The organism is Brevibacillus sp. NRS-1366 (assembly GCF_050467985.1).
The window spans coordinates 1-53,340 of record NZ_JBITPN010000017.1 but is presented as its reverse complement, the minus strand read 5'-3'; the positions used below and the strand labels follow the sequence as shown (position 1 = coordinate 53,340).

At 34.9% G+C, this 53,340-nt stretch carries 85 protein-coding genes and 1 pseudogene (1 of these 86 only partly in view); 5 read left to right on the top strand and 81 right to left on the bottom strand.

The window, feature by feature from the left end:
- Positions 1-342 carry the final stretch of a DNA polymerase LigD gene (locus tag ACIFQN_RS09125; protein WP_429832712.1) on the top strand. It extends 501 nt beyond the left edge of the window, so only the last 342 of its 843 coding nucleotides appear in the window; the start codon falls outside the window, past its left edge; its stop codon occupies positions 340-342.
- A 162-nt stretch (positions 343-504) separates the two neighbouring features.
- On the opposite strand, the gene ACIFQN_RS09120 is transcribed toward ACIFQN_RS09125, so the two are convergent.
- The 38 genes from ACIFQN_RS09120 to ACIFQN_RS08935 all read right to left on the bottom strand — a co-directional run bounded on the left by ACIFQN_RS09120 (position 505) and on the right by ACIFQN_RS08935 (position 26,010).
- Positions 505-846 carry a hypothetical protein gene (locus tag ACIFQN_RS09120; RefSeq protein ID WP_429832710.1) on the bottom strand — a complete coding sequence of 114 codons (342 nt, stop codon included), beginning with the start codon at positions 844-846 and terminating at the stop codon, positions 505-507.
- Between the two features lie 185 nt (positions 847-1,031).
- Positions 1,032-1,319 carry a hypothetical protein gene (locus ACIFQN_RS09115; protein ID WP_429832709.1) on the bottom strand — a complete coding sequence of 96 codons (288 nt, stop codon included), beginning with the start codon at positions 1,317-1,319 and terminating at the stop codon, positions 1,032-1,034.
- 35 nt (positions 1,320-1,354) lie between these two features.
- On the bottom strand, positions 1,355-1,606 hold the full coding sequence (locus tag ACIFQN_RS09110; RefSeq protein WP_429833201.1) for a DUF2829 domain-containing protein: 252 nt from the start codon (positions 1,604-1,606) through the stop codon (positions 1,355-1,357).
- Between the two features lie 25 nt (positions 1,607-1,631).
- Positions 1,632-1,766, bottom strand: a complete 135-nt coding sequence (locus tag ACIFQN_RS09105) for a hypothetical protein (protein WP_429832708.1) — start codon at positions 1,764-1,766, stop codon at positions 1,632-1,634.
- 47 nt (positions 1,767-1,813) lie between these two features.
- Entirely contained in the window at positions 1,814-2,056 is a 243-nt protein-coding gene (locus ACIFQN_RS09100) for a hypothetical protein (RefSeq protein WP_429832707.1), read from the bottom strand.
- Between the two features lie 49 nt (positions 2,057-2,105).
- Entirely contained in the window at positions 2,106-2,456 is a 351-nt protein-coding gene (locus tag ACIFQN_RS09095; RefSeq protein ID WP_429832705.1) for a hypothetical protein, read from the bottom strand.
- A gap of 26 nt (positions 2,457-2,482) precedes the next feature.
- Positions 2,483-2,647 carry a hypothetical protein gene (locus tag ACIFQN_RS09090; RefSeq protein WP_429832704.1) on the bottom strand — a complete coding sequence of 55 codons (165 nt, stop codon included), beginning with the start codon at positions 2,645-2,647 and terminating at the stop codon, positions 2,483-2,485.
- Positions 2,648-2,678: 31 nt separating this feature from the next.
- On the bottom strand, positions 2,679-2,927 hold the full coding sequence (locus ACIFQN_RS09085; RefSeq protein ID WP_429832703.1) for a hypothetical protein: 249 nt from the start codon (positions 2,925-2,927) through the stop codon (positions 2,679-2,681).
- Between the two features lie 58 nt (positions 2,928-2,985).
- Positions 2,986-3,246, bottom strand: a complete 261-nt coding sequence (locus tag ACIFQN_RS09080) for a hypothetical protein (RefSeq protein ID WP_429832701.1) — start codon at positions 3,244-3,246, stop codon at positions 2,986-2,988.
- On the bottom strand, positions 3,243-4,070 hold the full coding sequence (locus tag ACIFQN_RS09075) for a metallophosphoesterase family protein (RefSeq protein WP_429832700.1): 828 nt from the start codon (positions 4,068-4,070) through the stop codon (positions 3,243-3,245). The genes ACIFQN_RS09080 and ACIFQN_RS09075 overlap by 4 nt, the downstream gene beginning before the upstream one ends.
- A 35-nt stretch (positions 4,071-4,105) precedes the next feature.
- Positions 4,106-4,435 (bottom strand): hypothetical protein, encoded by a 330-nt coding sequence (locus ACIFQN_RS09070; protein ID WP_429832699.1) that lies wholly within the window; start codon positions 4,433-4,435, stop codon positions 4,106-4,108.
- Positions 4,436-4,935: 500 nt separating this feature from the next.
- Entirely contained in the window at positions 4,936-5,145 is a 210-nt protein-coding gene (locus tag ACIFQN_RS09065; RefSeq protein WP_429832698.1) for a hypothetical protein, read from the bottom strand.
- A 275-nt stretch (positions 5,146-5,420) separates the two neighbouring features.
- Positions 5,421-8,726, bottom strand: coding sequence for a DNA polymerase III subunit alpha (gene dnaE, locus ACIFQN_RS09060; protein ID WP_429832697.1), 3,306 nt, complete (start codon positions 8,724-8,726; stop codon positions 5,421-5,423).
- Positions 8,723-9,445: an HNH endonuclease gene (locus tag ACIFQN_RS09055; protein ID WP_429832695.1), complete on the bottom strand. Its 723-nt coding sequence runs from the start codon at positions 9,443-9,445 to the stop codon at positions 8,723-8,725. The genes dnaE and ACIFQN_RS09055 overlap by 4 nt, the downstream gene beginning before the upstream one ends.
- Before the next feature lie 24 nt (positions 9,446-9,469).
- Entirely contained in the window at positions 9,470-10,372 is a 903-nt protein-coding gene (locus ACIFQN_RS09050) for a RecB family exonuclease (RefSeq protein ID WP_429832694.1), read from the bottom strand.
- Positions 10,347-11,384, bottom strand: a complete 1,038-nt coding sequence (locus ACIFQN_RS09045) for a hypothetical protein (protein ID WP_429832693.1) — start codon at positions 11,382-11,384, stop codon at positions 10,347-10,349. The genes ACIFQN_RS09050 and ACIFQN_RS09045 overlap by 26 nt, the downstream gene beginning before the upstream one ends.
- Positions 11,385-11,396: 12 nt before the next feature.
- The gene (locus tag ACIFQN_RS09040) at positions 11,397-12,833 is read right to left on the bottom strand and encodes a hypothetical protein (RefSeq protein WP_429832691.1); all 1,437 of its coding nucleotides are present in this window, start codon (positions 12,831-12,833) and stop codon (positions 11,397-11,399) included.
- 5 nt (positions 12,834-12,838) lie between these two features.
- Positions 12,839-13,477, bottom strand: coding sequence for a hypothetical protein (locus ACIFQN_RS09035; protein ID WP_429832690.1), 639 nt, complete (start codon positions 13,475-13,477; stop codon positions 12,839-12,841).
- A 56-nt stretch (positions 13,478-13,533) separates the two neighbouring features.
- Complete coding sequence (locus tag ACIFQN_RS09030) at positions 13,534-14,679, bottom strand: hypothetical protein (protein WP_429832689.1); 1,146 nt, start codon at positions 14,677-14,679, stop codon at positions 13,534-13,536.
- Between the two features lie 56 nt (positions 14,680-14,735).
- Positions 14,736-15,776 carry a hypothetical protein gene (locus ACIFQN_RS09025; RefSeq protein WP_429832687.1) on the bottom strand — a complete coding sequence of 347 codons (1,041 nt, stop codon included), beginning with the start codon at positions 15,774-15,776 and terminating at the stop codon, positions 14,736-14,738.
- 257 nt (positions 15,777-16,033) lie between these two features.
- Entirely contained in the window at positions 16,034-16,603 is a 570-nt protein-coding gene (locus tag ACIFQN_RS09020; RefSeq protein ID WP_429832686.1) for a DUF3221 domain-containing protein, read from the bottom strand.
- 60 nt (positions 16,604-16,663) lie between these two features.
- Complete coding sequence (locus ACIFQN_RS09015) at positions 16,664-18,007, bottom strand: S1 family peptidase (RefSeq protein WP_429832685.1); 1,344 nt, start codon at positions 18,005-18,007, stop codon at positions 16,664-16,666.
- A 173-nt stretch (positions 18,008-18,180) separates the two neighbouring features.
- Positions 18,181-18,810, bottom strand: a complete 630-nt coding sequence (locus tag ACIFQN_RS09010; protein WP_429832684.1) for a hypothetical protein — start codon at positions 18,808-18,810, stop codon at positions 18,181-18,183.
- A 34-nt stretch (positions 18,811-18,844) separates the two neighbouring features.
- Positions 18,845-19,276 (bottom strand): hypothetical protein, encoded by a 432-nt coding sequence (locus tag ACIFQN_RS09005; protein WP_429832683.1) that lies wholly within the window; start codon positions 19,274-19,276, stop codon positions 18,845-18,847.
- 38 nt (positions 19,277-19,314) lie between these two features.
- Positions 19,315-19,746, bottom strand: coding sequence for a DarT1-associated NADAR antitoxin family protein (locus ACIFQN_RS09000; RefSeq protein WP_429832682.1), 432 nt, complete (start codon positions 19,744-19,746; stop codon positions 19,315-19,317).
- A 3-nt stretch (positions 19,747-19,749) separates the two neighbouring features.
- Positions 19,750-19,923: a hypothetical protein gene (locus tag ACIFQN_RS08995; protein WP_429832681.1), complete on the bottom strand. Its 174-nt coding sequence runs from the start codon at positions 19,921-19,923 to the stop codon at positions 19,750-19,752.
- A 35-nt stretch (positions 19,924-19,958) separates the two neighbouring features.
- Positions 19,959-20,216 carry a hypothetical protein gene (locus ACIFQN_RS08990; RefSeq protein ID WP_429832680.1) on the bottom strand — a complete coding sequence of 86 codons (258 nt, stop codon included), beginning with the start codon at positions 20,214-20,216 and terminating at the stop codon, positions 19,959-19,961.
- A 17-nt stretch (positions 20,217-20,233) separates the two neighbouring features.
- A complete protein-coding gene (locus ACIFQN_RS08985; protein ID WP_429832679.1) occupies positions 20,234-20,635 on the bottom strand; it encodes a hypothetical protein in 402 nt (133 codons plus the stop codon).
- Entirely contained in the window at positions 20,613-21,065 is a 453-nt protein-coding gene (locus ACIFQN_RS08980) for a hypothetical protein (RefSeq protein WP_429832678.1), read from the bottom strand. The genes ACIFQN_RS08985 and ACIFQN_RS08980 overlap by 23 nt, the downstream gene beginning before the upstream one ends.
- A 42-nt stretch (positions 21,066-21,107) precedes the next feature.
- Positions 21,108-21,365 (bottom strand): hypothetical protein, encoded by a 258-nt coding sequence (locus tag ACIFQN_RS08975; RefSeq protein ID WP_429832676.1) that lies wholly within the window; start codon positions 21,363-21,365, stop codon positions 21,108-21,110.
- 32 nt (positions 21,366-21,397) lie between these two features.
- Complete coding sequence (locus tag ACIFQN_RS08970; protein ID WP_429832675.1) at positions 21,398-21,775, bottom strand: hypothetical protein; 378 nt, start codon at positions 21,773-21,775, stop codon at positions 21,398-21,400.
- A gap of 21 nt (positions 21,776-21,796) precedes the next feature.
- Complete coding sequence (locus ACIFQN_RS08965; protein ID WP_429832674.1) at positions 21,797-22,150, bottom strand: HNH endonuclease signature motif containing protein; 354 nt, start codon at positions 22,148-22,150, stop codon at positions 21,797-21,799.
- A 32-nt stretch (positions 22,151-22,182) separates the two neighbouring features.
- A complete protein-coding gene (locus ACIFQN_RS08960; RefSeq protein WP_429832673.1) occupies positions 22,183-22,695 on the bottom strand; it encodes a hypothetical protein in 513 nt (170 codons plus the stop codon).
- A gap of 298 nt (positions 22,696-22,993) precedes the next feature.
- Positions 22,994-23,665 carry a hypothetical protein gene (locus ACIFQN_RS08955; RefSeq protein ID WP_429832672.1) on the bottom strand — a complete coding sequence of 224 codons (672 nt, stop codon included), beginning with the start codon at positions 23,663-23,665 and terminating at the stop codon, positions 22,994-22,996.
- Between the two features lie 34 nt (positions 23,666-23,699).
- Positions 23,700-24,089 (bottom strand): hypothetical protein, encoded by a 390-nt coding sequence (locus ACIFQN_RS08950; protein WP_429832671.1) that lies wholly within the window; start codon positions 24,087-24,089, stop codon positions 23,700-23,702.
- A 53-nt stretch (positions 24,090-24,142) separates the two neighbouring features.
- Positions 24,143-24,670 (bottom strand): hypothetical protein, encoded by a 528-nt coding sequence (locus ACIFQN_RS08945; protein ID WP_429832670.1) that lies wholly within the window; start codon positions 24,668-24,670, stop codon positions 24,143-24,145.
- Between the two features lie 23 nt (positions 24,671-24,693).
- On the bottom strand, positions 24,694-24,918 hold the full coding sequence (locus tag ACIFQN_RS08940; RefSeq protein WP_429832669.1) for a hypothetical protein: 225 nt from the start codon (positions 24,916-24,918) through the stop codon (positions 24,694-24,696).
- A gap of 114 nt (positions 24,919-25,032) precedes the next feature.
- Positions 25,033-26,010, bottom strand: coding sequence for a helix-turn-helix domain-containing protein (locus ACIFQN_RS08935; protein ID WP_429832668.1), 978 nt, complete (start codon positions 26,008-26,010; stop codon positions 25,033-25,035).
- 110 nt (positions 26,011-26,120) lie between these two features.
- Between ACIFQN_RS08935 and ACIFQN_RS08930 the strand changes: the two genes are divergently transcribed.
- Positions 26,121-26,399 carry a hypothetical protein gene (locus tag ACIFQN_RS08930; protein WP_429832667.1) on the top strand — a complete coding sequence of 93 codons (279 nt, stop codon included), beginning with the start codon at positions 26,121-26,123 and terminating at the stop codon, positions 26,397-26,399.
- Positions 26,400-26,496: 97 nt separating this feature from the next.
- Here ACIFQN_RS08930 and ACIFQN_RS08925 read toward each other — a convergent pair whose 3' ends face one another.
- The 22 genes and pseudogenes from ACIFQN_RS08925 to ACIFQN_RS08820 all read right to left on the bottom strand — a co-directional run bounded on the left by ACIFQN_RS08925 (position 26,497) and on the right by ACIFQN_RS08820 (position 38,346).
- The gene (locus ACIFQN_RS08925) at positions 26,497-26,958 is read right to left on the bottom strand and encodes a hypothetical protein (RefSeq protein WP_429832666.1); all 462 of its coding nucleotides are present in this window, start codon (positions 26,956-26,958) and stop codon (positions 26,497-26,499) included.
- A gap of 84 nt (positions 26,959-27,042) precedes the next feature.
- On the bottom strand, positions 27,043-27,921 hold the full coding sequence (locus tag ACIFQN_RS08920) for a Rha family transcriptional regulator (protein WP_429832665.1): 879 nt from the start codon (positions 27,919-27,921) through the stop codon (positions 27,043-27,045).
- 112 nt (positions 27,922-28,033) lie between these two features.
- Positions 28,034-28,930 carry a hypothetical protein gene (locus tag ACIFQN_RS08915; protein WP_429832664.1) on the bottom strand — a complete coding sequence of 299 codons (897 nt, stop codon included), beginning with the start codon at positions 28,928-28,930 and terminating at the stop codon, positions 28,034-28,036.
- Between the two features lie 237 nt (positions 28,931-29,167).
- Positions 29,168-29,284, bottom strand: a pseudogene (locus tag ACIFQN_RS08910) (RsfA family transcriptional regulator); the annotation flags it as partial.
- Positions 29,285-29,538: 254 nt separating this feature from the next.
- Positions 29,539-30,213 carry a DUF5662 family protein gene (locus ACIFQN_RS08905; RefSeq protein WP_429832663.1) on the bottom strand — a complete coding sequence of 225 codons (675 nt, stop codon included), beginning with the start codon at positions 30,211-30,213 and terminating at the stop codon, positions 29,539-29,541.
- Between the two features lie 569 nt (positions 30,214-30,782).
- Complete coding sequence (locus tag ACIFQN_RS08900; RefSeq protein WP_429832662.1) at positions 30,783-31,055, bottom strand: hypothetical protein; 273 nt, start codon at positions 31,053-31,055, stop codon at positions 30,783-30,785.
- A gap of 9 nt (positions 31,056-31,064) precedes the next feature.
- A complete protein-coding gene (locus ACIFQN_RS08895) occupies positions 31,065-31,313 on the bottom strand; it encodes a hypothetical protein (RefSeq protein ID WP_429832661.1) in 249 nt (82 codons plus the stop codon).
- Positions 31,314-31,355: 42 nt separating this feature from the next.
- Positions 31,356-31,835, bottom strand: coding sequence for a hypothetical protein (locus tag ACIFQN_RS08890; RefSeq protein ID WP_429832660.1), 480 nt, complete (start codon positions 31,833-31,835; stop codon positions 31,356-31,358).
- A 35-nt stretch (positions 31,836-31,870) separates the two neighbouring features.
- On the bottom strand, positions 31,871-32,026 hold the full coding sequence (locus ACIFQN_RS08885) for a hypothetical protein (RefSeq protein WP_429832659.1): 156 nt from the start codon (positions 32,024-32,026) through the stop codon (positions 31,871-31,873).
- On the bottom strand, positions 32,023-32,274 hold the full coding sequence (locus ACIFQN_RS08880) for a hypothetical protein (RefSeq protein ID WP_429832658.1): 252 nt from the start codon (positions 32,272-32,274) through the stop codon (positions 32,023-32,025). Before ACIFQN_RS08880 ends, ACIFQN_RS08885 begins: the two co-directional genes overlap by 4 nt.
- Before the next feature lie 49 nt (positions 32,275-32,323).
- The gene (locus tag ACIFQN_RS08875) at positions 32,324-32,710 is read right to left on the bottom strand and encodes a hypothetical protein (RefSeq protein WP_429832657.1); all 387 of its coding nucleotides are present in this window, start codon (positions 32,708-32,710) and stop codon (positions 32,324-32,326) included.
- A 30-nt stretch (positions 32,711-32,740) separates the two neighbouring features.
- Positions 32,741-32,911, bottom strand: a complete 171-nt coding sequence (locus ACIFQN_RS08870) for a hypothetical protein (protein WP_429832656.1) — start codon at positions 32,909-32,911, stop codon at positions 32,741-32,743.
- Between the two features lie 37 nt (positions 32,912-32,948).
- Positions 32,949-33,200, bottom strand: coding sequence for a hypothetical protein (locus ACIFQN_RS08865; RefSeq protein ID WP_429832655.1), 252 nt, complete (start codon positions 33,198-33,200; stop codon positions 32,949-32,951).
- A gap of 30 nt (positions 33,201-33,230) precedes the next feature.
- Positions 33,231-33,575 carry a hypothetical protein gene (locus ACIFQN_RS08860; protein ID WP_429832654.1) on the bottom strand — a complete coding sequence of 115 codons (345 nt, stop codon included), beginning with the start codon at positions 33,573-33,575 and terminating at the stop codon, positions 33,231-33,233.
- A gap of 150 nt (positions 33,576-33,725) precedes the next feature.
- Positions 33,726-34,094 (bottom strand): hypothetical protein, encoded by a 369-nt coding sequence (locus ACIFQN_RS08855; protein ID WP_429832653.1) that lies wholly within the window; start codon positions 34,092-34,094, stop codon positions 33,726-33,728.
- Positions 34,095-34,109: 15 nt separating this feature from the next.
- A complete protein-coding gene (locus ACIFQN_RS08850) occupies positions 34,110-34,502 on the bottom strand; it encodes a hypothetical protein (RefSeq protein ID WP_429832652.1) in 393 nt (130 codons plus the stop codon).
- Positions 34,503-34,753: 251 nt separating this feature from the next.
- Entirely contained in the window at positions 34,754-35,602 is an 849-nt protein-coding gene (locus ACIFQN_RS08845) for a sensor histidine kinase (protein ID WP_429832651.1), read from the bottom strand.
- A 106-nt stretch (positions 35,603-35,708) separates the two neighbouring features.
- Positions 35,709-36,494, bottom strand: coding sequence for a LytR/AlgR family response regulator transcription factor (locus ACIFQN_RS08840; protein ID WP_429832650.1), 786 nt, complete (start codon positions 36,492-36,494; stop codon positions 35,709-35,711).
- 146 nt (positions 36,495-36,640) lie between these two features.
- Positions 36,641-36,991: a LytTR family transcriptional regulator DNA-binding domain-containing protein gene (locus tag ACIFQN_RS08835; protein WP_429832649.1), complete on the bottom strand. Its 351-nt coding sequence runs from the start codon at positions 36,989-36,991 to the stop codon at positions 36,641-36,643.
- A gap of 27 nt (positions 36,992-37,018) precedes the next feature.
- Positions 37,019-37,150, bottom strand: coding sequence for a cyclic lactone autoinducer peptide (locus ACIFQN_RS08830; protein ID WP_429832648.1), 132 nt, complete (start codon positions 37,148-37,150; stop codon positions 37,019-37,021).
- Positions 37,143-37,673, bottom strand: a complete 531-nt coding sequence (locus ACIFQN_RS08825; protein WP_429832647.1) for an accessory gene regulator ArgB-like protein — start codon at positions 37,671-37,673, stop codon at positions 37,143-37,145. Before ACIFQN_RS08825 ends, ACIFQN_RS08830 begins: the two co-directional genes overlap by 8 nt.
- A complete protein-coding gene (locus ACIFQN_RS08820; protein ID WP_429832646.1) occupies positions 37,666-38,346 on the bottom strand; it encodes a hypothetical protein in 681 nt (226 codons plus the stop codon). The genes ACIFQN_RS08825 and ACIFQN_RS08820 overlap by 8 nt, the downstream gene beginning before the upstream one ends.
- Positions 38,347-38,519: 173 nt before the next feature.
- On the opposite strand from ACIFQN_RS08820, the gene ACIFQN_RS08815 reads away from it, so the two are divergent.
- From ACIFQN_RS08815 to ACIFQN_RS08805, 3 genes are all read left to right on the top strand, one after another.
- Positions 38,520-38,789, top strand: a complete 270-nt coding sequence (locus tag ACIFQN_RS08815) for a helix-turn-helix domain-containing protein (RefSeq protein WP_429832645.1) — start codon at positions 38,520-38,522, stop codon at positions 38,787-38,789.
- 88 nt (positions 38,790-38,877) lie between these two features.
- Complete coding sequence (locus ACIFQN_RS08810) at positions 38,878-39,171, top strand: hypothetical protein (RefSeq protein WP_429832644.1); 294 nt, start codon at positions 38,878-38,880, stop codon at positions 39,169-39,171.
- A gap of 21 nt (positions 39,172-39,192) precedes the next feature.
- Positions 39,193-40,332 carry a cell division protein FtsZ gene (locus tag ACIFQN_RS08805; protein WP_429832643.1) on the top strand — a complete coding sequence of 380 codons (1,140 nt, stop codon included), beginning with the start codon at positions 39,193-39,195 and terminating at the stop codon, positions 40,330-40,332.
- A gap of 556 nt (positions 40,333-40,888) precedes the next feature.
- Here the strand turns inward: ACIFQN_RS08805 and ACIFQN_RS08800 are convergent.
- The 21 genes from ACIFQN_RS08800 to ACIFQN_RS08700 all read right to left on the bottom strand — a co-directional run bounded on the left by ACIFQN_RS08800 (position 40,889) and on the right by ACIFQN_RS08700 (position 53,224).
- On the bottom strand, positions 40,889-41,896 hold the full coding sequence (locus tag ACIFQN_RS08800) for a hypothetical protein (protein WP_429832642.1): 1,008 nt from the start codon (positions 41,894-41,896) through the stop codon (positions 40,889-40,891).
- Positions 41,889-43,241, bottom strand: a complete 1,353-nt coding sequence (locus tag ACIFQN_RS08795) for a DNA sulfur modification protein DndB (protein ID WP_429832641.1) — start codon at positions 43,239-43,241, stop codon at positions 41,889-41,891. The genes ACIFQN_RS08800 and ACIFQN_RS08795 overlap by 8 nt, the downstream gene beginning before the upstream one ends.
- Before the next feature lie 141 nt (positions 43,242-43,382).
- Positions 43,383-43,625 (bottom strand): hypothetical protein, encoded by a 243-nt coding sequence (locus ACIFQN_RS08790; protein WP_429832640.1) that lies wholly within the window; start codon positions 43,623-43,625, stop codon positions 43,383-43,385.
- A 149-nt stretch (positions 43,626-43,774) separates the two neighbouring features.
- Positions 43,775-44,263 carry a hypothetical protein gene (locus ACIFQN_RS08785; protein WP_429832639.1) on the bottom strand — a complete coding sequence of 163 codons (489 nt, stop codon included), beginning with the start codon at positions 44,261-44,263 and terminating at the stop codon, positions 43,775-43,777.
- Positions 44,264-44,608: 345 nt separating this feature from the next.
- A complete protein-coding gene (locus ACIFQN_RS08780) occupies positions 44,609-45,943 on the bottom strand; it encodes a helix-turn-helix domain-containing protein (RefSeq protein ID WP_429832638.1) in 1,335 nt (444 codons plus the stop codon).
- A gap of 174 nt (positions 45,944-46,117) precedes the next feature.
- On the bottom strand, positions 46,118-47,542 hold the full coding sequence (locus ACIFQN_RS08775; RefSeq protein ID WP_429832637.1) for a HAMP domain-containing methyl-accepting chemotaxis protein: 1,425 nt from the start codon (positions 47,540-47,542) through the stop codon (positions 46,118-46,120).
- Positions 47,543-47,697: 155 nt separating this feature from the next.
- Entirely contained in the window at positions 47,698-47,865 is a 168-nt protein-coding gene (locus tag ACIFQN_RS08770; RefSeq protein ID WP_429832636.1) for a hypothetical protein, read from the bottom strand.
- 50 nt (positions 47,866-47,915) lie between these two features.
- Complete coding sequence (locus tag ACIFQN_RS08765; RefSeq protein WP_429832635.1) at positions 47,916-48,197, bottom strand: hypothetical protein; 282 nt, start codon at positions 48,195-48,197, stop codon at positions 47,916-47,918.
- Between the two features lie 334 nt (positions 48,198-48,531).
- Positions 48,532-48,885: a hypothetical protein gene (locus tag ACIFQN_RS08760; protein WP_429832634.1), complete on the bottom strand. Its 354-nt coding sequence runs from the start codon at positions 48,883-48,885 to the stop codon at positions 48,532-48,534.
- Between the two features lie 12 nt (positions 48,886-48,897).
- Entirely contained in the window at positions 48,898-49,473 is a 576-nt protein-coding gene (locus ACIFQN_RS08755) for a hypothetical protein (RefSeq protein ID WP_429832633.1), read from the bottom strand.
- 57 nt (positions 49,474-49,530) lie between these two features.
- Positions 49,531-49,953, bottom strand: coding sequence for a hypothetical protein (locus ACIFQN_RS08750; RefSeq protein WP_429832632.1), 423 nt, complete (start codon positions 49,951-49,953; stop codon positions 49,531-49,533).
- A gap of 70 nt (positions 49,954-50,023) precedes the next feature.
- Positions 50,024-50,260 (bottom strand): hypothetical protein, encoded by a 237-nt coding sequence (locus tag ACIFQN_RS08745; RefSeq protein ID WP_429832631.1) that lies wholly within the window; start codon positions 50,258-50,260, stop codon positions 50,024-50,026.
- A gap of 25 nt (positions 50,261-50,285) precedes the next feature.
- On the bottom strand, positions 50,286-50,615 hold the full coding sequence (locus ACIFQN_RS08740; protein ID WP_429832630.1) for a hypothetical protein: 330 nt from the start codon (positions 50,613-50,615) through the stop codon (positions 50,286-50,288).
- Positions 50,616-50,659: 44 nt separating this feature from the next.
- A complete protein-coding gene (locus ACIFQN_RS08735; protein WP_429832629.1) occupies positions 50,660-50,938 on the bottom strand; it encodes a hypothetical protein in 279 nt (92 codons plus the stop codon).
- Positions 50,939-50,968: 30 nt separating this feature from the next.
- On the bottom strand, positions 50,969-51,142 hold the full coding sequence (locus tag ACIFQN_RS08730; RefSeq protein ID WP_429832628.1) for a hypothetical protein: 174 nt from the start codon (positions 51,140-51,142) through the stop codon (positions 50,969-50,971).
- 171 nt (positions 51,143-51,313) lie between these two features.
- A complete protein-coding gene (locus ACIFQN_RS08725; protein ID WP_429832627.1) occupies positions 51,314-51,532 on the bottom strand; it encodes a hypothetical protein in 219 nt (72 codons plus the stop codon).
- A gap of 45 nt (positions 51,533-51,577) precedes the next feature.
- Positions 51,578-51,751, bottom strand: coding sequence for a hypothetical protein (locus tag ACIFQN_RS08720; protein ID WP_429832626.1), 174 nt, complete (start codon positions 51,749-51,751; stop codon positions 51,578-51,580).
- Positions 51,752-51,829: 78 nt separating this feature from the next.
- Positions 51,830-52,054, bottom strand: coding sequence for a hypothetical protein (locus ACIFQN_RS08715; protein ID WP_429832625.1), 225 nt, complete (start codon positions 52,052-52,054; stop codon positions 51,830-51,832).
- Positions 52,055-52,082: 28 nt separating this feature from the next.
- Positions 52,083-52,406: a hypothetical protein gene (locus ACIFQN_RS08710; protein WP_429832624.1), complete on the bottom strand. Its 324-nt coding sequence runs from the start codon at positions 52,404-52,406 to the stop codon at positions 52,083-52,085.
- A gap of 19 nt (positions 52,407-52,425) precedes the next feature.
- The gene (locus ACIFQN_RS08705; protein ID WP_429832623.1) at positions 52,426-52,965 is read right to left on the bottom strand and encodes a hypothetical protein; all 540 of its coding nucleotides are present in this window, start codon (positions 52,963-52,965) and stop codon (positions 52,426-52,428) included.
- 16 nt (positions 52,966-52,981) lie between these two features.
- Entirely contained in the window at positions 52,982-53,224 is a 243-nt protein-coding gene (locus ACIFQN_RS08700) for an AbrB/MazE/SpoVT family DNA-binding domain-containing protein (RefSeq protein WP_429832622.1), read from the bottom strand.
- Between the last annotated feature and the right edge of the window lie 116 nt (positions 53,225-53,340).

The following is a 53,340-nucleotide window of genomic DNA, read 5'->3' as shown; positions in this document are numbered from 1 at the left end:
GGGATCTGCTCTAAGAAACTCAATAGCCGTTATCTACTTGACACAAGAAGTGATCATTGGTTAAAAACGAAAGCATATATGTATGAAACAGTTAACATTACTGGCATTAGAAAGAATGAATTTGCTTGCTCCTTATCCAAGGATGGTGAGTATGTTGGCACATTGGAATTTGCTAACAAGGATGCTAGATCAAAATTGTACAAACGGTCTAAGACTCTTATGGTAAGTGAAACTGATGAGTGGAAATATATACGACCTGAGATCAAGTGCAAGGTAAAGTTTCAGTGCTACACTAAGTCTGGCTTGATGAGGTCTCCTAGTTTTGTTGAGTTTGTAAGCTAACTCCTCCTTAGTGAGGAGTCTTTATTTTATGCAAAATCCAATAACAAAACCTAAAAATGCCATTAGCAATCCATAAAATCTCATGTCACTGTCTGTCCATTTCAGAAGAATCACTTCTAATAAAAGTCTAGATTTATTGGAATTTACTTATGTAATGTTGTGTTAAATAAACTCCAAATTTTCGTTGTTCTCGACGCAAATTTTCATTCCCTCGATCAAATCCAAGGCTCTGATTTTGTCCATGTCCGTATCGTTCCAATGCTGTATAAGCTGCTCCAATCTAGGATAAACCAAGCTGCACTCTACTGCCGTCAAAATGCCGTCACAATCTGAGTGATTCAAAAACGGAACAATCGGATCTTCTATTTCATCCCATGACCTTTCTCCGCCGAATCCCTTCATGGACTCAAGATCAAATCCGATCATTTCAGCGAGCCGTCTTCTGAAACGGTGAAACCCGCTATACGCCCAACGCGCCTCGCAATGACTGAAATCCAACCCCATCGCTACCCCTCCATTTAACAAATCGATTGTTTAGTTAAATAAATGGCCAACCCGACTTTTCTTCTCTACACGTTCTAGGCACTTTTCGCAAAAGAATCGATCGTAGTACACGTAGTAGTTGCGCCCCTCCGAATTTTCCCTTTTTTCTTTACGCTCGCCCATGTATTTAAAAACATGCTCACATTTCATTTCATCGCCATCTTTTCGACCATCATTACCCTGACCTCTACCAGTTGTCTTATAACCACATCGATACTTTCTACCTTATCGAATGTCATCCTTACTGGCGTATCTCTTGCTTCAAGTTCATGACCTGGACCATATTCGCCTTTCGTTCCAATCTCCCGCGGCGCTTGCTGTTGAAATGTGACAACGCCCACTGTTTCATCCATTGCCAACAGACCGCCACCGGCACTAATATCACCCGAACCGAAATGTAATTGTCTTGAACCGTACTCATCTACGATTGGCATGCCAATTCCTCCTATTTATCAAATCGTGTATTGTGTTAAGATACTACGAGCCAATCCTCTGCCAACATGTCGGTCTGAGAAGCCAGCCATGGAACGAATTTTTCATCAGCAGTTTTCATGCAAATGAACGGTTGCATCCCCGTAAAGAACGTATTACGTCCGCCGTTGATTGGAACGTCCAGCGACAACTGACTTACAAGAAACAGCCACATACCTTTGCCGTTCCAGCCTGTTCGTGCGACTTTTTCACCTTGTTTCAACGCCTCGATTGCCTGTCCGAAATTCATCATGTCATATCTCTCCTTTTCATAATTACCGTTGTGTTAAATTGGTCTTGTCTGATGAAATCCAACCCATTACTTTAATGTACATATTTTTAATGGGATTATTTTTAGTTTTATATGTATTAGACTCTACTTGTTGCTTTCGTCTTCTTGCCTCACCCATTTGATTACCTCCCTGTTCACTCTCTAAAACTGAATACAATTTGAGTTTTATTCAAACAAACCAATCAGGTCTTCTCCATAGTCTCTAGGTACACTACAATAGGAAAGTTCTGTACGGTTTGGTCGCTCTAATTTCCCTGCTTCGTGTAATTTCTTTGCCGTTTCAATGGATATGATTTTGTGTTTGAATTCCTTATTTCGAATTTTGTATCCGAATTTTTGATGATTTAAACTATCATTTATGTATACATCATTTACAATCGTCCATTCCTCATTTACTGGTCTAATCACTTTGATTCTTCCTTTCGTTATAATGTTGGTTTCGTTCGGTTTACAAATTTTAAACTGTATCATCTAAATATTGATCGATATCTACACCTTTTGATTTCAGGTATACTAGAGCAACCCCTGATGGCAACTTATTCGTTTGAATCGTTGTCATTTCCTCATATACACCAATACAAACCCGTTTGTGAGCCGACACTTCGTAAAAATCTAATTTAGGAGTAATCCGAATTGAAATCCCTTGATCATTGGCTTTTTCAATTAGGCGTAACATTTCATCTCCAGTTGTAGAGTATCGTGGGATTAGCCACCATCCCGCATCTGATGTTTTCAAATACTCTATATACTCCTTATCCCACCCTTTTGTAAACTCAGTAATTGTTGCATCGATCTCACGATGTTTCATAAAAAATCCCCCCCAATTAATTTATTTTATTCTTCATCCTCCTCTTCCTCATTAAACATTTGCATTGCTTCACTATATCCACCCCAGTTATCTACACCGCATGCCTCCAGGCAACTCAACATATAACTGTCATTCTGTAGCTGCTGATACTCCTCAACTGAAATTGTCACAAACTCCATTTTTTCATTCATTATGTATACCTCCATTATTTTAATCTTTTTTTTATGAACTTTTCAGAACATCTGCATACACATAATACTGGTCGCCTTCTTCAAATTCACCTAAGCGGTCTTCACCATGTTTTTCTGGATCATATGATTCTTCAACTAACAAACCATGTTTCACAGCCATCTCCTGAATCTCACCACCATCTAAGCTGCCACCATCAAACGCTACTTGAATAACTTCTTTCGCAAAGTGGAACAGATTTTGTTTTCCCTCAATGTCTTGTGTCAAATAATTTGGCATCATCTATCCTCCCTTTCTTTGATCATTTTACTAAACCCACTAAAACATCTCATTTATTGAGTTATTTATTGTTGTATTGAAACCTATTAATTTCATTCAGAGGCCATGTGAACAAGTCGTGCGTTCTTGATTTTTTCACTACATAAGCAATTCCATTGTCTGATTCACGATGATCAATCTGAGAAACAAACTCCCATCCATCTGCTGCAACAAAATTCAATGCATTGATAAAATCTCTTGCTGCAAAATTTCCACCACTGATTGGTTCATCAGTTACAATTCCCCAATCTCCACCAATTAGATAAACAAGACCGTATTTCATTTGATCACCTCAATTTGAACTATCTTTCGACCTTTTCCTTCACTTGGATATCCTAATGATGCATTTACAAACCTGCATCCATAAGCGTCATAGTCATATCGTTGGTGAGTATGTCCAAAACACCAAACCTTATCTTCAAGTTTTGAAAAATGATTACTACCGTCAAAATAGTAGAAAGACGTCACTGAGTCGAATTTGTAATTACCAATCACTCGACTCCAATCTCCACCTACGTGCGTGATAATAACGTCTGATTCATCAACAATTGAATCAAGCTTCTTCTTTTCTTCATCAGCAAATGTAAATGACTTATCTAATAGTCCTTTGATTAATCGTGAATCATTCATTACTTCCCACCATTTTGAATACAGCGCTTCCTTTGTATATCCAAGTTCCTTCATTCCATATGAGAAGTCGTACCATATTCCGACTCCACCAAATTTAACCCCATCAATTTCAATAATGTTCCCATCTAAATAGTGGACATTCATAACTTCCTTGCACAGTTCTTTCATCTCAAGAACACGCTTTGTTGATTTCCCTTGATATTGCTTTTCTTGATTTGTACTGACTAAGTAGAAGTCATGATTTCCTGCAACTAATAAAATGTGCTCATATACTTGCTTCAGTTCTTTAATGAGTAATTGATTTTGCCAATTGTAATGTCCTAAATCACCAGCAATAACCAGTACATTCTGAGGATTATCAGGCAGAATGGAATTGATAAAGTCCTCAATCTGAGGAAGCATCTTGTGCTTGGGATTCTCTACTTTCACCCAAAAATCTAAATGAATATCCGATATTAAATCGAAACCTTTGCTCATTCAAACACTGCCATCCAATCATAATTTTCTTTTAATTATACCGCTTGGGACACTTTTTCCTTTTCAGCCTCACTCTGTTCCTTCATATACTTAACCCTATACTTCTCTTTTCTCTTATATGAAACTAAGAATGGCTCTGTAGTTTTATCCCGCCAAATTGTCATTACTTCTTTTCCGTCTGTTAGAATGTTCAAGTGATAGTAACGTTTAATCTTGCATCCGTTTTTGTATGTATAAACCGTCTTCCCTAAAGCAACTGCTCTCTGAATCTTAAAATGCAACTCTTTCTCGTCTCCATTACACTTGCCCCAACTCGACGGACATAATTGTTTATACTGTCCTTTTGCTACTCCACTAATTTTCATTAGACCACTTCCCTGTTTTAATTTTATTTCTAATAAGCAATACTCCTGTTACTACCAGCACAATCAATGTGAATCCACCAATAACCACAGTAATTGAGTCGTCAAAGCTCCATCCAGTACAATGTGAAATAGTGTATGACAATATCATTGTAGCTAGATACAAGAACCAAAACCAAGGATCTCGTAGATGATTTATGTACTCCTTTGCGTTTTGTTTCATGCCTTTCCAAATTGACAATTAATCACCTTCTTTGCATTCCTATTCACTCTATATCTAACTTACTTTCTCCAATTCAAACCAAACACCAAAGCTTGATTCTCGATTGACTTTTTCAGCAACCATATACGCCTCTGAATGGTCTTTGAATAGTACTGGGTCATTTGATTTTGGTTGAGTGAGATACCCGACGAATTCTTGACCTGCATACGCTTTAATTTTATACATTATATACAACCCATTTATTATTTTTAAATAATATATCCATTTGATTTGGATTCATCTACACTTTTCCAATTCTTATTGCAATTCTGTAAACGAACAATCCTTTCTTGCTAATCCATATCGGGATAATCCTTTGTTTGCCTTTTGTGTACCAGTTTTTATGACTGAGCGACATCAAAATTCTGAATTTGCCTATATCTATGTATGTCGATTTTACGATTCCTTCTTCGATTTTCGTATCATACTTCACCACAAACATGTCACTCATCACCTACCTCATTTTCTAAATGAAATACCTTTTTCGTTGGGTTTTATCGTGCAATCAATCTGTGATTTCGTGAGATATTCTGCATTGCTGCTAACAGTGTATCTTTAAAATCTGACTGCTGGTCTCGCTTCTTTGTATTTGTGTAATATGTATTGGCTTTTCGCTCATGCGAGTGTTCATAGGTGGTAACTTTCATAATCTAGTTCCCCTTTCAGGTTTATTTGTTGATTTTAATTTATCATATATTTTTGGTTATTACAACCTATTTTTTCATTTTATTTTAGACTTCTTTCGTTTTTCCATTGCAACAACGTCTTCATCTGATCTGTTCTAAACTGACCACCGTTTTTCGTAGCTAGTATTATAACATTACTCCCCTTTTCAATAATGTCTTGATATTGTACAAGTTGACTGTTAAAGATTACACCCTCAATAATGCCCTCTACAGGTGTTAGCAGCTCAATGTATGCATATGGTTTACCATTCTTTTGTTTCTTTCTTTTTACTGACGTTATAGTACCGACAACAACACACTTCTTATCATCTTCATAATAAGAAAATGGCCTGAAGTTATCCTTCACGTCATCAAATGGGTTTCCATTAATGAAAATCGAGAGAGTTTCATATTCGTACATTTCTGGTGATCCCATATACTTTTCTTTAAACTCACTTATGTACTTCTGCTGTCTATCTTTCAACTTCAGTTCAAACTCTCTTTGTTTAAATAAATTATACTTTTCAAGACATGTAAGTTTGTCTTTGAAATCTTCGTCTGAACTGATTATGTTTAATTCAAAAAGTTTTTGTCTTGTAGGTAGACTCTTTACAGGTTTAAAAGTTCCATCAGGCATGCCAATGCTTGCATATTCCAGAAGCAATTCGTCTTTATTCATTCCAAATGCTCCGCTCTTGATCAACGCAATTACAGTCGAAGAGTCTACATGACAACGTTGAATGAAATCATTTAATCCATTAAAGAAGCCGTTTCCCCTTTCATTCAAGATAAGTAATGTGGCATTCCCACCTACACCCTTAATTGATTCAAATCCAAACAAGATTTGTTCATCAACCTTAGAGTAATATTGTCCTGACTTATTGATATCAGGTGCAAGAACGTTAATACCCATCCTGTGGCATTCATTTATGTATTTTGATGTTTGCTCATAATCTCCAATCTCGGATTTTAGAAGTGCTGTCATAAACGCTATGGGGTGATAATGTTTTAACCAAGCTGTAACATACGATAACAACCCATATGCTGTACTGTGACCCAAGTTAAAACTATACTCGGCTTGTGCTGCAATAAGTTTCCACATCTCATCAATCTGACCTTGTAGCCAGTTTCTTAATTCAAGACCATTCTTAAACTTGTCGAATTGTTTAGCCATTACATCAGCTTTTTTCTTACCAATTGCACGTCTAGCATTATCCTGTTCATCCTCTTCAAAACCTGCGAGACCAAAGACTTTCAAGGCTTGCTCTTGGTAGAGCATTACACCATATGTGCCTTGCATGATAGGTTTTAAATCATCATGAATGTATTCAACCAATTCTTGGTTTAACTTGTTTCTAATATAGTCCTTGTCCATTCCTACAGACAATACTGCTGGTCGGTTCATAGCATTAACTGCGAAAATGTCATATATTGTATCAGCCTTCATGCCCTTAAACATTTCTTGAGCTACATATGCTTCCATTTGAAAGACGCCCAAAGTATTACCCTTCTGATAAATCTCCCTATATACTTTTTCATCATCTAAATTTAATTTACCTAAATCAATATCGTCCCATTTTAGGCCTGATAAATTTAGAGTATCATCAACTACATCCAATGTGTTTAGCCCTAAAAAATCCATCTTAACTAACCCTAAGTCGTCCATGGCATTATACATATCTAACTGCAACATAAGGTTGTCATTTTGGTTGTACATTACTGGAGCATAATCTGTAATTGGCGTAGGTGAAATGATTACTGCTGCTGCATGACATCCCACAGACTTAGGAAGGTTTTGTAGGAATTTAGTATACTCAAACAACAATGGATACTCTTCAGCATACTTCTGAAGCTCTGTAGATGCCTCTAATGAACGTTCAATTGTCATTTTCTTATTAGGGTCATCTGGAATTAGTTTTGCAATCTTGTCTCGTGTTGAATAAGGCAGAACGTAGATCCCTTGTTCGTCAAAAATCTTACCTAAATCTTTAATGCAAACCTTTGGTGATAGTGAATTAAAAGTAGCGACCTGTGCTACATTTTCACTACCAAATAATTCAATAGCAATGTCCAAAGCTTCTTGTCTGCGTGCTTTTGAAATATCAATGTCATAATCGGCAGGAGATCCTTTGCGACCCTTATTCGCAAAACGTGCAAAGTCCAGATTCCATCTGATACTGTCTACTTCAGTTACTCCTAATGTATAGAGGGTTAGACTATTTGCTCCTGATCCACGACTATACCCCAAAGGGATGCTTCGGTCTCGAATCTTTCCGATAAGTTGTTTCAGCATAATGAAATAACTGCAATACCCAAGATAATCGAGTACCTCAAACTCATTCAGTAGTCGATCCCTATATTGCTTCTTTAGCTCTGGAGGTAATTTATCAAACCCCCTTTGTTTCCAACCTTTTTTTATGAGTTGTTTTAAATAATTTTGTTCACTATCATATCCTTTAGGAATGTTTATTTGTGGCATTAAATCCTGATGTAATTTAATCTCAATATTGCACTGGTCAGCAATATCATCTGTGCATTTAATTCCAACATCAACTGCATCATGTCCAATCTGTTTATCCATTACAGCGTGTATAGTCTCAATATCAGTTTGCCAACATCCTTCGTAGGTCTCGCCTACCTCACGATCCTGACCAATTTGAATAAACTTACGGTGAACATCCTTTTGCAGATCGCTACTATCGCGCAGATGTGTATCAAACGTGATAGTATACTTTGTTTCGGTTTCATACGCCAATTGCAGCAAACGTTTATTTGCCTCTGCCTGATCTTTAGTATCATGGCTTTGCAATTCAATGTAGTAGTTATCTCCGAACACATTCTTATACTTCTCAATCCAACTCTTTGCTTCCGTCCATTTTGGCTCAAAATTCTCACATTCGTTACCACCACAACATTTACACCAAGACTGATACAACAAACGTGAGATACGTCCTCCGAGGCATGCACTCATTGCTATAATATCCTTAGAATATTTCGCTATTGTTTCTAGGTCTACTCGTGGCTTTCCATAAAAACCTCTTGTATTTCCCTCAGAAACAATTTTAAAGAGGTTTTTCAACCCCTCTTCAGACTTAGCAAGTAATATTAGATGAAATCGATCAGAGTCTTTTTCTTTATAGTCCATGTCTGTAGTTTCATAAACTTCACAACCCAAAATTGTTTTTACGCCCAATTCTTTTCCTGCTTTGTAAAACTCCAAATAAGAGTACATTGAACCATGTTCAGTAATAGCTATTGCTTTGAAATTAAGTCGTTTGGCCTGTTCGACTAGTTCACGAGGAGACATAACAGCATCTAACAGTGAATAATAACTATGGTTATGAAGACTAGAGAATCTTTTGGTCATATTAAGCCTACCTCCGCATATTTAATGGTAAGCAATTCTGTGTATGTGTTTTTCTCTTCATCTGTCATGTATTCAAATCCGAAAAGATTGTATTTAACATCTAAATATCTTAAAGCTGCATCTTCCAGTTTTTTAAAGTAACCTAAACTAAACTTTTTATTATCTATATTAATTGCAGCGTTGTAAGTTCCATCTAAGTGTCTTGATACGCCTTTGAATCCAGTTTTACTCTTTCTTTTTTTCTCTACGTTGTGTCTATTTAAACTTTTTGTGCCTACTCTCAGATTTTCAGGCATATTTTTTTTCTTATTTTTATCTTTATGGTCAACCTCAAGGTCGCCAATTGCGCAACCAACTACCAAATCATGCAGTTTTACTTTGGTGCCGCATATTCTGCCTGTTAAATACCCACTATTAATCTCATTCCAACTAACATCAGTAACAACTTCTTTTAGATACTTGGGTAACACGAAAATATTTTTCGTGTTGTTTGCCACAACCCCAATTCTCTCGTTATCAATATCAAATACCAATGAGTGTTTGTTCTTCTTGTACCCCTCTAGTTTTTCGATTATCCTGTCATCGTTTGATTTTTTTAATACTTCATATACCCTTCCACTCGAAATATTGTGTTTCAATGCAATGCTCCTAATCGTTGCCCCCTGTCCTAAGTAATCATTGTATAACTGATTAACATCAACTCTTGATATCCTTGCCATCAAGGCACCCCTTTCTTGTTGATTTTATTTATATTCATTGTTTTTTTCGAAGGTTTTATTGTCTGGAGACCACAAAAGATAATAATCGCACAATCCACCTGTGTACCAAGGATTACTTTCGTTATGTCCTGAAAACTCACACCACCAACATAAAGGTGTTGCTTTAGGCTTCCATTCATTTAATGCCTTACACCACTCAATTTCATCTAATACTTTATGTATTTTTTTAATTCCCCTTTCAATAAACCCTTTTGTTCCAGCTTGTTGTTTCTCTCCAAGAAGGATGAGATCATACATGTACTCCACTGGGATCTTTCCAAACAAGGCCTCGCATGCAAGAGCGTAGATAACCATCTGTAATGGAGTTGTAAGATCCTTCTGTTCAAAGACCTTATCCGATGATTTATAGTCAACAACTCTCAGTTCACCTTTGCTGTTTTGATCTATTCTATCTATATACCCTTCAATTATAACCCTTTTTTCAAAACTAAAAGTGAATGGCAACTCTACGTGAATTGGCATCCAATCGTCTATAGTGTCTTCTTCAAGGTAATCATAGAAGGTGCCCATTTTCTCTTCATATGTCAATCCACTTTTCTTACTCACCTCAGAGAATGTTGACTCCCCATATGTCTCCTTGATTTGCTTGACCCCTTTTAAGAACCTTCCGTTGTCCTTATCAGTCTCTTCAGATATTCCATTCTCAATGAAACTCTTAATGTATGAATGATCAACTGTCCTTTTATTAATTTTATCCCTATATTTTATTTCTAGTGCTTTATGTAAGATGTTACCTAGCTCTAAGTGAAGTTGCGACTCCTCAGTATAGTTGCCTTTATTGTATTTCAAATCATACTTCATAGGACACTGAATGAATGTATTGAGCCTACTGTAACTATATTTATCTAATTCTGTTTTTGTTATCATATAACAACTCCCATTTATTTGGACTATCCATAGGACTTTCTTTCTTGTTTAAGAGAGTTCCACTTTTATCGTAAATACAATACAGTTCTTGCTGGGGTAAAAATTTGGCAAATTCCCTTTTGTAGAAACCCTTATCAACTTTTCCTTCTTTATCTAATTCGGCACCTTGATCATATGCAATAACAATAGGCACATTAAGGTGGGTCAGTTTTTGCACCTGAGTTCTACTAAGGATGTGACCAGATATTGCAACAGCATTTTGAATTCCCATGCTCCACAATTGAAGTACTCCTTTTTCACTTTCGCACACAATTACTTCATTTTTTTCTTTTATGTATGGCATGGTTTTGTTAAGGCCATATAACACTTTTGACTTAGAACATGGATGAATGTAAAAATACTTGTTTTCATATTCAGCAACAACTTCTTTATATATTCTCCCTTTAATGCCTACTAGAGAATTTAATTCATCATAAATCGGAATTGTAATCAGGTGATAAGCGAGATCATAACCCAATTGGAACTCCCATTGAGCTTCGTAACTAATACCATCCTTATAAAATAATGGATTCGCATATCGACCGAAGTAGTTCAAGATGTTTAGGTCAATTGGTTCGAGAGGCTTATCATCGTCATCTTGCAATTCTGAAGATGCTTTCCACATATCACGAACCCATCTGGCTAATTTGGACTGTTCTTGCTGTGAGCCATAATAATCAAAACCGCATACATCACAAAGCCACTTAACGCTCTCACTAAAATAGGTGCCTCTGATATAAGTAACTAGGGATATGATATCCGATACTCCATATTGATCTGTTATGCTTCTTGTGTGTGCATCTACATACAAGTTATTTTTATATACAACAGTACTCTTTTTATTGTCACCACTTGGCATGCCACAAGTAAAGTAATCGGTGTGAGGCCTGATGCTGTGCATCCCCAACTCTTCCAAAATTGTTTCTATCTTCTCTTCAATGATAATCCGTTCTTTTAATTCTTGGATGTCCACTTAAAACACCACCTATGACTTTCGCTTTTTCTCCCTAGGCTTTCTAATCAGATAGCCAACCTCCTTCCATATGTTCCTGTCGAGGTCAACTTCCGTTACTAATGTCATACCCTTCCCACCACCACGGTTTTTATCTACCTTCTGTCCGTAGTAAGTCTTATTGACATCTAAGGGCGTTTCTCCCCATTGATTTTTAATGAGATAATTGTCATATTTTGATTTGTCGATTCGCTTCTCAAGAATAAGATGGTCAACAACGTGCTTGAGTTGCTTTGCATTTGCAATGTTCATAGATGATAGATCTTCCACGTCTGTAAGTACGGTTTCATCTGTCAACTGGATTGTTGCGTATGCACCAATATTTAGTTCGCTAGCCAGATCCTTCAATTTGGTTGTTGTCTGTTTAATTGACTCCCAATTATCAGTTTTATAGCCCTTTAAAGTGTCATAGAAAATATACTGCACACCAAGTCCTAGTACATGTTTTTTGATTTCACGTTCAAGATCGTCATCAGAGTATTGGTTTAGCTCAAGAAAGTAAATCTTGTGATTTTCTTCAATCCAACTACCAATAGTCTCGCTTATGTATTCAAACTCTTCTTCGTTCTTGTAATTACCAAGAACAATATCGTACTCCCGTATGTCATAACTAAATCCAAACTCAGGATTGTTACTGATGGTTGAAGCTTGCATTGCATACCATTCATCTTCATCTTGTTCATTTACCAAAACCAAAACGGGTACTTTTTTAAGTACACCTAAGAAGTTGACAATTTTAGCCATCCTTCTTGACTTACCTTCGTTACTTAACATCCCATCGATAACAAGCTTCTTCTTCCGAAATCCTCTGAATAATTCTGTCCAGATTGGGAATGGGAACTCTACTCCCATATCTGGCGCTTCACGCCACTTTGCTAACTTCTTCTTAATGTCTTTTCCTAATGAAGATGCAGACTTACCTCCACCAATTACGGTATTGATATTGTCTACATTAAACCGCATGAATCGTACAATATCTTCTGCCTTCATCTTGGTGAAAGCTTTGTGCTGCATTAACTTTTCTACAGGAAACCCTTTCCTACTAAACTCTCTTATAAGTGAGTATTTTTTAATGATATCAAAGTAATTCTTTATATCATCAGGATCAGCAAGCTCTATCTGCTTCTCAATTGTTTTCCATCCACCAATTTTCCTGTACTGCTTACTTCTGTCAGGATCTTGATTCATAAAGATGTTTAATTTTGTTTCGCTAATCTCTTGTGAGAATGTTTTGTAGTACAACTCGAATGAGTCATATAGAAATTTGGTATCTGTATCTTCAAAATCATACTTTGACTTAATCAGTTCTGCATAATCAACAAACATGATAGGCTTAGAATACATACTACCAACAAATAATGCCTCACTTGTTAGGTCGTACATTTCAACTGCATTACTAATGCTTCTCACTCCTTTTACAGCAGTAACTCATCCATAACATCTGTAATATCGAATTCATTTGCACTCTTGTTTTTCTCTCTTCTCTGTTTGTGAATCTCCTGCACAACTTTACTGTCTTCCAATCTGTTTTCAATCTCCATTGCCTCAACATTAGCAGTTATCTGCTTTGCCTTGTACCGTCTATAATCGCCCAAATTTCCAATAACAACTGCCAAGTCATAGTTCATTCTCGACGAAACAGACATCTGCTTTTTAGCCGCAAGCTTATTAAGGTAACTTTCCATATGTTGATATATATCTAATAGGGTTTCATAATCAATTGGCTCCTTAACAAGTTCATGCTCTCCAGTTCTTACAGACTGTACTTTCATGTAGAAATAGGATGGTAACGAAGTGTCATAGTAATTCATTAGCCATTGAAAGAAGTTATCTCGATCAATCTTTTCTCTCATCTCTTGCTCTCTGAAAGAAATTCGTTCTGCTACATGGGACTCTATCTCTTCATCTGTAAGTCGTTTACGTATCTTAAGGTGAAGTTTAAAACAATCCGTGTGATAATACTTTTTGGTGTCATTATCTCTAATGAAATCATCAGTTTCAGAGTCAATTGACTTTACATGTTTCGGATCACAATAGTTACACTTTAACTTCATGATTCACCTCTGGATTAAAGCAATAGGGGAGAAATTAATCTCCCCTATTCTCTTTTTTATTCTGTTACAAGTGTATAGAACTTCTGCAATTGTTCAATGTCTTCGATTTTATTAAAATCAACTGGTAAGCCAGACTTTTTGACCTTCGGCAGCAGCGCCTTTTTCTTAGGGTCACTCAGTGCTTTGATTTGCTTATCAATTGCATCTCGGTACTCGCTAACCGTCTCAGGCTGCTTGTCAACTTCTTGTTTTTCAGATGATTCCTCTACTTTACTAAATCCTTTTGCGATAACTTCTTCATCTTTTTCAACACTTGACTCCAATGATTCCCTGACAACGTTTGACTGTTTGCCGCGATTGCCATCAATAACTGATTGCCAATATAGTGGAGTTGGATTGTCAATAATCTCGTTCTGTTCAAACACTCGTGTACGATCTTTACGCATGATTTGAGACTTGATAGTTCCATCTTCATCTTCAAAATTCCGGAGTACTGTAAAGAACTCATATTCAGCGCCATCCCATGTATCTGGTACCTTACCCACTTCTACAAGTTCCATTTTGTCTCCCACTTTTTGCATTACCTTTTTAGTCTTCTCTCTGGATGTAACAACTACGTATTTATCCGTTCCAGTGATAAGGCTACGCAGAAGGTTTTTGCCCTTCATTTTGATCTTGTCATGGTCTTTAAACTCAAGTCCTGCTGTTGCTTCTGCTACGGCCTGTTCAGTAGCATTCTTCTCTTGAGCTTTTGCTTTAAGACGTGCACGTTTTTCAGAGACTCCAATTGCCGCGAACTTTACATTATCACTAATTACCGTGATACCATCAACTACGATTACATCTGCTCTAAATGGATTTCCATCTGCATCGAGTGCGACTACTTCGTTACCGTCCTCATCTTCAATATAAAGATCTTCATTGTACATTGCCTTGGTAGCCCACTCTTCTACCTCTGTGTATGAAGTTGTATATACAAGTAAGATGTTGTTAAGGTCAATTCCTTCAGACTCAAGATCTTCAAGATAGTTATCAACGCTACCTGTTTCACAATCGATATATAGAACTCGCAATGGCTTACCAAGTTCCGATTTCATCTTTGCCATTCCAAGTGCGAATGAAGATTTCCATGTCCCCTGTTCTCCATACAAGAAGAACTTAAGACCCTTTTTAACCACACTACCGCTTTTTGCTTTTGCCAAGAATAATTCCTCCCTAAATTTCAATCATATATATGTATTATTTTATTTATTTGAAATTACCAAGGTAGTCCATCATCTTCTGATTCTTGATTATCGTTATTGTCAGGTTTTTGTCCCCAGCTCGTGCTATTGCCATTATTGTCTGCACCGAACTCTTTAAAGACCTTCAATGCTTCTTCAATGATTGCTTCGCTATAGGTCTCTTTATCAATTGATTCAGGATCAGCACCAGTCAAAACCAATTCTCGAATATAGTTATTTTTTACTTGCTTAAACGTATCTTGTTGTCCCCAAACTGACTTTGCAGCTTCTTTAACTTCATCAGTATCGATTTTATTGTAGATATTACCCCAAACATCAATCGCTGTATATGGCTTCAACTCTTTTCGCAAGATGTTAGCAAGACCTGTATCGCGTACAATAAATTCTGTATCTTCAACAGTTTTGTATGTTACAATTTTTGCTGATACTTCAAATCGCGGATCATTTTTGTCATCAACTTTTGCTATGCCCATGTAGATAATTCGTTGTCTAAAATCATTCAATTCTTTAAAGTCTTCTGATTCAAAGTCAACACTGTCTGCCAAGTAGAGTTGTTTTACATTAAACTTTTTATTGCGCTTAACCTCGTCATTAACTTTGTTCGAAGAGAATTCCAACTCACCTCGAATGAAAACACCTTGTCCGTCAGTTAACTTATCATATACAGCCTCTGCTGCATCATACTCAACAAGTGTCTTGGTAATGTTTTTGCCCTCAAGATCTTTTTCAAGTCCAATTCGCAAACCATAGAGATTAAATCCTTCTGATTGCGGATCGTGCCGCTTCTTCCACGGAACTTTAATTGTTTCACCCTTTTGACCTTTTTCTTCTGATCTCTTTCCAAAATAAACTTCATCTCGTTCCACGCCTTGAATGGTTACGTACACAGTAGACTCTGGTGCGGTATCAACACCGAAGTTAAGAATGTGCATCCCTTTTTTACTCTTTGTCTCAATGACCTTGAATGCATTATCTCGCATTAGGCCAGTTGCAAGACCTCGAAGTTTAAATTCACCTTTAGTTTGCGGTAGACCAAGACCTTTGTTTTCTGCCATTATGTATATCCTCCCTTTATTTTAACAATATAACTTTATTTATTATAGCGCTCTTATATTGTCGTAGGTGGACTTTTGTTAAGTTTGCTCAACTGATCACCTCGCTCTTGTATTCTTAATATAACACGGAGTTCGAATGCGTTCAATACTTTTATTTGATATTTTTATTTAATATTTTCTGATGAAATGACACTTTTATTGTACTACCCACCCCCTTCTTAAATGACATATATACTGCTACATGGTGCTACATGTTACTATTTGATTTGTTTTACTTCTCCAGTTACCGCATTAACAGTAAACTCATAACTCTTCTCTGAATAGGAATTAAACACTTGAATTATCCACTCTGATTTACTGGTTGTCACATTCTGCACAATTAATATTGCAGCAGTATCAGAAATGCTCTTTGCATGACTTAGAGCAGCTTGAATGGCCTTTTTTTGCAACATAGGAGAGTCAGGGTGTTTTACATCATCTGCAACTACAAGTTTACTTAGGTCTGTTTTTGAAGGATACGATTCAAATGAACGTGAAGTAGACCATGTTTCTACTTCTGACCCTACTTCAATATCTGTTAACAAAACCGTATTATTCTTGCTATCATGCAGAATGGCGTCGTCATTTAACGAATACCATTCAGCATCATAGTTGCCAACCTTTGCTGTTTTGTCACTTTCAGCAACCAGCAGTGCTTTTTTTTCATAGTTTGCCTCAATGACATATCCTGTCAAACCCTTATGTTCGCTTTTAGGCTCGTCATCCGAGCAGCCTGCTGTCAGAAGCACAATTGCAGATAAGGAAATGTACGATAGAAGTTTATTCATGATACCTCCTCCTTATTTGAGGGAGAGTACCCTCCCTCAAATAAGTATATAATATCTCTTTTAGTTTCCAATAAAAATGTCATCAATATCAAAATAATTGATCACTCTTGTTATATGACTATAAATACCACCAGAAGAGCTATGAACACCGATCGCAGTTCCTCCTAAAAATATTGGTGCACCACTATCGCCTTTCGCACTTTCATAAGATGCTTGTCTCATGCCCGATAAATATGTTTGATCACTATAGCCACTCCAATTCTTAGTTTGTAATGTACCACATTTAACTACTTGAGTTTTGGCTCCTGAGATACAAACAGCATCTCCTACTGTTTCATTTTTAGTTTTTTGAACCTCATCAATTGCATATAGTTTTGATTTACTATTACCAAATAGATAATAAGTGGCATCATCAGAACCATCGTCTAATTTAATGATTGCAGCATCAACATTTCCACCAAAATTATAATCTGTGGAACGACCAAATCTAGAACCACCTTGTGACCATCTATCTGTATTAGTTCCAATACAATGGCCAGCAGTAAGTACGTAGAATTTCGTCCCAATTTGAGCAGAGAATGCAGATGTGCAGTAGCCACCATCATCCATATCATCTATCCTTAATCCTGCTTGAATCGGTCTAAATTTATCAGATACACTAGCTTGTGCTTCACGCACATCTTCTTCAAATATATTTACTAGGTTGCTATCAATGTCTAGATCTAAATCACTAACACTGTCTGTGTCTAATAGGAGACTTCTGGCAACATCTTTCTTTTTCGCTACTCCAATATCAATTTTCTGTTCTGGGATATTAACACTTACAGAAGAAAGATCCAATCCCTTCTCTGCTAATTCATCCCTTTTTTCTGATACAGACTCTGCAATTTTATCAAGTTGTTCTTCAGTATAATCTGTGTAGTATATTTCAACCATGCCTTTAGAATAGAGTTTCTTCAAATCCTTTTCAAACTTTTTGACACTCTCTTCAGAGCCAGTCTTAAATCCAATATTGACTACTCCACCTGACTTTTGGTCAATGTAAATGGCAGCAAATTCATCTTTTAGATGTTTCTCAATATAATCTTTGATTTTGGGAATATGAATTTTTTGCTCTTCCAGTCTTTTATCAAGTTCTTTCTCTTCTTTTTTAGTGAGGAAAATTCCATATTTCTCAGAAAAGTTCGTTGGGTCATCAGATAGTGACTTTAGATTTTTTAAGGATAGACCCATTTCCTCTCTAAATTTTTCACTTTCTTGGACAACATCTTTGGACAAAATGTAATCCTCTAACTCAAGATTCTGCTTTTGTGCTGCCAATGTTGACGTTGCTGGAATTGAGAATGTAACTACAGTTGTAGCTAACAGTGCTGCTACTAAAAGTGATGTTCCTAGTTTCTTCACTAGTTCTTACCTCCTTTACATGATAATAGAAAATTATCACATTTTTTGGAAATTAGAAACGTGTTTATCACTTTGTTAACAAATTTGACACAAAATTCCATATTCAGTCATTTGGCCAGGTGACGTCACTCTTCATGAAATATTGCTCTTTTTCATTCAAACGGATCTTTCATTCAGTTTCTTACTGACTCAATACAATGCTGCATAATCTCTTCTAATTGCTCATATGTAAAATCCTGATTCATGTAACTGTCTCGCAAAGGATATTTATACCATTGAATCTGATATCCCGTTGGCTTATACAGAAAGTTAGGCTGGATTGACCTGCAATTTTTCTCGTGTCCTTTGGCATTTGTCCAATCTACGTAACTCTCATGGACACCACAATCACAATAGCTACCTGATCCAGACCAACCATGCACCCATCCATTTTCTCTTGCCCAAGTGTCAATCAAACTTATGTATTTTTCGCCTAACCATTCGATATTTTTATTCTTTAGTTCATTTTCATACAACTTTCTACGATTTAAAAAACAATCTTCAGTATGTTTATTTACGTTCCACCACTCATATTCCAAGTCATCGAATCCACAATCACAATCAGCATCCCAATCATAAGGGTTTACTAGGAAAATATCATTTTCGAATCCACCGCGATTTGTTTGATATTGATCATCTACGTCATAATACCCTCGCCCATCAAGACCGCACTTTCTCAAGAAATCACAAAAGTCTTTTTGCCAATCTCGATTAACTGGATATTCCCCTCTTGAATTACCAAAGATCATGTTTCCGAGTTCCATGTAACACCTCTCTGCTATAATATAATCAACTTTTTTAATCAGTTTCATCAACTGGTGCATACTTGGATAATTCCTGCCAACGCTTAATTACATTAGGATGTGCATACATATTGTCCTCCTCAAGCTTCTTCTTAGCAATCTTACCTAGTTCTGGTTTCCACTCTTCAATCCATTTACTGATATCTGAATGAATGTCGTATTGAGGGTAAAGTAATTTCGATCCGTCAATAATTCCAAAGGGTCCTTCTATTTCTCTTGTAGTTCGTAGAAAATTTAATCCTGCCCAGCTTGCTTGAAATCCAGTCATCCCATGTTTACAAGCAAAATAGTTAAACATAGCTACAGTTGCTTTAGAAAGCGACTCCGCAATCGAATTATAATCATGAGCCTGAGACTCTAACTCATTCACATATTTAGCTAACGCTTCCCAAGAATTAGGCCATGCACCATATTTTGTTTCATTCATTTTAATTTCCCCCATTGTTTTTATATAAAATAGATTTTTCATTTAGTTTTGAACAAATCGATAAAATCCTTACCGTCTTCGATTACTTTGCTACGTCCCTGCTTTATGTATTTGCGGATTGAATCAGCTTGACAATTGATGCTTTTGCCCTTAAATATGTCGTTGAAATCATCAAACGTTGCAGCATACTCCAATAATTCTGGATGAACGTCTAAATATTTAACCCAGAGTAAGTCATACCACATTGACATGTATTTGAGATCAAATGATTTTCCCTTCACCTCAAAATGAGTTGGTGTCTTACCTTTTGCATCTTTCCATGTTGATGGAACAAAATCACCAAAGCGTTTAGATAACTGATAGTGATTTTCAATTGAATCAAACTTACCAAAGATAGTTACTTTTGCGTAAAATGCTGAGAATCGCTTGTCTCCTTTTGATGAACATTCTAATATTTTAATTTGTATCACCCTTTACAAATACCAATCAGGTTTTCCTCTTGCATATCCTTCTTGAACCTTATCTATATATTCAAGACATTTTTCACAAAAGAAGGTGTCAATTCTCTTGAAGTGATCATTATACCCTGCATTCTCTCGCAACCTCTTTGTATCTAAGTAAACAAATTTATGTTCACATTTTTCCATCTTATCACCACCCGATAAAAGCAAGTTTTTATTCATTATTTTTTAACTGTCCCACTCCAGTAATTTTTAGCTACAATTACATGATATTCATCCTCTTTATTTTCCTTTTTGGTAACACACACCCATGTATTACCTGAAGAGCATGACATCTCAACTACTTCATCACTAACAGCCAATTCTTCAATTAATCCGTTGATCCACTGATTAATTTTTGTTTCACTAATATCGGTGTTACTTCCATCATTAAATTGAATAGTTTTATAATGATACAAATCGCTGGGATAATGATTCATATGTAAATTCACCCTTATTAATAATTTTTATATGTATTGATTCGACTTAATGCTTCTTTAAGAGTTCCCTCAATCTCATTTACACAATGTAGCATCTTAGCGTCAGCATCATCCACGCCAACACTTGCTTTAACCCAACCATCCATTTTGTCACCAATCCTAATAGTTGTGCTATTTTCACCTTCTCCAGATCCCTTGATATAGATATTTGTAATTCGAACAACATCAGCACCAAATTCCTCGCGCCACTCCTCAATCTTCTCTGGTGACAATAACTTCATGAGTTGTCTGAGACTCGTAAATTTAGATGTTACCCAATCACCTTCCTCTTCCTGCATTCCAAACTCCTTAAAGTAGGAAGTATACTCTACATGGCCTTCAATCTCTGTCAGCGCCTTACCTGTTTTGATTTGTTCCATCAGAAATTCCTCCATCAATCGAGACATCTTCTGTATTGCATACATTGAACCATCGTGGTTGATAACCATATTTCTCTATCCAAGCACCAAGTGCCTCATTTAGTTTTTCTTCCAACTCATTTTGGTGTTCACTCTTCACATCATACAGATATTCCCCTGCCCACTCTCCACATTCGTCATAAGCCCTTTCCCCAATATCATCAATAACACTCTCTACGTTGATGTGGGGTGCATACTTTTGTATTTGTCCAACTTGAAAATGAGTGCCACCTGTTTCATCTTCAAATTCTTCCGGGTCTTCCTCTTTCCATTGCTTGAAGAATGCTCGTGCTGCTTCAATTGCTTCTTCTTTCGTATCATACTCGTCCTCGCATAAATCCCAGTTTTCTTCATCACATTTTTCATAAATCCACTTACCATGACTTTTCATTCGTTTTCCTCGCCTTTTCAATTAAAGTAGTTCTTTATTCAGTTACCAGCAAATCTTCATCAATACATTATCTTCGTAATCAATTTTCAATAGCTTTCTTACCTCTGCATGATACCCATTAATTTCTTTATCTGTGCCCTCACCGAAATACATATCCATGTACATATCATTTGCAATTGTAGGATAGCTTGCCAAAACGTATTCTCTCCAGTATCTATTCTTACTCATAAAACCTTTACTTTCCATGCATTCCATCAATTCAAATAGATCGTATGTATCTCTCGTTTCTTTACTGAGCACAACACCATCTCCTTTTCGATAAATACATCAACTTATTCGGTTTCAATAACTATGTTTAATTTCACTTTATTTCCTCGTAACTTTAATGCAACATCATTCCATGCTAGAGCTGCTTCTTCTTCGGTGTAAAACTCACCAATCTTAATATTTCTTCTTGTATCCCATATTTGTGCTAAATACATTCCTGTAGCACGATTTAAAGATACTCCTCTGTATTTTGAAGTTTTATTTGCTCCAGATTTGAATTTAATCCACTCTTTTTTTGGCATATACTCAACAACATTCAATAACGAAAATTCACCATAACTCTTATTGGCGTGATAATTATAAGCATTAGCTGCGGCAATTTCATTGGTGAAGTATCCAATGTGACCTCTTTTACTGTTTTCATAATTACTTAGTTGAACCATCCACTTACCTACTGTGTTGCTTCAGCACACACCTTTGTATTCTGATGTCAGTTCTTTATTTGCATATGTAATATGTGGCTTACGATTCATCATATTTTCTTGATGAGTGCAAACTCTTAAATTTTCTTTTTTATTGTTGAGCTTATTTCCATCTATGTGGTCAACCACAATATTTCTACCAAGTTTTTCAGGGTTCATTAAAACCTTATGAAGAGATAATGATGTAAACAGCCCCATCTTTTTATATATCTTCTTTGGCTTACACATAACATATCCATTTCTATTAACATGCAGATCATAAAGATTAATATAATCAAAATCTTCATTATCTACTTCCACAACATACCCATCAATAGTATTTATTTCTTTACTCAATAAAGCACCTCCCCAAATTTACATTGTACTTATCATTTGTCACCCTTTTCTTTCTTCAATTCTTCTAAGTATTTCTCCTCGTACTCGATCTCTGAAATAGGTGCGACCATTCCATTAGAACGATTTTCAAGGTCAAAATCAGCCTTAAAGTAAATTCCTCCTTCACTTGTGAAAAAGCTCTCTAGTTTTTGACCTTGTAATCTCATAACCCCATAGCAAAAGTTAATCAACCTTACATCTTGAAAATCCGATAATCCTTCATCTGCAATAATTTGTTTATATTGTTTGTTTAGTTCCTTCGCTCGATTTGAATTACTCTTCACCTTGCCATCTTTATTAAATAGCTTCTTAATGTCTTCTTTGGTTAACTGTTCAATATTGATCCACAGTTTGTCCACTGACAATACAATTTGAGTCAGCTTTTCTTCCTCAAGTAATTCAGCCATTCTCTTGATGACATTTGCCCATTTCGGCCTTTGTTCGATATATTTCTTTACTGCCCTATCATATTTAGTTCCATGTTTAATCTTGAAGCATTGAATCATAATTTTTACTCCTCTCTTTTTTTGGATAAAGTCATCCTTTTAACTGGTTTTTGGTACATACTCAACTATTTCAAACCTGCTAAATTCCTCATCGAAAGCTGCCTTATACTCGTCAGATCTTTGTGGAGCACAATAATCTAAATGAAACACTTTGTCATTTGCGTAATCGTTGCACTCTGAAGTAATAACACCTTTGGCAGCTCCGACTTTCAGATAAGCAATCTTTCGTCCTTTCATATCCCAACGCTTACCGTCTTTGTGTATAACGTAAATGCAATCTATTTATTTTTCCTCCCTTTTACTCACTCTTTGATTTTTTGTAATCAAACGTCTCTTTCGGCATATAAGGATTAGCCCATTCTTTAATAATCCTCAATTGCTCACGCAGTCTATCTCGCTCCTCCCACATTTCATTTCGGCTATTCTGCAATGATTCACATCTTTGCTTCCATACTTTTGCTTCATGCTCCCAATTCACTTGTGTGGCATCGGGCACATCTCTCAGTGGAATTGGTGCGCCTAATGTCACATGAGCCACTTCGTCTAATTGCTTTTGTCTTTTGTATATGGTCTCTTTCCATTGTGCAATATCTTCAAAGGAGTACAGGTGAGTCTTTTGGACGTTCTCTTCTAAGTTTGAAATGTGCCATTTTCGTGCAGCATCCAATGCCTGATTGAATACTTTTTCATTCCTTGTGTTTCTAGTCAAACCCTCTTTTGACTTTTCAAGCATCTCATCAATTGCCATGTTTGGATGTTCATCAGTCTCTGTGATTTTTAGGCCTTCCACGTTATTTGGAAAACTGTAATCAACTGGCCTGTATAAATCCCGAAAGTAATAAATGCTGTGAGTCATGTAAACTGTTTTCAATACATCAATTGGAGATTCCTCAACTATTCCAATCAAGTGACAAGGATCTCCCATACCACTTCCACCAGACCACGTTTGAAATTCGACTTTAGTCGCCAACTACATCTCTCCTCATATTTTTATGTTTTTTAATTTAAAATCTAATTGGCTCATCTCCGCCGTTATACCATGAGTAACTAAGTAACCTACAATCCTCTTTTTTCACACTGAACTTCTGAACCAGCAAATCAATATACCTTTCAAGTTCAGACAGTGAGATATCTAATGTATTGTAGTCATATCCATCACTGTGCATCAGAACATAATCGATTCCCCATTTATACTTGCCTTCAAGACTCTCCACTGGACAATACGTATTCGGCTTATCATCATATGTGAACCATTCGACAACTCCATCCCACTCATCAAGATGCTTGGGTTCACCTACCTTTTCTTTAAAGAATGGAAGCGCCTGATTGTGATCAAGGCCTTCAAGCTCTGGAAGGGCTACGCGAATGACGGTTTTATACTCCATATGACTCAAATAATTTACCTCCTATTTTTGTTTAAAATCCTTCTATTATTGAAACTTAAATTTTAATCAATTACTTCAATTCTTACTTTCTTTCCTCTTCGATTCAAAGCCGTAAGGATATCATCAATCTTCTTACCGTTAAGAGTCCAATAATGATAACTTGAATATGGATTAGGATCATAATTAAACTTTAAATATCCTTCAAATTTTTTGCGTCTTGGCATAATAAATTCTTTCTCAAAATCGTAAACCATATCATTAAGATCCTTCATATGCCAATCCCATCTACCATCACCAACTGGATCGCTTTCTCGGTAGTATTTCTTTTCTTTACCGTTAATAGTGAAAGTAAAACCAAGATGTCTCCAATGAACCATACGATCATTTATATAATTTTCAAGTTTATCATAGATATTCAAGGACTCACGGCAAACTGTCAATTTAAATTTCTTTTCAATCATGTCTACAAACTGATATACAAGTTCGATAAATTTCATGTTCTCATCACCATGTATGTATTCACTCTCTTGACATTCCAAAGCGTTATCAAAGATTTTACCTGTATATTCACATTTAAATAATTGCTCCATTTACATTTCTCCTTGTAAGTTATTTACAATTCTCTATGTGGGTATGCGTAATCTTCTACATACTCTTTTCCGTAATCATCTGGATGGCAAAACACATGTCTATAATAGTAATTCCAATCTTCCATATTTTTAATTTTATCTTTTGGTAAAACAACTACACTGGTCAAAACAGGTATAGTTCCATTCAATTCACTACGCAGCTCAACAGCACACATCCTCACATAACTTGTATACTCAAAGGCATTCATTCTTCCACCTCAATTCCAACGAAATCGTAATTTTATTCTATTCGACCAAAAACACACTTATATAATATGATAATTTTAGTTAATAAATCTAAAACTGATAGACCAGCCTATCAGTTATTCTTCTAAGTTCAAAGCTATATAGTCCTTTAGATAGTCAGTTATATCAACAGAACCCATCAAATTGTGAGCATCTTTTTCATTCATAAAAATATGATATACAAAATTATATAACTTTTTCATTGATCTTAATACGTGAAGATTCTCTTCTGTTATGGGGAAACAAATGAAAATGTTCATGCTTTCGAAAAACGTTCCATCAAAATCTCTAAATGAACCTAAAGCCTTTTTTAAGTAAAGATTGTTGTCAGTCAAGGTTGTATTATCAGCATACCAATCTATAACCTTTTGTTCTTCAAGGTTGAAATCATGCTCCCACTTCAGAATTCTAATTGTACTCTTGTCTTCTATTTTTGCTATTTGTTTATTTACCCAATACCCCAAGTTCTCAGAAGAACAAATAAATATATTGTCTCTATACACATTTGTGTCCGTATAATTTAATGACATAGCTCTAAGTTTCTTTATGACTTCAAGCTTCATCTCTTCAATATCCGATCTTTGCGTGTCATTTGGGTGTGTTTCTATTAATATCAAATGTGGGTCATCATATGTAATATTGTCATTGTCTTCATCCTCTTCGCCGTCTTCATCGCTTTGACTCTCTAATGAAAATCCTATATGACCGTCTTGATAAAGGGTTAAGTTAGTGTATATACTCCCCTTTTCATTTTTCGATAAAATCCCAAAGTAAACTTCCATATTTGCCATTGACAGTTTGTTCTTCAATGCAAGGAAGGCCGCTCTGTAATAATCATCTGTTTCTTCCACTTCAAACAAGTCATTTGGAGTGATTTTTAAGTATGAACAAATATTTGCAATCAATGAGCCTGTAATACGATTATTATCTAAATCCTCTTTGTTAATAAGGTCATTGATTGTCGATCTCCTATGACTAATTGCTGTTGATAACTGTGCTGCTGATATACCACGTTCTTTGAGGATGACACCAAGGTTGCTCTTCAATTTTGCCATACTAAACACCGCCTATCATTTCATTGTTGACCGTTTAACGTTCATGTGATAAATTACCATTATACAAGATGCCTGAACGTTTAACGTTCATTTTGAGAGGAGATGCTTTGGTGTCAGTTTCAATCTACATATGTCGCTACAACGTCGATGACCAAAAGTGCCAGTGGCAACTTACGGAGGACAAGCTTTTTGCCCAAAGTCTTGACCCTAGTTATCAGATTGCAAGTATTGCAGACTTGCATGATTGGGTAGCAGCCACTGGCGAAACATTCAATGGTATTTTATCAGTTAGAGAAGGGTTATGCAAATGGATTGAGCGAGAGTTTATTGATGAGTTTGGTGAAATGGATGTTGAATATGGCTATGTAATAATTTCTAATTGTTGTTGACCTGATTGTATCATTCAGGTCTTTTTCCCTCTACAATCATAGTATCAATTTTAGTTTCATTTTACAACATATTTTTATTTATTATTTTGTTAGGGTATTACTTCACCCTGACAATACACAGATCAACACCATATTTCTTACATTCCGATTTTAGATATTGAGTTCTAGGCTCGCAATTGTAATTCATAACTACTTCTTGCCCTGTCTCAAAGTTACAATATGTAGCTTCCCAAATTTGATTGGTGTTATTGATAATCAAACTAGTATTGGTACCGTTCTCTTCAGAAAGAGATCCAAATTTTATTTCCTCTGTAATTGTACGTTCTTTTATGAATTCGCCAAATGGCATCTTATAAACATATTGAATAGCACTAACTATAAATCTAATCTTTTGGCTGCTCATTTTAATATCTTTCACCAGCCTAATTCCGTCTTGTAATTGCTGGGCAATTAACTTAATCTCTGGTTTAGTGTCATTATTCTGTGGCTTATAAAACTGATTGATCGCTGTAAGTAACTTTGCATGTTCATTTCTCTTTATTAATACCATTACCCTCATAATAAATGCTCCTCTAACGTCAATTCTTTCTAATTTTACTCACGTTAGATATTTTTGTAAATAACAACTATTTTAATAAATGAATTATTTCATTTGGTCGTAATGAATATATGTCTTTTTATGAAACCCCCAATTTTTATTGAATAAACTAAATACATATTCTTTTGGGTCACCTTTTTTATTGTCACCAGAATCCCTTTTGTATGTATTAATTTTCAAAGTAAAATGGGCATCCAAGTACTCTTTCATGTGATCAATTGCCTTATCAGTATAGTAAACAGCTACTCCTGAGTTCCCATTATGTGTATTATCCATAATAACGTTGATCAAAGAATCGCAAACCCCGATAACACCTTTATAAAACCCGAGCTTTTTAGCAACTGCATCTACAAAGTTAAAATGCGGTGAGCCATTTTTGGAATACAGCTTTAGCTTGTCTGCTACTACATATGCTGATTTATCTTCTGGTCTAATTGTGTACTTTTGAAAACCATCTCTCAAAGCTTCAACTTTTTGATTAATTACCTTGTCACTTTCTTCAAGGGTGCCAATTCTACCATCGTGTTCTAAAAGTCTTTGATCGTGTTCAACAAGTTGATTAATTGCCATCTGCATAATTTCTAACTGCGACATTGGTTTATTTAATGCCCTTTCCATTTCTTCAAACTTAGTTACATATGAAGCCGTGAATAATACTCCTTTTTCACCAGTCATTTTATTCGCAACCATGTCACAACCTTTGCGAGTGAGGAGATAGCAACGTCTCGTTTCACCCTTAGTGTCCATATACGAACTTTCGATAAAGAAATCTGACGAACGGAATTTTCCGTTGGTTAAATGTGTGACATACACATCGATTTTTTCGAGCAAATCCGAATGTCTCACATTAGTCATATCTGCTACTTCCCTGCTATCAACAAATAATTGACCATTTACCTGAATCACAGTTAATTCTTTAATCATTTCTTCTCTCCTCGCTTTTTTCGATGAATCACGTCTTTTAATTGCTGTCACCTAAAAAATATATAAAAATTTCTATTGTAATTAATTTTGTTTATTTGATCAAAAGAGAGTTTTATACTCCCTTTTGTCCATACAACCCAACTACGAAATAGTGCTTATTGTCTGCGAAAGGCCATCGCCAATATCTCATCAAGAATTTTCCATATTCACTATTAATACGCTTATAAAAGAGTTTATAAGAATTAACTCCTGCTGGAATACCATAAGAGTTGCACATCTTATTTACATAATTGATTCTATCTTTGCCAGTGTACAGTTTTTCTATTTCATCTAACATCGCTACGTTACTGTGATTGATTTCAATGATATCTGTCCATTGAATCATATATCCATCATCTTTTGTGCAATCATAAACCATCGAAATGAAAGATGGGATTACTTGATCACGCACGTATACAAGATCAAGTGTAATATCTTTAATCTCATCAGTAGTCAAATACCCACCACGCTCACTGAGAATAAATACAGCCTCGTTATAAAACAACTGAGTTTGTATTGCAGCAATGACTGTGACATCAAACGCACCTTTATACGCTTCGTGAAACTCCTCGTTCTTCAATTGTATAGATCTTAGATACTTAGATAATTTTTTCTTTGGAAGATTCTCTTCTAACTTCTTCGAAAACTCTTCACGAAAAGTGCTCATATTAACTAAATCAGTTTCAATGATTTCAATTTTCTGTCTGTCGACTTCAGGAAGATAGCTAATCCCTTGTTTTACTGCTTCCTTATCAATATCAATTAAGACCACTTTATCATAGTTTGATGTCATTAGTTCTAATTCCAAGTCATCGCAATTCCCAGCGCCAAATACTGCTATACTCCCCTTGCGAGAAATCAGATCTGTAACTTCTCTGATAAAGTCACTTGTTTGTTCGCGATGTCTTTTCCACTTCTCTCTTCTGTTTGCGTCTCTGTCGGTATTCATACTCTTGTAGAATGCTGTCATTTTATCACCTCACTTTGATAATAGGATAAAAGTACCAATAATGTTAGTCTTGACTTATGATAAAGTCACTATTTTATAGCAATTCTACAGATTCTCCATTTTCTATTGCTTCCTCACATGTAAAACACAGTCCTTTATCCCACTCGTGTGTCCAAGGTTTCACCATGATTGAGTCAGAGCATCTTTTACAGGAAATCGCTTCAAACAAATTACCACATCCATTATTTTTGAATTATTTTACTCCGCAATCCGTGTTAGATTACCTTCAGCATCCATTCGAAATCTCGGTCTCTCATCTTCTGCGTGTAAAATAGCTAACTTCCTTGCGCTATCCATGATTTGAATCAATTCCTTATGCTCTTCAATTGTTTTATCATAATCACATAAATCCACAAATTGAAGGTATTTCGTTAAAAAAGCACCACTAAATCCTTCTAACATAACAACGGGTTCTTGACACAGCATCCACTCATCTGATGAAACAGTCCATATCTTCCCATTGTGATGTTCTGCTTCTCCACATGTATGCATGACAACCGTGTCACCTTTGTTCAACTTTTTTTCCATTTACCTATAACCTCTCTTTCCTGATCAAATTGCCATTTTATCTAGTTTCTTGTCCAATACACATCAAACGCATTATCCCAACATACATTTTTTGTCGTATAGTTAGCACCCTTAAATTCTCTAAAGAACCCATACTTCAAGTCATCTTTCTCAGCATCACCTAATGAAATGTCTTTATCAATTTGCTTATGTATTTCTTCAACCGTATTTCCTATATAACCGCCTTCTCTACCATCGCAGCAGCCCCATTCGATACAATACTTATGCATTGACCTTACTGTGTTGGTAAGCAGTTTTTTAAGCTCGTCAGAGTATCCAAAGCGATTCTGATTTACCTTAATGCTCTTAAAAATGTTACCATCATCATGTTGCTTCGCGGCAGCTAACCAATCACAAAGCATTTCTACAACATCCATGAGATTCATGTCCTTTAGTCCATTTGGATAGAACTCAGGATGATGGCTATTATTTGCGTAATGATGATCAAGCGCAGGTTTAATTAGTCCCAGTTGTGCCATATACTCATTTGATCCATATGTAAGACCCTTAAGTTTTGGAGTGACTTGTTCAAACACATTCATTTCCTCATCACTGAACTTTGAAAAATCATGCTTAACTGCACGTTTAAACAGTTCTGAAGTGAATTTATTTATTTCATTACCAACTTGGATTTTATGATCTAGAACACCGCTAATGTGTTCACTTGTATATTTCATTCAAACACCCTCTCTGTCTATCTCTGTCTATTTCCATTCTTCTGTGTTCTAATTCTTTTAGTAAAATGCGTAGTAAATGTTCATATTGGGCCTGATTAGCATAGCAGGACTCCTCAATAATCAACCCAAAACCCAAAACTCTAAGTAAGCTCTTATGATTTTCGTACATCATTTCATTTTTGGTCGTACTCAGTGCATTTAGGCAATGTATTGCAATGTTCACTTCATGTTTATTCATTCCGTTTATTTTACCTTTTATTGATCTATTAACCACCATCTTCCCTCACTCATCTCTTCTTATCAAATTTACTTATTATTTATCTTCTGGCATGTACTCAACTTCAACCTTTACTCGTATTGAATCATTAACGTACCAACCGCATTCACTTCCGCACTTTTCTACTAGTTTCTCTACTTCATCAAGTAAATTGTCAATGTGCCACCCAGTTGTTTTTTAATCCAATCCATATTCTTTATTGATCATCTCAATCTTCTCGTCAGTTTGAATTGGAATTGAATAATCCAAATTAAACTTTTTCAATTTGTATTCTCCTAATCAAATTCGTGTTTTATCGGCATTCCTTCAATATTTCTATGTATCTTTCTATCTTCTCTTTTTCCTTTTGATTTTCATACCATCCATAATTTAGTTCAAGCTCAAGATTAGCTATTACTCCCTCAATGCTATCTACATACTCCGCTATGTATTCAGGATTTTGGAATACCATTTTTATTTCAAAATAAGACGTTCCGCGTTCCATTGCTTCTTTCACTTCGTCATTCCATTTACTGACTTTATATAAGTAACTATCGGGATAACTCCTCATAAATATGTAGTACATGATGACCCCCTACAATACTTCTAAATACCGCTTTTTAGGTAACACGCTAAACCAACTTACGCCTTCAATAAATTCATAAAGTGGCTTGTAAATCTCATGCAGATGTCCGTCATCGTCCCATACTGTGACACATCCGCATTCTTTTTCAAGTTCAGGATCAACAATGTCCTCATTATCCTCCACTGCATAGAGTTTCCCGATTGTTAAACCCTCGATATGTTCTTGGCTTTCTGCTATAAATTTTACAACCCTTGACATTATATTACCTCCTCTTAAAATATTTTAGATTAAATCCGTATTTTATTGTATTACTTCAATACCCATATCATCTAATTGACGTTTCCATTGGTCGGTAATCTTGCCTCTCAACACTTTTCCATTCTCAATTTCCAAAGGACAGATGAATGCCATGTGTCTCCACCCTTCATCTTTAACTTTTCCCTGAGCCTTCAATTCCTCCAATTCAATTAATGTTTTATAAATATAATCATTTAAACTATCTTCAACTCTACAACCAAAAGGGATGACTTCCCCATCAACACGAATAAAGATATCATTTTCGAGCAAATAACATTCTGATATATTATTATATTCATTAAACAATCTCTTCAATTCTCTTCTGTGTTTGTAAGCATTCCTATCTTCAAAGAACAAAGTGTTTATCTTCTCATCTTTCATTTGCACAGTAAAATATGAATATGCTTCTTCACCAAAGTTACCACCAATTCCACTAATCGCTTTAATGTCTTTGATACTAATGCCTCTCCAATACTTTTTCAAATAATGACTCTCCCTTCCTCTATAAATTACATATATCATTCGGTCTTCAGTTCTGGGAACAAGTCTTCAAACGCTGACACTTTCTTGTCTCCGATGAACATCCCTGACTCCTCATTGTCAAACGTAACTTCAACTCCTAACGTCTTACCAAGTTCTACAGCCCGTTTTCGTTCTTCTTCAGTTAAACTCACTCTTCAGGTTCCCTCCAACTTTTATCATCTGCTGGATCTGGTTTGTAACCCATAATCAAATTCAGTAACGCAGTATTAATGGCGTTAATCTTACCTTTGACTGTATCCTTATCTGGATTGAAATTGTAAGTCAAATCATAAACAGTTTGAAACAACAGATATTTGTCATCGCCCGATAACATTAAGAGTGCATTGTCTAAATGATCCATTGCTTTATCAAGTTCCGCTTTAATTTCTGATGTAATCATACATTCACTTCCAATCAAAGAGAGTTTTTATCCAGAATCGAAAATTTGCTTATTCAGCTTCATATCTACAACAATCACCACGACCAACTTCCCATCCAAATTGACATGTCCAAGAATTGCGCTCCGTTAAGTTTGTGGCACCTTGGGGTACTTTCGATAGTTTTTCGCATGGTACTCCATTTCTAATACAAGTGTTGTAACAGTTGTGCTTCCATGTAATATCGAAATACTTCTCAATTTGAACTTTATCAATTTCCACTTTCTTGTGTCTTATGTAAAAGTACGCTGGAATCTTATTATCATAAAAGTCTTCTGAGTAAATATCTGTGGATTCCCCAGTTTCAATTTTATATTCTTTCTCAAAACCGATCCCAATGTACGGCTCCAATGTTTCAATAATTTCTTGCTTGCATATTCCAGTGGCAAATGTATTCATAACTCCTCCTATTCTAATCAAAGACAGATATTATTTACTTTCTTGGTCTCCAAACAGTTCCCTCAGAACATTAGCCAATCTTTCTGATGATTCATCAATCTGCTTTTTCAAGAACTCATGTAAATGGTCGACGACTTCTTCGCTGGGCTGATTGACTCCTTTCCCTTTAAGAAATGACTTAATATCCTCCTTTAATTCCATTTAAACACCTCCATTAATTCTAGATAAAAGTATCTTTTCATTCTGTAATCTCAACCATCACTTCATAATCATCTACATCTAAAAATACAGATATCCCAAAACAATTCATGCCATCTTCATACCACTCTGGATAAACAAGAACTTCATTTAATTCAGGAATTTCTTTATGAACTCTGAAAACAGATCCTTCTTGGTAGTCACTGTTAAGATGAAGCAATGTTACAATCAATTCATCTTTTCTTGCTCTTCTTCGTTCTGTTAAATACTTTTTGCCATTATGGGTTATCATGCAATTCCTCCTTTTCGATAAAAATTTCATTTAATAGCATAGGTCTAAAATTAGCATTCCGTCTCCCAAAATGAAGTTATTCACTTTAAAGCCAGTCATATAATGATTGTTTAGGCGTACTGTCACAATCATTTCTCCATTAGGGTCATTACATTTTTTTCTTTGATTCATGTAGCCTTTAATATCTTTAATGTTACCTATATGTTGCTGATCAAAAACAGAAGTAGATTCATCAGTGCATGTTAGACTATTCCCAGAAACAATTAATTTCAAAAATTGAATGTCACTATATGCACTTTTGCGATAAGCACCACATATCTGAAGGTTATCATCTAATTGACTTACTGCATCTTCTAAACTTGAAAATGTTATCATACAAACTCCTCCTTTCCCGATAAAATGCACATTGTTTTATGTATTCCAGTTCCGTTCACTCTTGCTCGTCTGTATTCAGAATACAACATAACTTTTAGTTTGTCTATTGTTTATTTTTATTTAATATAAGACTAAATGAACCACCCGTTTTTACGAGTGGTCGTTTGTTCCATTTAGATATTGTTGCATTCGTATTTGCGTTTCAGCTTTGACAAGATCCCATTGCATCCGAAACTGTTGAGAGTATCCAAGACATAAGAAGATACAATCAATGCCTATTTCACTTCTATTCTGTCTAGCTACTTTTAACCCTTTTTGGTGCATCTCTCGCTTCATCTTGCCTAATTGCCTTGTTATTCTATCCATTGCAGTATTGATTGCTGCAACATATGGCAACTTCATCTTTAGCTCTGAATCCTCGATAACTGACTTATCTCTCTCAAAAATCGATAATGCTATGGGCAAGAGTACAAATTCTCTAAGCAACTCCAATTCGCCATCTTGAAATGCTGTTTTCATGATTCAACCTCCAAATCACTCAGAATATACATGCTCCCATTCAATCGAAAAATCATTAACCTTCATAGATCCAATATTCGTATGAATTTCTTGTATGTTTATATTTAGTTCACTGATGGCACAGTTTGCAGCATATAAGGCATCATCTTCATTTATCTCTAATGAATGAGATATATTTAATGTTAGGGTTCCATACCATTTGTCCTCAATTTCTCCGTACCATTTTATGTCCCAATCATGCACGTTAGGAGCATACATTTCACCACTCATGGTATGTAGACAGAAATTTTCAATTTGGAACCATATCTCCTCAACATACACACTAGATTCTAATTGTAATACAATTTTGCCAAAAACTTGTGATTTTACTTTTACTTCTGTTTGATCTAAAATGATGATGGGTGTCATATAAGATACCTCCTATGGGCGTTCCTTCTGTCTTTGGTCGGATGGGGGAACGCTCTTCTCTTTGTTGTAGTATGAGTTACTTGTACAGAACGCTTGTTCTTATTATTCCTTAAATGCTAACATTAGTCAATAACGACCAAAGTATTCTCCATAAAAATTGTAACAAGATATGTAATAATATTCATTATGTACTCGTTAAATCGAAGGTGGATTCATTTTCACGATTCCTCTAAATCAAAAAAAGCCCTTTGCTAAGGGCTTTTCATAACTATTATAAACCGAACAAGTTTTTTATCGGTAACAACATGAATTTGTCCATGGTTCTTTGTTATTAACTTTTTTACAATTGGTAATCCATTTCCACCACCTCCATCCTTCTTGGTTGTGTATCCTACTTCAAATAATCTTGGTAATGCATCTTTTATATCTGCTCTCGAATAATTTTCAACTGTCAATACTTCCTGATTATTTTCCTGTAACCATGTAACTTTGATACTTTCACTGTCATTTTCTACTGAGGCTTGAATTGCGTTATCTAATAAATTACCCAATATGACAATAAGATCTTTCACATTCATATGCTTCAATTGGGCCTTACTTGAGATTTCATAAGAAATTGTTATTCCTTTAGTTTTGGCCTCATGTGCTTTTGAACTTAATAAGTATGCCAATGCAGGGTTAGCTACACTACTAAGAGAACTTTCATGATTTTCATTTAAATCAACAAGTTTACTTAGGTAATTTGATGTTTCTATAACTTGACCGTTTGCCAACAAGTTATTAATTTCATTGAAATGTCTGTTCGATTTAAGCAAAGTTTCATTCGCCATTGTCTCAAGCAAATTTTTAGTGTTGTCATACAGCGCTTGAGTTTTACCTACAGTTTTACCGACTGTAAGCACTAGGTATCTATAGAACAAAACCACCATTAATATAAAGAGGAATAACATTAAAAGATGCAAATTCCATATCGATTCAATTAATTCAAGCTTGAATTCAGTTTTAATAATGCTTCTTATCATCAATACAAACTCTAAGAAACCAACAATATAAAGAAGCATCAAATACACTTTATCTACAGTTTTTGGTATAAATCGCATTAGCCCTCATCTTTCTTTATTTTTATCGTACCCATGTGATTCAGATAGCCATCCGAAAAATTTACACAGAAGTTTTTTTATCTTGTGCTTCATAACATTCACCTCATTATAGGTTATTTACAAAGCTCATTAGATTACCAAATACACCTTGACTACTCCTGTGTTTTTTAATAGATAATTTATTGACCGTTACTCTTCTCACATAACCAATCTTATCTTCACTAATGGGTAATACGTCTCCGTTCATCATGATAATTTCGTTTTCTCTGACATCTTGAACCTTATCTAAGTTAACAAGAAAAGACCTGTGAACATATATAAAGTTGTATCCTTCTAGTAATGAAGCATATACGTTAAGCCTTAGATCAGTTGCATATGGTTTTTTCCTCTCGGTAGTATGGACACTAACCTTACCCTTTTCAGAGCTTACATACATTATTTCTGAAGGAAAAGTTACATGAGACTCGGTTCCACAGATGGGTATACATGAACCATCATTGTCTATAAACCTTTTATATTGGTAATAGCTTTTTAGCTTTTCAAGAGCCATTTTAAATCTTTTAAAGTCAATTGCTTTTGTTACCACATCAGTGATACCAATTGTATACGAATGTGCAGCTAAAAGTTTTTCACCAGTTACCACAATTGCAGGTAAGTCGTAGCCAAATTCTCTACACAAGTTGTAAGCTGTTAACCCATCTAAGGATTCTTTTCCAAGATCTAGGTCAAGAATGAGTGCATTAATCGATTCTTCTTCACTTAATTTTGTAAACATCTCGTCCGAATTTTTTGCTGTATAGACTGTCTTCACAAAAGGAAGGTGGCGTACATAGGTAGCAAGGAGTTTCCGTATTTCAAACTGGTCTTCAACTATTAAAATGTTCAGTTCCATGTTCGTATCCTCTCCCTTCTTGATGTATTTTTATCATATCACCCCAAACATTTCCTTTCTTTACAATTCGAACATTTTCGATTTTTCTTGACAAAATTAGATATGTATGGTTGCAAATAAAAAAGTAACGTGATTAAAACCTCACGTTACTTTTTACGTCGCCGGATATGATTAAGTTTGGAGATATGTACCCTCGCAACATCAGTATACTTAGAATTGCTATCGGGCTGATCTTCAAAGTATACTTTCTGCTTGCTTTCATCAAACACTGTAATTTTCTTCATGTTTACAATATTACCTACATCTAATTTTTCAAAGCCATACTGTTTGAGCACCCTTCTCCAATCCTCTAGTGAGGTAAGCATATAGTAAACATCATCTTTAGTGTGAATTTCTATTTTATTTTTAGAGTGAGAAAGGTGAGTGACTTCTTCTGTCATGTCTATCCAATGAATTCCTTCTTCCTCAAATCCCTTACGGAATAATGGAATTTTCATGGTTCTCACCACGTTTCAGGGCTATGACTACTTCTTTAATAATTCTTTTGGTATTTCAGGCTGATGAACCCAGCCAGCAGAATAGGGGGAAACGATTACTGTAGCCAACACTGACAAGGCTGAAGAGGCCAGAAAAGCAATTTTTTTCGAATTAAACATTGTATTCACCTCCTTTCACAAATAACAAAGTAATTGACTGTATAAAGAAAGTAAGTGCCAATAATTCTGATCCAATCAAAAAGTTTGCTCCGACAATCACTATCGAAATAATTTTGAGTAAAGGAAAATGTTTCTTTTCAAATATACGAGATTGATTCTTACCTCGTGGACTAAACAACAAGAGCAGCAATATGGATATTATCGTTAACAACCAAGAAAAATGTGTGTACTTCGATATTAAAGGTAAAATTACCGAGCCTAATACAGTGGCGGTTATGCAAAGTTCTGCACTCTTAAAATGGAATCCACCCGAGAAAAATCTAAGCAGCGCAAATGTAAATAGAACAGTTATTGTTTCAAATAGAACTCCAAAAAGAAACGCAAGGAACAACGAAGTAGTTAAAGTAACCAAAGTGGAAATTATCATAATCAAAGAAAATTTCATTACTTCAATACTTGCTGTTTCTTCTGGGTTCATTTCTTTTATCTTAGTTGCAATTTTTTGTGCTGACAATTCAATCATTTTCTTTCAGCTCTCTTTTATTTGTTATGTGAAAAAATAGACCAAGCACACTTGCTGAAAGAAGCAACACTACTACGAAAAAGATAATATTTCCCATACCTGACAAATACGCAATACTACCAAACGCTGCTGTTGTACAAACCATGATTAATAAAAATGCTTTATTAGTAGGCTCTGAGTATTTAACGTCCCCTTCACCATCTGGTACAAAAGACCATCCATAACCAAATTTCTTTATGAAAAGGCATATTAGTAAACAGAGAATCACTGAGGCACCCTGTAAAACATATCCGATTAAAGTAACTGAATGATTTTGCTTATCCAAAAAGCTCACTAATTCTATAATTCCCGTAACTTTTAAAATCAAAACACAAAAACCCTGAATTACTAAATAAGTTGAGTAAGAAATTATCGTCATTATCCCTGCATAAAACCATTGAACTTTCCAAACGATGCAAATGCTAGAGATAAAGAACAACATCTGAACTATTATTGCAACGTTTTCAAGATTTAAATCAAAACGCAAAACATATGATAGTAAAGAAAGTCCCATAGAGATGTAGATACTACTACCCAAGTACTCAATGAACTTTCTCCTAAACAGTGTGATTAAAAGATAGAAAATAACCATGTATTCAATTGTTGAAAATAAAAAAAATAAGGCAGTATCCATACCTTCCCCTCCAAAAATGTTCAGATAACTGAGACCATTGTACCATTAAAGGAAGGTACTTCAATAAGCATTACGCTTTGCGTTATATTTTACTACTCAGCGAGTAGTATGATCAAACTAAATTTTCGTTTAGAATTGTGGTAAATATATACACCCTATTCTGGAGTTATATCATGATAAATTCTAAACGAATCAATGTAAATGCAAATAATATAGTCTTTGTCTTAGGAGTTACTTTAAGCGATATGCGTATCTCAATGAATCAATTTTCTATCGAATCAGGAATACGTCCTGCGACTGTAGGCGCATGGTGCAATGGAACTGCCAAGCATATTGACCTAGTTACTCTTCAAACTGCTTTAAATACTTTAAATCGGCTGTCAAAAGACTATAAAATGGATAGAAAGTACAATATAGACGACATATTTTACTATAAACAGTAAATATGTCTTGTTTTATATTGAATAAAATTATAAAATACTATCATGAATATGTGTTATTGCATTATCTTGTATTATTGGAGGTGATTTATTGGACTACTTTAATCAGATTGTAAATCGCTTAAATGCACAAGATCTTGAAATACTTGCTTACCTTTCTAATCAATCAGCCACAATAGCACTCAATGCAAAAAACAAACAAGAAATTACGTCATTCTCTGGGTTCACAGATGGTATATTTAGAAAAGTTATTTCTCGTTTGGAAACGCTTTGTCTAATTGAGTCTATTGGTGAGGGGCGAGCGTATGCTTACTACCTTACTGATTATGGTGTTACAGCATTAAATCGGATGGTTAATGAAATACAAGCAGCGAATATTAAATAAAATAAATGGAGATGATTGAATATGATAGGTGTTGTTGGTTGTGGAGGCGCTGGTGGGAACTTTGCGGACGAGGCAATGAAACATGGATTTTATTCAGTTGCCATTAACTACTCTGAACGAGATTTGAAATCTTTAGAGTATGTCGAAGACATCTTTCAGTTAGATGGTTCTGAAGGAGTAGGCAAAAATCGAGATTTGGCTATTGAACTCTTGGTACGCCAATACGACCAAACAATAAATTGGCTTAAAGATAAGTTTTCATTACCTGAAATCAAAGTAATCGCCTTCTTCTTTGCTAGTTCAGGTGGATCTGGCGCAGGTATTGCCCCACTGCTAATGGATTTGTTGCAAAATGCAATGCCAGAGAAAACTATTGTGGGCTTCCCAATCATTCCTGATGAAACTGAAGATGACACAGCACAAACAAACTGCATCTCAACATTTGAAGAGTTATCTCGCTTAGAAACTGCCTTATATCCAATTGATAACCAACAAGTTAAAAGGTTTAACCCAAACATACCTAAAAATAAACTATATGATATAACTAATACAAATGGTATTCACATCCTGAAAACACTTGTGTCTTACATTGACAAATCAAGTAAAAATGGCAATTTTGACGAACGCGATTTACTTACAGTTCTTCAGACTAAAGGAATTGGACATATCAGTGAGATTAATTTCATACCATCTGAGTCGCAGCAGTCCATTCAATTATCAACGCAAGGTATCTCTACTCTAATTCACGACCAATGGGACAGGTCGATATTTGCTCCAATCGAATTTGATTTTGTAACTCGTGCTGGAGTAATTTTTGATGGTGAAGAACGATTTACGGAACTAATCTCCCATCCACATATCTTCTCCCCTTTTACCAGTGGAATGCCTGTTGGCTTGTATGAAGGATATTATCATGAATCAAACAATAAGATCATAACTATCTTAAGTGGACTACCTTGGATCAATACCAGACTTAAGCGCATTGAAACAATCATTGAACAGAACAAAAATAAGATTGAAATCGTTCTAACTAGCCAATTAGAAACCCAATATGTTTCTTCAGTTTCTAAGATCTCTGACAAACTTCGGATGCCTACAAAATCATCAACTCCAAAACGATCACCAGCAGAAATCCTTGCTAAATATAAACTCAATAAGTAAACAAAAATGGGACACCTTTTATGGTGTCCCATTTTGTTATCTTCTGTATTTCTTTTTCATTAAATACCTTGTTTCAATTCTGATAGTTCACTGTTAAGCCAGTATCAGAATCACTTTCAAATCAAGATAATACCCAAAATCGAAGTAGCTCTTTTTTAATCATGAACAAGCATGATCATGTAAAATGATATAAAATCATCTATAAACTTGTTAGATAATGATTTCTATTTCATTTAATCAAAAGGTGTTTCATTTATACGAAAACCACTTGACTTCATGAAGAAAAAATAAGGAACGAGAGCTAGATATTTTAAAGGTGTAGAAATAATGATTCTAAGGTACTTTTTCGCTATGTTATGTTAATGCAACCTTTCTAGTCATTTTGATTAGTCCATGGGAATGTTCGCTTCTAAGTATACCATTCAGAACTGAGGCAAGTCTAACCCCCGTGATTTTTTCCATTCAAGCGATAGCAAAGGCACTAAAACAAAACATTTTAATTCATCATTACCTAAAATGTTCGTATTTAATAAATCAAACAAAAAGCAGTCTGCCATTACGACAGGCTGCTTTCTCTGTACAACTGTTTGATCATATCTAGATTAATGTACTCCTTCATAGCAAACCAACTGTATACTTCGTAACCGTTGTTTACTGTCTTATTTACTCCAAACTGCTCACAAATCTCAAAGTACTGCTCTTTGTCTTCAAATTTACCATCACGATCTAAGATTTGTTTAGCCATATAAATCATGCCACTGCGTTGTATATTCTTTACCGTAAAGTTCTCTATCTCAAACAATTCACTAATTGTAGACAAACGTCCATAAACAACGTGAGTGTTGACCTGTGATAAATGAACATTCTTGGTGTTAGCTGGTTTAATCAAATATCCAGTTTCAATTAACTTGCTTGTTCCTTTCGTGTTTCTAGAGTTAGGAGCAATATGACCATTGCGCTTATAATACTCTAATTGTTTCGCTGCTTCTTGTAATAATTGAAGTGTTTGGTCTGGTACTTTAACCTGTCTTTGTTCTCCATTTTCATTAGTTAAAGTGACAAGTTTATCTTCAAAATTAACATCTTTATATCTAAGATTTCTCAGCTCAGAGACTTCTTTTCCTCCAACACCATAAAACAACAATGATATGATCACTGAGTCCTGTGCATTTTTACAGTTAGAAATAATATCATCTATCTCATCTTTTGAGAAGAATAGTTTTTTAGTTGTATCTACAAACTGTCTTTCCCATTCCACATCAACAACATCTAGGGGGTTAAGATTATTAGACCTTCGGTGAATAGCCCAATCAATATATGCTTTAATAATTGACACTCCACTTTTAACAGATGCAAGAGAAGATGGGTTCATTGACTTAAGTACTTCCCCTATTTGCTTAAGATTGAACTCATACAGGTCAGCACCATGCATCTCTTCCACAGCAGCACTATAATAAAATACCCTTCTATAGATACTATGTGTTTGATCAGGATACTTTGAAATAAATTCTTCTTTAAGTTTCTCATTGTAAATATCAATCTCATTTAGATAAGCGTTAGACATTTGAATTCACCTCTCTAGAAACCAAATCATTTATTAAAGTCCTTATTTTTCTTTTTGGATTAGTTGTGATATTACCTGCTTCATCCAATACTCCGAGCTGCTTCCAAATTATATTTTGTCTTTCAAAGTTAACTCTGTCTAATATCTCTTTTACATCACTTATGCTCAAACCCAACTCCTGCATTTTCTTAGCTAATAAAATATAACCATCAAACATAAAGTTAGCGTTAATGATTGATACCTTTCTAACCTCTCCAATATTAGAAACAAAGGCTTCAGAATAAGACATGAACAAAACATCAAAAAACTTAGAAAGGTATTGTCCAGTTTGCAAAGCCTCTATGCGATTAGATGGATTAAAGTGCTCATCAATCGCATCAATTAACACTTTAGAACTAACAAGATGGTCTGCTGAAGTAAAGATCTTTTCTGAAGAAGAAATCTTACCATTTAAGAATTCACACTTGTCCTTCAGTTCTTCAAAGGTTACCGTTGCCATGCTACTCAAATTTGTTTCTTTCAGTCTAGATTCAGAAATTGGATTTACTTTATTAATTTGATTGAAGTATTTAATGGCTCTTCGAGTGCTATAATTGAGTATTTTAAGGTCAAAAACAGTATCTAGAGTTTCATCCTCTGTTAAAGCTTTAACAATACCAGAGATACGATGATACCCATCAAGAATATTCAATTGAGTTCCTTTTGTGATGGTCAACGACTTATTTTTATGATTAAAGACAAGTTCCTCGCCACTATCTGAAGTATTAACCAAAGCATTGAATGTGATAGTAGTTGTCTCTAAGTCACCAGTTTTAAGAAGATCTGCAATCTCAGAAACACTTTTCGGATTAGTTTTAGGTTTAAGAACTATTTGATCATCTTTATCTTTCTCAACACGAGCTTCCCTTTGGGTTTCAAAATTGTATGTTAATAAATTTGAATCCATCAACTTCTTAATTTCTTGGGCTGAAATAGTAGTAGAATAATTTGCATCTCTAACAAAAGTTACATTTGATAATGTGTAAGGTAATGAAATTTTGTCTTCACCAACCAACACTTCGAACGATTGGCATTGTTTAATTTCTTGTTGTGTAAAGTAGTTCTCAGGATTTGCTGCCTCAAGCTCGGTCTCGTTAAAAAGTTTAGATGTGATTAAGCACAAAACACTGATTGATAATTCACTAAGGGGAATCCTTCCTGTAATGATATATTGCGTATCCCCTGCTTCAATACCGTGTTCTGATAGTCCTTTTTTTAATTTATTAATTAGTTTTCGATCATTGCTTATACTTTTAATTACTTCTGATAATTTTTCTTCAATTTTTGAACGCTCAATAAGAGGCATAAAGTCAACTCCTCCACCATATTCAATTTACATTTCTTATTATACCAGTATTCTCATTATACACTATATTTATAACTAATTACACCTACTTTTGCACTGATAACGCAAAAACCATGCTTAATGCATGGCTTTTAGATTTTTTTAATTTATTAGACTTAAATAGTGGTTATGTTGTTCTTTTTGCTCTTTAAATTGTGAGCTTAATTGTATAATATAACTCACCAAGCTATTCCATTCTTTAATTGTAACCCTACTTTGCTTTTCCATTTCTTCAATTGTCTCATAAAAGATTTCTAAGCAATCTTTATCTAAAATAACAGCAGGATCTACTTTCTGAAATTCTGCCATAATCACATTTCCCTCAATTGATTTAATTAAGTTCATAGTATTATGTACCTCCTTATTTCCTCACGTCCCTTCTTACAAGGGCTTATTAATTTATATTGTTCCCTTGATACAAATCATACTACATAATATTTTTATTTACAATAACCTTTCTGATTTTTTTATTTTAATTTATATACCCTAATGTTTTATGCAACTCTGGCCTGATGCCAAGTAATATCGCACTCCACACACTCTAATGAAATATACTCATCACTTGTTGTAAGGAATGTAATTACATCCCCTTGATAGCTTGTCAGCTCATGATACGGCTTGTACAACTCGACACTAACACCTATGACCAACTCACCTAAGACCGAGTACGTACCATTGCTCTCATGAGCTTCAGTCCAGTCTAAGGAAAAGGTATTAACATTGAGTTTTCGATTGGATAGGTTGTATTGTATCAGAACATCATTGATATACATATCACATAACATGTACTGTGCTGCCATGACAGCACTTGTTTTGTCATCAGTACCGATATCATGTGTTGCAACCATCACCTTAATAGTTCCATTGGCTAAAGCTCTAGTGCTTACCTCAACTTTTCTACCAGTTTTCTTTTCATGCATCTTTTTGGTTGCTAGTTCTATCATTTCTATAGATCTGGTGAGCTTTTGATTTAAGTTACTCATAACAAAACGCCCCTTGCTCTTTATTTTTACAATTTAATCTTACCATATGTTCACGAGTTTTTTGAAAAGCATAATAACCCGTGAACATATCGCATTTTTCGACATTTTGAACTCAAAAAAAAGAAGGGAGACCCTTCTTTTTTAATTTCCACTCATTAACCTCTTTGTCCATCATTTGCTGAAACTTCATTTGTAGTAACTACATTATACGCAACAAAACCAACAACCAAAACAGCAAAAGTAACAATTGCAACTACGGTCTTTTTCATGTATTTCACCTCCTTTCAAAGACCGCAGCTTATTTAATTTAACTTGTATCAAAAATGAACTTCATAATTTTCACCTCTACATTTCAATTTGTACCACATTATTAAATCTATTTAATTGTTCTTTGGTTGCATGTGATGCGTTATTTGTAAAAGTAAGCCAACATTTTTTCAATCTATTTTCATTTTGCAGCCTGTTTGCCAATTCTATTGCAGACAGCAAATAATCAATAGCTTCTGTAAAGTCATTTTTGTGGAAGCAGAATTCAGCCATGTATTGAGCTGTGAGCAATTTATCTTTCAAACCGAGAGATGTATAATCATTATTAATATCATCTAAACAGTTGTTATTTTTATTTAGAAAATCACTTACTTTATCATAGTCTCCGTTTTTAACACTCGCTTCCAATAGCACTGGGAGAACGACAGCATATTTCTTGTCGTTTGACGTCTGCTCTAAATATAAATCTACATGATTCCATTTACCTTTTAGAATCTCAATTAAGTGCATATTTCCAATAGCATACTTATTGAAATTCTCATTATGATTAGCATAAGAGTCAATCATAATAGTTGCTTCATCATATTTCCCAAGGCCTTTAAAAGCAAAACCTTTATACATCTTTGCTTCGCTTATCAATGTTTTCAAGTAAGATATATCCTGTTTATTACTACGAATATTTTTGATTAAATCTGTGGCAAACTGGATAAGTCTATCTGCATAACGAAGTGTGTTTTGATAGTCTTCTATAAGACAGTAGAACACAACAACTTCAATTAATGCTTCTGCCTTTTCATTTGTTGGTAATAACTCTAAATAATCCTGTAATACAATCAGCAATGCTTTACATTTTTTAACTCCAACATTGTCTTCAGACATGAGTTTTCTTGCAGCCATGAACTGACGAAAATAACTAATTGATAACATTGGGTCAAGTCTGTTGCTGACTACACTTGCTGTCCTTTGATATAAATAAATGGACTGCCTGTACAATTTTTCATTGTACATAGATTCAGCAACATTAAATATCAGTCCAATATTTTTAGTTTCTTCTTCCGTTAGATGATCAAATAATTGATTAAAGGTATTCATGTCGTCGTTACTTAGTAACTCTTTTATAAACTCTGTTGTTTTAACTGGAATAGATCTGCCTTTGATGTCAAAGCATTCTGCGATAAAATCACCATATAGTTCTACTTTATCTATCCCCAACAAGTCTGCAATCATTTGGATTTGTTTGAGTGTGAACTGTCTTGAACCATTCATTAACTGACTAATCGCATTTCGCCCTACTCCCATAGCTAAAGCTAACTTCGCATGCTTCCAATTTTTCTTATGTAACCAATATTGAATTTTGTCCCTCAAATTAGCAGAAGAATAATCGAAATCATGTGGGATCATAAGGCGCAACATTTTTATCCTTCCTCCTTTCATTTCTACCATTTCTTGCTATACCTTTATAATATCACGATGTTTTATTTTATTCAATATTTTTATTTAATATTTTCTATCAAATTTCGATTCCATATACTCTACGGACAAATTACTACATGAATTATAAAAATAACTTGTCCGTAGAATTTTGTGCTAGAACTTTAAAACAAGATGATTTAGGTTTTCAGCCATTCCTGCTAGTTCTTGTACAGATGAAGCTGTTTCTTCTGCACTTGCTGATGATTCTTGTGTGATTGCTGCGATATTTTGTGTCGCATCTACTATATCCAATACCTGTGCATTTTGCTCCTCACAACTTGCTGCAACCTCTGCTACTTTTGTTGATGATTCTTTAATTAGACGAGTGATCTCATCAAATGCATTTTGTGCTTTAGAAATCAGATCATTCCCGTTACTGACAGTTTCAACAGTTTCGACAGTGCTGCTTTGCATTGAACTTATTAAAGCAGTGATTTCTTTTGTTGCATCCCCACTTTGTTTTGCTAACTTGCCAACTTCATTTGCAACAACAGCAAATCCCCTTCCGTGTTCGCCAGCTCTAGCTGCTTCTATGGATGCGTTAAGCGCAAGTAAATTGGTTTGATTAGCAATTTCTTGGATTGTACCAATGATGTTATGAATTTTTTTTGAGTTTGCATACATCTCATTTGTTTTTCCTGTTATTTCCCTCATTCCTTCTATAGCTTCTAACATCACCTGCCCACCATTAGAAGAGACTTCAACAGTTTTATTAACAAACTCACTTGTTTGCTCTACGTTAACTGCAACTTCGTTAATTGCACTACTCATTTGTACCATCATGTCCGAGATACCACTAACAGAAATTGCTTGCTGTTGATTCCCTGTTGCAACTTGTTCTATTGTAACTGCCATCTCCTCTGATGATCCTGCTACTGTTTCTGCTGATTTTTGAATTTCGGATGCTACCTTCTTAATATCCCGAAATATCATGAATGTAATTATGATTCCTATCGCTATCGCTAATATACTAATTATTAGGATCATAAAAAAACTGGATTGATAAATACTAACGGAATCAGATGATACTTCGTTAGAGCCTTTTTCATTCATTTTAATCAATTCATTAAGAATATCCTTAGCTTCTTGCCATTTTGGAAATATAGCTTTTATTTCCTTTGTTGTTTTTGATGAATCACTACCTTTTGCTACACTTAGTACATTTGGTATCATTTTTGTGTACGAATCCCAATTTATTGAAAAGTCTGTGTATAATTGTTTCTCTTGATCTGAAGAAAGCAGAAGTTCATAGCTTTTTCTTTTTTGTTCTACGCTTTTGAGGATTGCATTTAAGTCATTTTCTAACTTATCTATTTCTTTTTGATCAGATTCAAGTCCAATCCTAGCAATTAAGCGAGGAACATCTGTAGTTTCTCCATTTAATCCTCCCAAGATTGTTACGCTAGGCATCCAGTTTTCATTGATGTCATTAATTTTCTCTCCCATTCTTGACATTTGAAACACAGAAACAATTGAAGTCACCAACAGCAAAGCCAATACTAAAATAAATCCAGCAACAACCTTTTTACGAATAGTCATTAGTGATAATCCTCCTCGTGATGTGTGGGTGTATCAATTAAGTTCCACACTTTGCAATTTTTCAAACATTAAATATATGTAAATTCTCCATCTTTTATTTCTGAACTAAGTTAATTGTTTAATTTTATTTATTATATTCTTATGAAATGTTCATTTTAGCGAAATTTCTGTTTTGCTTTGGTCAACAATTGAATTAGCTCGTCAATATCGGAAGCATTAATGTGCAGACGGGAATTTGCATCTTCTTTATGCAATACAATCATCATGTGTTTATAAAAAGACGGATCACAAGTAAACTTATCACTTTCTACAGCTTTTAGCATTTGATATCACCCCCTCATAATCGAATTAATCTTTGTTTTTTCCGCTAGTGTTATTGCACCTTCCACATATCTATTTCTTCTTCAGTAGCAAAAATTCTATGTAACTTGCTACTGAATGGTGCTAAGTCTTCATTTAATGATATAATCGGCTCATCAAGTCTTATCATATATTCGTTGCAGTCATCTTTTTTATAAATTGAAGCAGTTGTTGATGCTTGGATTAAATAATGCTTTGTAAACGATTCCCCATCAGTTGAGTTAGTAGTGTAGCTCTTCTGCACATTATTGATTAGTACTCTTTTCGAATCAAATGTATACCCTTGGTACTCCATTTTCAATAATCACCTTTCCTGATAAAACCAGTCTTTCATTCAAACTTACCACATCTTAATCCCTTTACCTATCGTTAGTTGCCATGCTCTAAAACAAAAGATCTCTTGCTCATTTACACATTCAAAACACTCATTTTTATGCTCACATTCTTCTCGAACCTTCAGCATTGTCTTCTTTGTTACAAGACGTCCAGTACTTCCTTTGTGTATGAATCTATTCTCCGTATCAACCACACAATAGCGAGGGTCTTTGGATAACTCCATAAGTTCTAAATATGACCTTCCGTTTTTCCTCAATCAGCTACCCCCATTTTTCAATAAAAACAGTATATGATTAGTTTATTCTATCTGCTAATTGAAAATAGATTGTGTCACTAATGTAATCGAATACCTTCTTTTTAACCATGTCCCTGCAATCAGTATAAACTCTATTCAAAAAGTCCTTGTCAGACTCTAAACTTAATGTAGCAACATAATCCAAACCTAAGTCCTTAGCGATATCAATTAAATTGTGTTTCATTTCATCCTCAACACGATACTTAAAATCTATATCTTTGAGATATTCCCTAAATGTCATGCTCTCGCTCTTCGAAAAAGTAGAAATAACATCATCTATATACTGGTCAATAAAGTCCTGTGCAAACTTCTCTAAGAACCTCTTGTATGAAATCGAAATGATTTTATCCATAACGTTCCCCTTCTAAGTTAACTTCCAATCATGATATTCTCCTGCCCTGTAATAGTTCCCGTGTGTATCTTGATTAGGAAATCCTTCAGGGTGCGCTGGAGATACTGGCATAACCATTCTACACGAATGGCATTTTATATCGGCAGAACCCTCAAAAATGTAATGAGTTCCTTTGTGATTACAGATAACACAGCTATATCTACACCTATATCTTTTGCGACCATCAGGATCTAATTTAATCCCAGTCCTAACCCACTCTGGCTGATCATCTACAGTTTCATATACTTGTTTTAATTCCTCTGATTGTTGCAATCCTTCAATCATCTGTTCCTTGATATCTACACTTGGATTTACGACTTTATTTTCAATGTCAGCCTCTTCTTTATTCATTTTTTCAAAGAAGTTACTATAAGCCTTACCGATTTTTTCAAACTCATTAACCTGCTCCAAAATATCTTTCTCAATACCAAATAGGTTAAATACATTTTGAATAATAACCAACTTGCTTAAATTATCTGTTTCATTAATTTCTAATTCTGCTTCTTTACCTTTATCGTCTTTAATATTGATTTTTACTGTCAAAGACATTAAATCACCTCATTGGTGATTATACGATAAAGCTCCTTGATAGAATAGATGCTGGAATTACTCCCCATTTTCAATACGTCCTGCTAGGTGTTGTAACTTCTTCGCTGTAATTTGGTTTACGATGCTCATTTTTGTTATCAATTCATTTAGGAAAACTAAAACCTCTTCTGTACTTGCCATATGTGTTACTGCAAAATATATAGAAATGAGTAGCTCTTTATACTCCAAGCCATTTCCAGAATAAATAATTGAAGTACCATCTTTCTCAATGACTTTTCTAAGTTTCTCGACTGACTCATGTGTGGAAATGATTTCAAACGAGTGAGGGTAAGCTTCTCCTATAAAATCTGAACCGATGGTAACCAAAGCTTCTTCAATCTCATGCTCATCTAATGTCTGAAACAAAGATGATTGCTGCTTTAATATATCCATTGATTCACTGTCTTGTAGTAGGTCATTCCAGATAATATGTAAATACATTACATAACCCCTTTAGTGTCTATTCTCAAAGACATTAGTAAACTCAGACCTAATAAAGCTCACATTGTGTCTAATAAATGCTGTCATCGTTTCCTTCATTATTGTTGTATTTCTCAAGGAATTTTACAAAACCCTTTCCATCCCCAATTCCTTGCTCAACCCTGTCAATTAATTGATCGATAACAGTATCATTGTAGCAGTTGTTTTCTTCCATCCAAGATCTAACTTGTTCATTTAATATTGTGGCATCTGCGTACAATTTGGACATTTTCATAATTGAATTCTTTATTTCTGTTGGCACTTGCATACTCTCACCTCTTTCGTTAAAACCCTCATTTTATTCTAAACAGAATTGGTTCAACTAAGTTGTGACTATTTAGTTTTTCTAATGTGGTTTTAAGTTTTTGATACTCAAGTGTCTTTTCAAGAACAATGCGATCTTTAATCATTTTTCGTGCAACTGGTATATCTTCTTCATCTAATAATACTACCTCAAATGAACCAATAATCATTCCTCCATCAAGATTTCCAACCTTATCCTTACTGATACGTTTGCCATTACCAACATACGTTTTCTCTTTCTCTTCCATGTTCTCTAGCACATCGACACGCTCAATATATCCCTCAACTTCTGCTCTGCCTTTCACAATATATATGTTCACACTTTCAACCCTTTCTAATCAAATTAACATTTCATCATAATAAACTATTTGAGCACTTCCACTTGTAAATTGAGATTGTAATGCCTTAATATACTAAATACCTCATTTTCAGCAATTTTTAGGTCTCCTGAACCAGTCACTACAAGTTCTACTACATATTGATTATCAGTTGTTCTGCTGTACATTTCTTTTAATATGGTTAAGTCAGATCTCTTATCATTGAAGACAAACGACATTTGCTTAGAAATGTATCCAATAACTTCGTATGTAGGTTGAAACTTATCAGGGCTATAAAATTCAATGAGAACCTTGTAGCTTTGCACCTTAATCAACTCCTTAATGAAATCCCCATTTCATCTAATTACTCTAATCATATCTTGTTCCTTTAGCATCACAATTCGTTCTACACCATCTAACCTTACTTGATAAATGCTATCTACTTTGCTAATGATTTCTCCACGCTTTAAAAAGTACAAGTGTTCTGAGTTTACAACTTCAATTTTTGTTCCAATCTCCAACTCATTCAACAGCCTTTCCTTCATATTCAGTATCAGGGAAGCCAGAGTTTAAACTTGATGTTACAACCTCTACACCACATGCATGTTCACCAGTCTTACTATAATCTTTAGTCCAGCACTCGCATTTAACACACCACATTGATGGTTTCATATAAGAGCTGCCTCCAGTTAATGATTGCTTTAGTATTTAACATCCATTCTCTCAAGACGTTCTTTTTCTTCATCTTGTACAGTCATCAAGATATGAATGTTTTCAATTGTTTCTTCGATATCACGTTTTCTGTTAGGATATTCCGACTTCATGTAATATTTCTGTAGATCATTCTTATGGTGCTCAATCATCTTTTCCCATGATTCTGAGCTAAGTTGTTTCAATTCATGTTTTGAATACACTCCCATTTCTACTCCCTCCTTTTCCTATCAAATGCCAATTTAAATGTAATTTCAATTTAACTCAAGTTTCATATAACTCTCTTTTCCTTTAATCCAATATTTATTCTTGTCACCGTATTTTTCTTCAACTAACTCTACCGCTTCACGTAAAGTTTCCGCTTTTACTTCTACATAACAATCTAACCAACTTGGCTTTTTACCGTCAGTCCATATGTAACCAGACAAGTAAAGTGTCCTTCATTGTTACTTTTACCATAAACACATTCATTGCAACATTCGCTCCCATTAAAACGATATTTTATTCTAAGTGTTCAACTGCCATCCAGACTCATATCTATTCAAGGTCTTCATAAGACTTTGTACGTTACCATTCATCACTGTTGGTTCGGCAACTCCATTTGTAAAGACTTTGATTTCATAAACGCCTTTTGTTTTTCTTCTAATAGCCACATAACCATCAGAAGTGTCGTTCTTTACCGTTTTGCCGCTGTTAACTGCTTTTATTGCCTCCGCATTTGTAAGCTGCATAAAATCACTCTCCTATCAAATCGCTGTTTTAACGGAACTTAATCTCAGAAGTTAGATCATGATTTATTACTGCTTTTACACTTTTTTGGTAATTTTCTAACTGACCTTGATGATACTTTAAAACCATTTTCTTTATTTTTTCTCTAGCGTCTTGTATGCTTTCTTTATCTAATAAAGCAATTCTATATTCATCATAATGCATGCCCTGCTCTATCAGTCCAATTTTGTTTTTATCTATCCTTTTTCCATTCCCAACATACGACTTAGGCTTTTCTTCCATGTCCTCTAAAACAACAACCTTCTCTTGATACTCATCAATAACAACTGCACCTGATACTAAATAGATAATCATATACACCCACCTATTCAAATTACCTTTTTATCATTAAATCTACTCTTGTAATATTCAAAAAGTCTTCCAGTCTAATTGAGTCGACAATTTTGGTGAAATGTTTGGGTTCTATCACATCATTGACGAGAATGAATCCTTGTTTGTCTGAGGGGTAAATACACTCCAGATAATGACCAACGTACCTTCCATATATAAGGCTCAACTCATCGCTTCTAATGTTACTTGTGGCCCACATTTGCAAATTAGAAAAACTGTGCAGGTCTTGATTGTTTGCCAAGTAGAGTCCTTCTCCTAATGCATATACGCCACTGCTGATTGGTAAAAGCCCGTTAGTCTTAATTGATGTGACATTGTCAGGTGTTGTTAAGTGAACAAACTCAAATGTCCTATTTCTACATACGCAAATAGAAACTTTTCCACCTAAAAATGTTGTGGCAAGGTTGTAAACATTCCGTATCCCACCAACTTCAACCAATTCTTCCTCAGTTAAATTGAGATATTTATAGTTTCCACTTCCAGATTGCACCTTGCCTATAAAACACTCTAAAGAATTTTTCATTGAAATCACCGTTTGATTAAGTCTGCTTTGACTCACTAACACATGTAGAGCAAATCAGTTTCCCTTTAAAATATACAGTATTTTTCGCATTACCGCAGAAAACACAGGAAGGCTGATACTTTTTCAAAATGATTTTTTCATCATCAACATATATCTCCATCGGATCTTTTTCTTTAATATCAAAGATATCTCTGAGTTCCTTTGGAAGTACAATTCGACCTAATTCATCGACTTTTCTTACTACACCTGTGGCTTTCATACTAATTCCTCCTGTTCGTGGTATTATTGAACTAGTTTTTACCCTCACTTTTGTGATTTTCCTCTACATATTGTACATCTATTCCTAATGCATTTAACGTGAACGTCAAATAGGCC

Bases quoted from the DNA above. Each gene is read 5' to 3' on its own strand.
- ACIFQN_RS08755 (WP_429832633.1), bottom strand. From the start codon at position 49,473: ATGTCTTTGACAGTAAAAATCAATATTAAAGACGATAAAGGTAAAGAA.
- ACIFQN_RS08895 (WP_429832661.1), bottom strand. From the start codon at position 31,313: ATGTCAAGGGTTGTAAAATTTATAGCAGAAAGCCAAGAACATATCGAG.
- ACIFQN_RS09010 (WP_429832684.1), bottom strand. From the start codon at position 18,810: ATGGAACTCGGAAACATGATCTTTGGTAATTCAAGAGGGGAATATCCA.
- ACIFQN_RS08835 (WP_429832649.1), bottom strand. From the start codon at position 36,991: ATGAAAATTCCATTATTCCGTAAGGGATTTGAGGAAGAAGGAATTCAT.
- ACIFQN_RS08745 (WP_429832631.1), bottom strand. From the start codon at position 50,260: ATGCAAGTGCCAACAGAAATAAAGAATTCAATTATGAAAATGTCCAAA.
- ACIFQN_RS08960 (WP_429832673.1), bottom strand. From the start codon at position 22,695: ATGATTCAATGCTTCAAGATTAAACATGGAACTAAATATGATAGGGCA.
- ACIFQN_RS08780 (WP_429832638.1), bottom strand. From the start codon at position 45,943: ATGTTGCGCCTTATGATCCCACATGATTTCGATTATTCTTCTGCTAAT.
- ACIFQN_RS09115 (WP_429832709.1), bottom strand. From the start codon at position 1,319: ATGCCAATCGTAGATGAGTACGGTTCAAGACAATTACATTTCGGTTCG.
- ACIFQN_RS08710 (WP_429832624.1), bottom strand. From the start codon at position 52,406: ATGATTATCTATTTAGTATCAGGTGCAGTTGTTATTGATGAGTATCAA.
- dnaE (WP_429832697.1), bottom strand. From the start codon at position 8,726: ATGACCAAAAGATTCTCTAGTCTTCATAACCATAGTTATTATTCACTG.
- ACIFQN_RS09005 (WP_429832683.1), bottom strand. From the start codon at position 19,276: ATGAATGAAACAAAATATGGTGCATGGCCTAATTCTTGGGAAGCGTTA.
- ACIFQN_RS08855 (WP_429832653.1), bottom strand. From the start codon at position 34,094: ATGAAAACAGCATTTCAAGATGGCGAATTGGAGTTGCTTAGAGAATTT.
- ACIFQN_RS09120 (WP_429832710.1), bottom strand. From the start codon at position 846: ATGGGGTTGGATTTCAGTCATTGCGAGGCGCGTTGGGCGTATAGCGGG.
- ACIFQN_RS08805 (WP_429832643.1), top strand. From the start codon at position 39,193: ATGATAGGTGTTGTTGGTTGTGGAGGCGCTGGTGGGAACTTTGCGGAC.
- ACIFQN_RS08800 (WP_429832642.1), bottom strand. From the start codon at position 41,896: ATGTCTAACGCTTATCTAAATGAGATTGATATTTACAATGAGAAACTT.
- ACIFQN_RS08825 (WP_429832647.1), bottom strand. From the start codon at position 37,673: ATGATTGAATTGTCAGCACAAAAAATTGCAACTAAGATAAAAGAAATG.
- ACIFQN_RS08860 (WP_429832654.1), bottom strand. From the start codon at position 33,575: ATGATAACATTTTCAAGTTTAGAAGATGCAGTAAGTCAATTAGATGAT.
- ACIFQN_RS08900 (WP_429832662.1), bottom strand. From the start codon at position 31,055: ATGTACTACATATTTATGAGGAGTTATCCCGATAGTTACTTATATAAA.
- ACIFQN_RS08905 (WP_429832663.1), bottom strand. From the start codon at position 30,213: ATGAAATATACAAGTGAACACATTAGCGGTGTTCTAGATCATAAAATC.
- ACIFQN_RS09065 (WP_429832698.1), bottom strand. From the start codon at position 5,145: ATGAGTGACATGTTTGTGGTGAAGTATGATACGAAAATCGAAGAAGGA.
- ACIFQN_RS08985 (WP_429832679.1), bottom strand. From the start codon at position 20,635: ATGGAACAAATCAAAACAGGTAAGGCGCTGACAGAGATTGAAGGCCAT.
- ACIFQN_RS08725 (WP_429832627.1), bottom strand. From the start codon at position 51,532: ATGGGAGTGTATTCAAAACATGAATTGAAACAACTTAGCTCAGAATCA.
- ACIFQN_RS08935 (WP_429832668.1), bottom strand. From the start codon at position 26,010: ATGGCAAAATTGAAGAGCAACCTTGGTGTCATCCTCAAAGAACGTGGT.
- ACIFQN_RS08750 (WP_429832632.1), bottom strand. From the start codon at position 49,953: ATGTATTTACATATTATCTGGAATGACCTACTACAAGACAGTGAATCA.
- ACIFQN_RS09080 (WP_429832701.1), bottom strand. From the start codon at position 3,246: ATGAAATACGGTCTTGTTTATCTAATTGGTGGAGATTGGGGAATTGTA.
- ACIFQN_RS08815 (WP_429832645.1), top strand. From the start codon at position 38,520: ATGATAAATTCTAAACGAATCAATGTAAATGCAAATAATATAGTCTTT.
- ACIFQN_RS08845 (WP_429832651.1), bottom strand. From the start codon at position 35,602: ATGCGATTTATACCAAAAACTGTAGATAAAGTGTATTTGATGCTTCTT.
- ACIFQN_RS09035 (WP_429832690.1), bottom strand. From the start codon at position 13,477: ATGAAGTTAAAGTGTAACTATTGTGATCCGAAACATGTAAAGTCAATT.
- ACIFQN_RS09055 (WP_429832695.1), bottom strand. From the start codon at position 9,445: ATGGCAAGGATATCAAGAGTTGATGTTAATCAGTTATACAATGATTAC.
- ACIFQN_RS09075 (WP_429832700.1), bottom strand. From the start codon at position 4,070: ATGAGCAAAGGTTTCGATTTAATATCGGATATTCATTTAGATTTTTGG.
- ACIFQN_RS08705 (WP_429832623.1), bottom strand. From the start codon at position 52,965: ATGAAAAATTCTTTAGAGTGTTTTATAGGCAAGGTGCAATCTGGAAGT.
- ACIFQN_RS08925 (WP_429832666.1), bottom strand. From the start codon at position 26,958: ATGAGGGTAATGGTATTAATAAAGAGAAATGAACATGCAAAGTTACTT.
- ACIFQN_RS09020 (WP_429832686.1), bottom strand. From the start codon at position 16,603: ATGAATAAACTTCTATCGTACATTTCCTTATCTGCAATTGTGCTTCTG.
- ACIFQN_RS09095 (WP_429832705.1), bottom strand. From the start codon at position 2,456: ATGAAACATCGTGAGATCGATGCAACAATTACTGAGTTTACAAAAGGG.
- ACIFQN_RS08995 (WP_429832681.1), bottom strand. From the start codon at position 19,923: ATGGAAAAATGTGAACATAAATTTGTTTACTTAGATACAAAGAGGTTG.
- ACIFQN_RS08840 (WP_429832650.1), bottom strand. From the start codon at position 36,494: ATGGAACTGAACATTTTAATAGTTGAAGACCAGTTTGAAATACGGAAA.
- ACIFQN_RS09050 (WP_429832694.1), bottom strand. From the start codon at position 10,372: ATGATAACAAAAACAGAATTAGATAAATATAGTTACAGTAGGCTCAAT.
- ACIFQN_RS08820 (WP_429832646.1), bottom strand. From the start codon at position 38,346: ATGGATACTGCCTTATTTTTTTTATTTTCAACAATTGAATACATGGTT.
- ACIFQN_RS08790 (WP_429832640.1), bottom strand. From the start codon at position 43,625: ATGAACTTAATTAAATCAATTGAGGGAAATGTGATTATGGCAGAATTT.
- ACIFQN_RS08940 (WP_429832669.1), bottom strand. From the start codon at position 24,918: ATGAATGCCTTTGAGTATACAAGTTATGTGAGGATGTGTGCTGTTGAG.
- ACIFQN_RS09090 (WP_429832704.1), bottom strand. From the start codon at position 2,647: ATGAATGAAAAAATGGAGTTTGTGACAATTTCAGTTGAGGAGTATCAG.
- ACIFQN_RS08850 (WP_429832652.1), bottom strand. From the start codon at position 34,502: ATGACACCCATCATCATTTTAGATCAAACAGAAGTAAAAGTAAAATCA.
- ACIFQN_RS08715 (WP_429832625.1), bottom strand. From the start codon at position 52,054: ATGCAGCTTACAAATGCGGAGGCAATAAAAGCAGTTAACAGCGGCAAA.
- ACIFQN_RS09110 (WP_429833201.1), bottom strand. From the start codon at position 1,606: ATGAATTTCGGACAGGCAATCGAGGCGTTGAAACAAGGTGAAAAAGTC.
- ACIFQN_RS08920 (WP_429832665.1), bottom strand. From the start codon at position 27,921: ATGATTAAAGAATTAACTGTGATTCAGGTAAATGGTCAATTATTTGTT.
- ACIFQN_RS08795 (WP_429832641.1), bottom strand. From the start codon at position 43,241: ATGCCTCTTATTGAGCGTTCAAAAATTGAAGAAAAATTATCAGAAGTA.
- ACIFQN_RS08775 (WP_429832637.1), bottom strand. From the start codon at position 47,542: ATGACTATTCGTAAAAAGGTTGTTGCTGGATTTATTTTAGTATTGGCT.
- ACIFQN_RS08770 (WP_429832636.1), bottom strand. From the start codon at position 47,865: ATGCTAAAAGCTGTAGAAAGTGATAAGTTTACTTGTGATCCGTCTTTT.
- ACIFQN_RS08990 (WP_429832680.1), bottom strand. From the start codon at position 20,216: ATGAATCATTATCCCAGCGATTTGTATCATTATAAAACTATTCAATTT.
- ACIFQN_RS08980 (WP_429832678.1), bottom strand. From the start codon at position 21,065: ATGAAAAGTCATGGTAAGTGGATTTATGAAAAATGTGATGAAGAAAAC.
- ACIFQN_RS08760 (WP_429832634.1), bottom strand. From the start codon at position 48,885: ATGGATAAAATCATTTCGATTTCATACAAGAGGTTCTTAGAGAAGTTT.
- ACIFQN_RS09085 (WP_429832703.1), bottom strand. From the start codon at position 2,927: ATGATGCCAAATTATTTGACACAAGACATTGAGGGAAAACAAAATCTG.
- ACIFQN_RS08870 (WP_429832656.1), bottom strand. From the start codon at position 32,911: ATGGAATTAAAGGAGGATATTAAGTCATTTCTTAAAGGGAAAGGAGTC.
- ACIFQN_RS08830 (WP_429832648.1), bottom strand. From the start codon at position 37,150: ATGTTTAATTCGAAAAAAATTGCTTTTCTGGCCTCTTCAGCCTTGTCA.
- ACIFQN_RS08765 (WP_429832635.1), bottom strand. From the start codon at position 48,197: ATGGAGTACCAAGGGTATACATTTGATTCGAAAAGAGTACTAATCAAT.
- ACIFQN_RS08875 (WP_429832657.1), bottom strand. From the start codon at position 32,710: ATGAATACATTTGCCACTGGAATATGCAAGCAAGAAATTATTGAAACA.
- ACIFQN_RS09025 (WP_429832687.1), bottom strand. From the start codon at position 15,776: ATGGCAGAAAACAAAGGTCTTGGTCTACCGCAAACTAAAGGTGAATTT.
- ACIFQN_RS08945 (WP_429832670.1), bottom strand. From the start codon at position 24,670: ATGGAGCAATTATTTAAATGTGAATATACAGGTAAAATCTTTGATAAC.
- ACIFQN_RS08970 (WP_429832675.1), bottom strand. From the start codon at position 21,775: ATGGTTCAACTAAGTAATTATGAAAACAGTAAAAGAGGTCACATTGGA.
- ACIFQN_RS09070 (WP_429832699.1), bottom strand. From the start codon at position 4,435: ATGAAAATTAGTGGAGTAGCAAAAGGACAGTATAAACAATTATGTCCG.
- ACIFQN_RS09105 (WP_429832708.1), bottom strand. From the start codon at position 1,766: ATGGGTGAGGCAAGAAGACGAAAGCAACAAGTAGAGTCTAATACATAT.
- ACIFQN_RS08915 (WP_429832664.1), bottom strand. From the start codon at position 28,930: ATGACAGCATTCTACAAGAGTATGAATACCGACAGAGACGCAAACAGA.
- ACIFQN_RS08785 (WP_429832639.1), bottom strand. From the start codon at position 44,263: ATGAGTAACTTAAATCAAAAGCTCACCAGATCTATAGAAATGATAGAA.
- ACIFQN_RS08865 (WP_429832655.1), bottom strand. From the start codon at position 33,200: ATGATAACCCATAATGGCAAAAAGTATTTAACAGAACGAAGAAGAGCA.
- ACIFQN_RS08880 (WP_429832658.1), bottom strand. From the start codon at position 32,274: ATGATTACATCAGAAATTAAAGCGGAACTTGATAAAGCAATGGATCAT.
- ACIFQN_RS08700 (WP_429832622.1), bottom strand. From the start codon at position 53,224: ATGAAAGCCACAGGTGTAGTAAGAAAAGTCGATGAATTAGGTCGAATT.